At 35.0% G+C, this 57671-nt stretch carries 53 protein-coding genes, 5 pseudogenes and 3 riboswitches (1 of these 61 cut by a window edge); of the genes and pseudogenes, 38 read left to right on the forward strand and 20 right to left on the reverse strand.

Features of this window, described 5'->3' with window-relative positions; genetic code table 11:
* Both AC3WSK_RS05255 and AC3WSK_RS05260 read left to right on the forward strand, forming a co-directional pair.
* Positions 1–452: hypothetical protein (locus AC3WSK_RS05255; RefSeq protein WP_492414581.1), on the forward strand; the 452-nt coding region annotated here is incomplete at its 5' end.
* A gap of 354 nt (positions 453–806) precedes the next feature.
* A riboswitch (cobalamin riboswitch) is annotated at positions 807–990 on the forward strand.
* 112 nt (positions 991–1102) lie between these two features.
* Positions 1103–1594: a tyrosine-type recombinase/integrase gene (locus AC3WSK_RS05260; RefSeq protein WP_492414580.1), complete on the forward strand. Its 492-nt coding sequence runs from the start codon at positions 1103–1105 to the stop codon at positions 1592–1594.
* A gap of 280 nt (positions 1595–1874) precedes the next feature.
* Here the strand turns inward: AC3WSK_RS05260 and AC3WSK_RS05265 are convergent, their stop codons facing one another.
* A complete protein-coding gene (locus tag AC3WSK_RS05265; protein ID WP_492414579.1) occupies positions 1875–2291 on the reverse strand; it encodes a hypothetical protein in 417 nt (138 codons plus the stop codon).
* 188 nt (positions 2292–2479) lie between these two features.
* Here AC3WSK_RS05265 and AC3WSK_RS05270 point away from each other — a divergent pair, with 188 nt between their 5' ends.
* Positions 2480–2758: an SPOR domain-containing protein gene (locus AC3WSK_RS05270; protein ID WP_492414587.1), complete on the forward strand. Its 279-nt coding sequence runs from the start codon at positions 2480–2482 to the stop codon at positions 2756–2758.
* Positions 2759–3001: 243 nt separating this feature from the next.
* Positions 3002–3184, forward strand: a riboswitch (cobalamin riboswitch).
* A 248-nt stretch (positions 3185–3432) separates the two neighbouring features.
* A complete protein-coding gene (locus tag AC3WSK_RS05275; RefSeq protein ID WP_427484606.1) occupies positions 3433–4197 on the forward strand; it encodes a hypothetical protein in 765 nt (254 codons plus the stop codon).
* A 359-nt stretch (positions 4198–4556) separates the two neighbouring features.
* Here the strand turns inward: AC3WSK_RS05275 and AC3WSK_RS05280 are convergent, their stop codons facing one another.
* On the reverse strand, positions 4557–6497 hold the full coding sequence (locus tag AC3WSK_RS05280) for a GTP-binding protein (protein WP_492414578.1): 1941 nt from the start codon (positions 6495–6497) through the stop codon (positions 4557–4559).
* A gap of 140 nt (positions 6498–6637) precedes the next feature.
* Positions 6638–6824, forward strand: a riboswitch (cobalamin riboswitch).
* Between the two features lie 177 nt (positions 6825–7001).
* Between AC3WSK_RS05280 and AC3WSK_RS05285 the strand changes: the two genes are divergently transcribed.
* The 4 genes from AC3WSK_RS05285 to AC3WSK_RS05300 all read left to right on the forward strand — a co-directional run bounded on the left by AC3WSK_RS05285 (position 7002) and on the right by AC3WSK_RS05300 (position 11191).
* Positions 7002–7997, forward strand: a complete 996-nt coding sequence (locus AC3WSK_RS05285) for an ABC transporter substrate-binding protein (protein WP_492414577.1) — start codon at positions 7002–7004, stop codon at positions 7995–7997.
* Positions 7998–8058: 61 nt separating this feature from the next.
* Entirely contained in the window at positions 8059–8724 is a 666-nt protein-coding gene (locus AC3WSK_RS05290) for a precorrin-3B methylase (protein ID WP_079561100.1), read from the forward strand.
* 33 nt (positions 8725–8757) lie between these two features.
* Complete coding sequence (locus AC3WSK_RS05295; protein ID WP_492414576.1) at positions 8758–9015, forward strand: PfkB family carbohydrate kinase; 258 nt, start codon at positions 8758–8760, stop codon at positions 9013–9015.
* Between the two features lie 187 nt (positions 9016–9202).
* Complete coding sequence (locus AC3WSK_RS05300) at positions 9203–11191, forward strand: S9 family peptidase (protein WP_492414575.1); 1989 nt, start codon at positions 9203–9205, stop codon at positions 11189–11191.
* A 113-nt stretch (positions 11192–11304) separates the two neighbouring features.
* On the opposite strand, the gene AC3WSK_RS05305 is transcribed toward AC3WSK_RS05300, so the two are convergent.
* The 3 genes from AC3WSK_RS05305 to AC3WSK_RS05315 form a co-directional block, all read right to left on the reverse strand.
* Entirely contained in the window at positions 11305–11847 is a 543-nt protein-coding gene (locus tag AC3WSK_RS05305; RefSeq protein WP_492414574.1) for a GNAT family N-acetyltransferase, read from the reverse strand.
* A gap of 248 nt (positions 11848–12095) precedes the next feature.
* Entirely contained in the window at positions 12096–13292 is a 1197-nt protein-coding gene (locus AC3WSK_RS05310; RefSeq protein ID WP_427484595.1) for a class I SAM-dependent rRNA methyltransferase, read from the reverse strand.
* 62 nt (positions 13293–13354) lie between these two features.
* Complete coding sequence (locus tag AC3WSK_RS05315) at positions 13355–14272, reverse strand: alpha/beta hydrolase (protein WP_427484594.1); 918 nt, start codon at positions 14270–14272, stop codon at positions 13355–13357.
* 171 nt (positions 14273–14443) lie between these two features.
* Between AC3WSK_RS05315 and AC3WSK_RS05320 the strand changes: the two genes are divergently transcribed.
* Together AC3WSK_RS05320 and AC3WSK_RS05325 are read left to right on the forward strand one after the other, a co-directional pair.
* Entirely contained in the window at positions 14444–14920 is a 477-nt protein-coding gene (locus tag AC3WSK_RS05320; RefSeq protein ID WP_079561107.1) for a dihydrofolate reductase, read from the forward strand.
* Between the two features lie 203 nt (positions 14921–15123).
* Positions 15124–15351, forward strand: coding sequence for a hypothetical protein (locus AC3WSK_RS05325; protein ID WP_079561108.1), 228 nt, complete (start codon positions 15124–15126; stop codon positions 15349–15351).
* Positions 15352–15400: 49 nt separating this feature from the next.
* Here AC3WSK_RS05325 and trhA read toward each other — a convergent pair whose 3' ends face one another.
* Complete coding sequence (trhA, locus tag AC3WSK_RS05330) at positions 15401–16036, reverse strand: PAQR family membrane homeostasis protein TrhA (protein ID WP_079561109.1); 636 nt, start codon at positions 16034–16036, stop codon at positions 15401–15403.
* A 272-nt stretch (positions 16037–16308) separates the two neighbouring features.
* Here trhA and AC3WSK_RS05335 point away from each other — a divergent pair, with 272 nt between their 5' ends.
* The 5 genes from AC3WSK_RS05335 (at position 16309) to msrB (ending at position 19819) form a co-directional block, all read left to right on the forward strand.
* Entirely contained in the window at positions 16309–17151 is an 843-nt protein-coding gene (locus AC3WSK_RS05335) for a DegV family protein (RefSeq protein WP_492414573.1), read from the forward strand.
* A 169-nt stretch (positions 17152–17320) separates the two neighbouring features.
* On the forward strand, positions 17321–18271 hold the full coding sequence (locus tag AC3WSK_RS05340; protein WP_492414572.1) for a GDSL-type esterase/lipase family protein: 951 nt from the start codon (positions 17321–17323) through the stop codon (positions 18269–18271).
* Positions 18272–18275: 4 nt separating this feature from the next.
* Positions 18276–18851 carry a YpmS family protein gene (locus AC3WSK_RS05345; protein ID WP_079561112.1) on the forward strand — a complete coding sequence of 192 codons (576 nt, stop codon included), beginning with the start codon at positions 18276–18278 and terminating at the stop codon, positions 18849–18851.
* A gap of 12 nt (positions 18852–18863) precedes the next feature.
* A complete protein-coding gene (gene msrA, locus AC3WSK_RS05350; RefSeq protein WP_492414571.1) occupies positions 18864–19394 on the forward strand; it encodes a peptide-methionine (S)-S-oxide reductase MsrA in 531 nt (176 codons plus the stop codon).
* Positions 19391–19819, forward strand: a complete 429-nt coding sequence (gene msrB, locus AC3WSK_RS05355; RefSeq protein WP_079561115.1) for a peptide-methionine (R)-S-oxide reductase MsrB — start codon at positions 19391–19393, stop codon at positions 19817–19819. The genes msrA and msrB overlap by 4 nt, the downstream gene beginning before the upstream one ends.
* A 109-nt stretch (positions 19820–19928) precedes the next feature.
* Here msrB and AC3WSK_RS05360 read toward each other — a convergent pair.
* Both AC3WSK_RS05360 and AC3WSK_RS05365 read right to left on the reverse strand, forming a co-directional pair.
* Positions 19929–20639 (reverse strand): annotated as a pseudogene (locus tag AC3WSK_RS05360) (formylglycine-generating enzyme family protein).
* A 181-nt stretch (positions 20640–20820) separates the two neighbouring features.
* Positions 20821–21435 (reverse strand): annotated as a pseudogene (locus tag AC3WSK_RS05365) (methyl-accepting chemotaxis protein); the annotation flags it as partial.
* Between the two features lie 852 nt (positions 21436–22287).
* On the opposite strand from AC3WSK_RS05365, the gene AC3WSK_RS05370 reads away from it, so the two are divergent.
* The gene (locus AC3WSK_RS05370; protein ID WP_492414570.1) at positions 22288–25128 is read left to right on the forward strand and encodes an AAA family ATPase; all 2841 of its coding nucleotides are present in this window, start codon (positions 22288–22290) and stop codon (positions 25126–25128) included.
* A complete protein-coding gene (locus AC3WSK_RS05375; RefSeq protein WP_492414569.1) occupies positions 25125–26072 on the forward strand; it encodes an HNH endonuclease family protein in 948 nt (315 codons plus the stop codon). The genes AC3WSK_RS05370 and AC3WSK_RS05375 overlap by 4 nt, the downstream gene beginning before the upstream one ends.
* Positions 26073–26326: 254 nt before the next feature.
* Here the strand turns inward: AC3WSK_RS05375 and AC3WSK_RS05380 are convergent, their stop codons facing one another.
* Positions 26327–26551 carry a helix-turn-helix domain-containing protein gene (locus AC3WSK_RS05380; RefSeq protein WP_492414568.1) on the reverse strand — a complete coding sequence of 75 codons (225 nt, stop codon included), beginning with the start codon at positions 26549–26551 and terminating at the stop codon, positions 26327–26329.
* Between the two features lie 210 nt (positions 26552–26761).
* Between AC3WSK_RS05380 and AC3WSK_RS05385 the strand changes: the two genes are divergently transcribed.
* On the forward strand, positions 26762–26929 hold the full coding sequence (locus AC3WSK_RS05385; protein ID WP_492414567.1) for a hypothetical protein: 168 nt from the start codon (positions 26762–26764) through the stop codon (positions 26927–26929).
* 59 nt (positions 26930–26988) lie between these two features.
* Here the strand turns inward: AC3WSK_RS05385 and AC3WSK_RS05390 are convergent, their stop codons facing one another.
* A complete protein-coding gene (locus AC3WSK_RS05390) occupies positions 26989–28836 on the reverse strand; it encodes a methyl-accepting chemotaxis protein (protein ID WP_492414566.1) in 1848 nt (615 codons plus the stop codon).
* A gap of 239 nt (positions 28837–29075) precedes the next feature.
* On the opposite strand from AC3WSK_RS05390, the gene AC3WSK_RS05395 reads away from it, so the two are divergent.
* Entirely contained in the window at positions 29076–29294 is a 219-nt protein-coding gene (locus tag AC3WSK_RS05395; protein ID WP_492414565.1) for a YozE family protein, read from the forward strand.
* Positions 29295–29407: 113 nt separating this feature from the next.
* Complete coding sequence (deoD, locus tag AC3WSK_RS05400) at positions 29408–30115, forward strand: purine-nucleoside phosphorylase (RefSeq protein WP_492414564.1); 708 nt, start codon at positions 29408–29410, stop codon at positions 30113–30115.
* A 209-nt stretch (positions 30116–30324) separates the two neighbouring features.
* Here deoD and AC3WSK_RS05405 read toward each other — a convergent pair whose 3' ends face one another.
* Entirely contained in the window at positions 30325–30732 is a 408-nt protein-coding gene (locus tag AC3WSK_RS05405) for a hypothetical protein (RefSeq protein ID WP_492414563.1), read from the reverse strand.
* A gap of 1393 nt (positions 30733–32125) precedes the next feature.
* Here AC3WSK_RS05405 and AC3WSK_RS05410 point away from each other — a divergent pair.
* Positions 32126–32296: a hypothetical protein gene (locus AC3WSK_RS05410; protein WP_170938939.1), complete on the forward strand. Its 171-nt coding sequence runs from the start codon at positions 32126–32128 to the stop codon at positions 32294–32296.
* Positions 32297–32579: 283 nt separating this feature from the next.
* Complete coding sequence (locus tag AC3WSK_RS05415) at positions 32580–33371, forward strand: CsxC family protein (RefSeq protein WP_079561126.1); 792 nt, start codon at positions 32580–32582, stop codon at positions 33369–33371.
* Between the two features lie 360 nt (positions 33372–33731).
* On the opposite strand, the gene AC3WSK_RS05420 is transcribed toward AC3WSK_RS05415, so the two are convergent.
* Both AC3WSK_RS05420 and AC3WSK_RS05425 read right to left on the reverse strand, forming a co-directional pair.
* A complete protein-coding gene (locus AC3WSK_RS05420) occupies positions 33732–33932 on the reverse strand; it encodes a hypothetical protein (protein WP_079561128.1) in 201 nt (66 codons plus the stop codon).
* Positions 33933–34205: 273 nt separating this feature from the next.
* Positions 34206–34550: a DUF6176 family protein gene (locus tag AC3WSK_RS05425; RefSeq protein WP_492414562.1), complete on the reverse strand. Its 345-nt coding sequence runs from the start codon at positions 34548–34550 to the stop codon at positions 34206–34208.
* Between the two features lie 393 nt (positions 34551–34943).
* Here AC3WSK_RS05425 and AC3WSK_RS05430 point away from each other — a divergent pair, with 393 nt between their 5' ends.
* The 3 genes from AC3WSK_RS05430 to AC3WSK_RS05440 all read left to right on the forward strand — a co-directional run bounded on the left by AC3WSK_RS05430 (position 34944) and on the right by AC3WSK_RS05440 (position 36923).
* Positions 34944–35831, forward strand: coding sequence for a DMT family transporter (locus AC3WSK_RS05430; protein ID WP_492414561.1), 888 nt, complete (start codon positions 34944–34946; stop codon positions 35829–35831).
* A gap of 172 nt (positions 35832–36003) precedes the next feature.
* Positions 36004–36309, forward strand: a complete 306-nt coding sequence (locus tag AC3WSK_RS05435) for a hypothetical protein (protein WP_079561131.1) — start codon at positions 36004–36006, stop codon at positions 36307–36309.
* Between the two features lie 161 nt (positions 36310–36470).
* Entirely contained in the window at positions 36471–36923 is a 453-nt protein-coding gene (locus tag AC3WSK_RS05440; protein WP_079561132.1) for an NUDIX hydrolase, read from the forward strand.
* Between the two features lie 584 nt (positions 36924–37507).
* On the opposite strand, the gene AC3WSK_RS05445 is transcribed toward AC3WSK_RS05440, so the two are convergent.
* Both AC3WSK_RS05445 and AC3WSK_RS05450 read right to left on the reverse strand, forming a co-directional pair.
* The gene (locus AC3WSK_RS05445) at positions 37508–37759 is read right to left on the reverse strand and encodes a hypothetical protein (RefSeq protein ID WP_170938941.1); all 252 of its coding nucleotides are present in this window, start codon (positions 37757–37759) and stop codon (positions 37508–37510) included.
* A gap of 391 nt (positions 37760–38150) precedes the next feature.
* Positions 38151–38294, reverse strand: coding sequence for a YjcZ family sporulation protein (locus tag AC3WSK_RS05450; protein ID WP_323650038.1), 144 nt, complete (start codon positions 38292–38294; stop codon positions 38151–38153).
* A 490-nt stretch (positions 38295–38784) separates the two neighbouring features.
* Here AC3WSK_RS05450 and AC3WSK_RS05455 point away from each other — a divergent pair, with 490 nt between their 5' ends.
* From AC3WSK_RS05455 to AC3WSK_RS05475, 5 genes are all read left to right on the forward strand, one after another.
* Positions 38785–39642 (forward strand): GRP family sugar transporter, encoded by an 858-nt coding sequence (locus AC3WSK_RS05455; protein ID WP_079561135.1) that lies wholly within the window; start codon positions 38785–38787, stop codon positions 39640–39642.
* Between the two features lie 15 nt (positions 39643–39657).
* Positions 39658–40443, forward strand: coding sequence for a glucose 1-dehydrogenase (gdh, locus tag AC3WSK_RS05460; RefSeq protein ID WP_079561136.1), 786 nt, complete (start codon positions 39658–39660; stop codon positions 40441–40443).
* Positions 40444–40756: 313 nt separating this feature from the next.
* The gene (locus AC3WSK_RS05465; protein WP_492414560.1) at positions 40757–41146 is read left to right on the forward strand and encodes a hypothetical protein; all 390 of its coding nucleotides are present in this window, start codon (positions 40757–40759) and stop codon (positions 41144–41146) included.
* The gene (locus AC3WSK_RS05470) at positions 41143–41304 is read left to right on the forward strand and encodes a hypothetical protein (RefSeq protein ID WP_492414559.1); all 162 of its coding nucleotides are present in this window, start codon (positions 41143–41145) and stop codon (positions 41302–41304) included. The genes AC3WSK_RS05465 and AC3WSK_RS05470 overlap by 4 nt, the downstream gene beginning before the upstream one ends.
* Before the next feature lie 476 nt (positions 41305–41780).
* The gene (locus AC3WSK_RS05475) at positions 41781–42443 is read left to right on the forward strand and encodes a leucine-rich repeat domain-containing protein (protein WP_492414558.1); all 663 of its coding nucleotides are present in this window, start codon (positions 41781–41783) and stop codon (positions 42441–42443) included.
* A 739-nt stretch (positions 42444–43182) separates the two neighbouring features.
* Here the strand turns inward: AC3WSK_RS05475 and AC3WSK_RS05480 are convergent.
* Positions 43183–43374, reverse strand: a complete 192-nt coding sequence (locus AC3WSK_RS05480) for a YjcZ family sporulation protein (protein WP_492534985.1) — start codon at positions 43372–43374, stop codon at positions 43183–43185.
* Positions 43375–43824: 450 nt separating this feature from the next.
* On the opposite strand from AC3WSK_RS05480, the gene AC3WSK_RS05485 reads away from it, so the two are divergent.
* Complete coding sequence (locus AC3WSK_RS05485) at positions 43825–44349, forward strand: GNAT family N-acetyltransferase (protein ID WP_079561139.1); 525 nt, start codon at positions 43825–43827, stop codon at positions 44347–44349.
* A gap of 126 nt (positions 44350–44475) precedes the next feature.
* Here AC3WSK_RS05485 and AC3WSK_RS05490 read toward each other — a convergent pair whose 3' ends face one another.
* On the reverse strand, positions 44476–44580 hold the full coding sequence (locus AC3WSK_RS05490; RefSeq protein WP_079561140.1) for a YjcZ family sporulation protein: 105 nt from the start codon (positions 44578–44580) through the stop codon (positions 44476–44478).
* 278 nt (positions 44581–44858) lie between these two features.
* Between AC3WSK_RS05490 and AC3WSK_RS05495 the strand changes: the two genes are divergently transcribed.
* Both AC3WSK_RS05495 and AC3WSK_RS05500 read left to right on the forward strand, forming a co-directional pair.
* Positions 44859–45269 carry an NUDIX domain-containing protein gene (locus AC3WSK_RS05495; RefSeq protein WP_427484581.1) on the forward strand — a complete coding sequence of 137 codons (411 nt, stop codon included), beginning with the start codon at positions 44859–44861 and terminating at the stop codon, positions 45267–45269.
* A gap of 354 nt (positions 45270–45623) precedes the next feature.
* Positions 45624–48671, forward strand: a complete 3048-nt coding sequence (locus tag AC3WSK_RS05500; protein ID WP_492414556.1) for a hybrid sensor histidine kinase/response regulator — start codon at positions 45624–45626, stop codon at positions 48669–48671.
* A gap of 472 nt (positions 48672–49143) precedes the next feature.
* Here AC3WSK_RS05500 and AC3WSK_RS05505 read toward each other — a convergent pair whose 3' ends face one another.
* Entirely contained in the window at positions 49144–49323 is a 180-nt protein-coding gene (locus AC3WSK_RS05505) for a hypothetical protein (protein WP_079561143.1), read from the reverse strand.
* Between the two features lie 338 nt (positions 49324–49661).
* Between AC3WSK_RS05505 and AC3WSK_RS05510 the strand changes: the two are divergent.
* A pseudogene (locus AC3WSK_RS05510) lies at positions 49662–50086 on the forward strand (MaoC family dehydratase).
* Between the two features lie 123 nt (positions 50087–50209).
* Here AC3WSK_RS05510 and AC3WSK_RS05515 read toward each other — a convergent pair.
* A pseudogene (locus tag AC3WSK_RS05515) lies at positions 50210–50334 on the reverse strand (IS110 family transposase); the annotation flags it as partial.
* A gap of 653 nt (positions 50335–50987) precedes the next feature.
* Here AC3WSK_RS05515 and AC3WSK_RS05520 point away from each other — a divergent pair.
* Positions 50988–53171: a M60 family metallopeptidase gene (locus AC3WSK_RS05520; protein WP_492414586.1), complete on the forward strand. Its 2184-nt coding sequence runs from the start codon at positions 50988–50990 to the stop codon at positions 53169–53171.
* A gap of 443 nt (positions 53172–53614) precedes the next feature.
* Here the strand turns inward: AC3WSK_RS05520 and AC3WSK_RS05525 are convergent.
* A pseudogene (locus tag AC3WSK_RS05525) lies at positions 53615–53857 on the reverse strand (Ger(x)C family spore germination protein); the annotation flags it as partial.
* 373 nt (positions 53858–54230) lie between these two features.
* On the opposite strand from AC3WSK_RS05525, the gene AC3WSK_RS05530 reads away from it, so the two are divergent.
* From AC3WSK_RS05530 to AC3WSK_RS05540, 3 genes are all read left to right on the forward strand, one after another.
* A complete protein-coding gene (locus AC3WSK_RS05530; protein ID WP_079561146.1) occupies positions 54231–55505 on the forward strand; it encodes a cation:dicarboxylate symporter family transporter in 1275 nt (424 codons plus the stop codon).
* Positions 55506–56045: 540 nt separating this feature from the next.
* Positions 56046–57482: an ABC transporter permease gene (locus tag AC3WSK_RS05535; protein WP_492534986.1), complete on the forward strand. Its 1437-nt coding sequence runs from the start codon at positions 56046–56048 to the stop codon at positions 57480–57482.
* A 10-nt stretch (positions 57483–57492) separates the two neighbouring features.
* Positions 57493–57671: the 5' portion of an ABC transporter ATP-binding protein gene (locus AC3WSK_RS05540; protein WP_492534988.1), read on the forward strand. It continues 508 nt past the right edge of the window; the window shows 179 of its 687 coding nt (coding positions 1–179); the start codon lies at positions 57493–57495; its stop codon lies off the right edge, out of view.

Genomic DNA, 57671 nt, shown 5'->3' on the forward strand with positions numbered 1-57671 from the left:
CAGGAGGAATGCCAGGAAGATTCCCAGGAGGAATGCCAGGAGGAATGCCAGGAAGATTCCCAGGAGGAATGCCAGGAGGAATGCCAGGAAGATTCCCAGGAGGAATGCCAGGAAGATTCCCAGGAAGGTTCCCAAGAGTAATACCGATAGTAATACCAGTACCAGTACCAGGAGGAGGAGTCTATCCAGTACCAGGAAGTGGATATCCAACATCACCACCACCTCAATATACGCCTCAAAAGCCTCAAGGATTTAATTACCAAATAGATTCGGGCGTTATGTCAAATTGCCTTTATAAATATACGTATGTTTGGATGACCGATGGAAGTGAATTTTGGTATTTTCCAACTAATTTAGGAGCTAACTCTGTAGGGGGGTATTATTATGATGGATATCAGTGGGTTTATTTTGCCATAGATACACAGTATATTGATGCAGCTGTTTGTAGTTAGAAATTTAAACATGAGTTGTTTAATAAAAACCAAAGTAAATGAATGTAGTATGAAGTTTTAATAAGAATTATTATTATTAGTGATGCATCTCAATTGAGGTGCTTTTTATTATGCCTTGAGAGGTTGAGTATGAAATTGAAAGAGGAAAATTTAAAAGGATCACCCGGAGGATAGCGACCCTTAGTAAAGTTTTGGAGGGAGGGGGAATCTTCCCTCTTTTTTTATTTGTAAAAATTTTCATAAAAGTGAAAAGTTACTTTAAAACTAACATTAATTAACTTTTAATCCACATGCCTTTACAATTGATTTTAATAATCTATAAGGAATGTGGAGTATTTTAAATAACTCACAACTGAATAGCGTGGAGTAATAGGTGTAAATTGCGTGCAATTTACTTAAAAGGGAAGTCGGTGCAAATCCGACACTGTCCCGCAACTGTAAATGTGAGCGACTTTTCATATACCACTGTTTAACGATGGGAAGGGGAAAAGTAGCGATGATCATGAGTCAGGATACCTGCCTATTATGAGTACACACCATAATCCTACGAGGAATCACCTAAGTTACTGATTGTGTAAGTCAGATATACCAACGGTTTGAATCACTTATAGGAATATGTAGTAGTAGATTCCACATTAGGAGGAATCGCTATGACATTAGTTAAATTTGCTGTACAAGATTTTATGGATGAAAGAGAATTGATGAATGTTAGTAAACACACTCTCACAAATTACAGAAGTTTCTTTAAAGGATGGCTAGAATGGTTGAGGGAGAATAACGTTCAAGATATAGAAGAGGTCTCTACGAATACACTACGATTATATTTATCTTATTGTAAAAATGAACTAGGTAATGGTTCAAATACAATCAATAACAAAATTAAACATCTAAGAGCATTCTTTAATCATCTTATGGAAAATGAGTTTATAGAACACAATCCATGTTCGAAACTAAAGAGACAGCAGACAGATGAGCGTATAGAAGTTTTTAATGATTTCCATATTCGTATGATGCTCCGATACTTAAGACGTATAAAACGTAAAGACCATGAATTTACAAGTGTGCGGAACACTACAGTAATTAAAATCTTGCTTGGAACAGGTATACGATTGGGAGAAATGCAAGGGGCTTCGATGGTCTGATGTAAACGATACTTACCTCACATTGTTTGGTATGGACTGCTGTGTGACAATCATAATATCTTACTTTTCACAACTCCTCAAGGAAAAAATATAAAATTTCACAAAAAACGACATATTTAATTATCTTTTTTAAAAAAATATAAGTTATACTAAAAAATTAACCTTTATATAATAAATATTATTAATAAACGTTAACATTTAAATTAGTATTGTCTATACAAAACAAAAAACACGCAAACCATGATAGGTAGCGTGTTTGATATGTATGATGTGCAATTAACTAATAAACCGATTTTTCAAATTTAACTGAATCAGCATTTTCAACTGAATCATAATCCTTTACGTATCTATACGTATCCCCACTTTTTATTCCATCTTCTGGAATGAAAACCGATTCTTTCCATAATACTTCTTCATTTTTATCGAGAATTGTGACTTCTATATATCCATGAATAGTTCTGTCATTAAAATTTGTAATTTCAACAGCAAATGTATCAAAAGAAGTATCCCTTTTAAATTCAACCTTCACTTTATTCAGAAATCTTTCCCTTTCTTGCTCTAATTTTTTTTCATTTTCATCTGCAATGCCCTTATCAAATTGATATTCTTGATATTTATCATATAAATACAGTGCCGTAAATACCGAAAATACTATGGTTAGGGTTAAAATAACATATTTCTTAAGATTATCTTTCACACAAAACAACTCCTAATTAATAGAAAACATTGTTTATATAATAACTCATATCTCGAACAATGAACATAAAAAATCTAAATAGACTTCACTCACTATAATTTGCTTAGAACTAATATATCTAGCATTATTAATTATGTATCTTCACAAATATACTCCAAACCCTTGATACGACTGAATTTATTATATAGATTGCTTTCCAACTCTTTTATACTGATGTTCCGAAAGGTGCTAAGTTCTTCCGTATTCATACAGCGCCATTCAAGACAAGAGCAGAAGCAAACACACGCTTACAATTATTATTGTCACAGAAATACCTCGGATATGGTGAGGTGTTCGGTAATGATAAGGATGGTTACCGTATTCAGTCGGGACATTACACTTCACAAGTTCAATGTGGGTATGCATGTAAACGACTTATTGAGGAAGGGAGTTCCGCATTTTGTTCTATCATTGGTAGAATGCAATAGCCGTACCCAAAACAGGTACGCAGATTCACAACCACATTAATTTTTACCTTACAAAAAAATAACCTCACCCTTACATTATAGCGGTCAGGTTTAGGAAAATTAGAATAATTAATAGGGTTATCTCACTAATTTGGGATAGCCCTTTTTTGACTTTTGACAAATACTAGAATACATATTACAATTTAAACCAGAAATACAAAAGGAATATCTACTCTACATGAATTAGTGTGTTAAATTACAATTTAATATTTATAAATAATAGGTGTAAATTGCGTGCAATTTACTTAAAAGGGAAGTCGGTGCAAATCCGACACTGTCCCGCAACTGTAAATGTGAGCGACTTTTCAAGACCACTGTTTAACGATGGGAAGGGGAAAAGTAGCGATGATCATGAGTCAGGATACCTGCCTATTATGAGTACACACCATAACCCTACGAGGAATAGGAGGTGGCATGTTGACAAAACAGAATGCTCTGTTCGTCACCGTACGTCAAACACCCAAAATAAAAGAAGGTAATCGCTTTCAAGGCAATTCTTTTATGGTTGGGTATAATTTGACATTATGTGATGAATGAAAAAGATAGAATGAAGGATTTCCTCTAGTTGTAGGAAATCCTTTTTTTATGTAAAAGAAGACTTCCGTTTTGAAAAATATGTACGAAAAGAGGATGCAATGATGACGAATATTCATGTAAGTACAGCACAGGAATCGCAATATGTAGAAATGAAGATTTGTAAGCAGCCACGCACTGAAGTTGCCAAGAAAGTTACAACAAGAATGGTTGTAGAATCCCTTGTCGATCAATTAATAGCTAGCAATCTTATTAGTAATGAACGATTGTTTGATCAAATTTTATATAACAAAGATATTATTTGGATTCAAAATGAAAATTTTAATGGCCACCTTTTTGCAAAAGCGAATATTACGGATCAGCTTAAAACAAAAACAAATGATTTTATGATGTATATGCCGACAAATCCAATTGTGTACGATGTGAATGGTGAACATTATCAATTAATTACACGTATCGATTCGACTCGTGCAAAACCAAATTTAGAGCGACTTTCCCAAGCCCCAAAGGCAATACTAAGTGCCGCTCGGGTCAATGATTTATTGTGCTCGATAGTGATGCGCTTTTATGAAGTATATTTAGAGGATTTATCACGAGTAGTTCATAAAAATAAACAACTGATCAATTTTGTAGAGCGAGAGTATCATCAATTTCTAAATGCTGTGAAGGAACTAAATGATAATCGTTTAAACTGGCACCCACGTGGAAAAGGTCATGAACTATTGCTTGAACTGATTGATAATTTACAACTTTTGAAAAGTCGCCCTGGCAAAGTTTTAATGGATTTCTCACATTCCCATAGCTATGTTGTCGTGGAATCTTCATATCCTATTTATAAAAAGAGGCAGAAAACGATACAAGCTTAAAAATTAAAAATGTGCGGGATGGATCTCAATGCACTCAGGAGAAAGGTATATGCCTGGCAAGGTAGTAGAATGGAGTTGTCAGTATAGGATAGATACCCGCGGAAGGAAGGCAAATTCTCGCGCGAGGCAAGAATACCCGCGGAAGGAAGGCGAATACCCGCGGAAGCAGGTCAAATACCCGCGGAAGGAAGGCGAATACCCGCGGAAGCAGGTCAAATACCCGCGCGAAGCAAGAATACCCGCGGAAGGAAGACAAATACCCGCGCGAAGCAAGATAACCCACAAAAGCATAGTAACTCTCCGCGAAACATAAGAAAACAGGACATTGTTCTAACAAATCATGTCCTGTTTTTATGAATTTAGTCAATACAATGCATCGCTGCTTGTGCCTCATGCCATGGAACGGAGTAGCCTTTGCCTTTTGCACAAAAAATACTAGAGGATGTATAGTCGGGATCGGCGTTTTTATCGTAGTTGATTTGTGCAATAATGTCTTCTGTATTGTGACACATATCGTAGCCATCAAATTGTAGGGAAAGTACGCCCTTCCCATTGGTGTAGGCGGCAAAGGTTGTACTGTAGCTCATAAATGTTGAGACAGGGGCTCGGCCGGTTACAATCGCATCATGTTCAGTTATTATTGGTGTGTCAAATGTACCGGCAGCTTGCTGAATGTCGGTCATCATGCGGCCGATGAAATCACTAGGAGCTTTAAGTTTAAAGCGGTAGTACGGTTCTAGTAATACATTTTCTGCTTGTTCGAGCCCTTGTCGTAATGCACGGAATGTTGCTTCACGGAAATCGCCACCTTCAGTATGTTTATTATGTGCGCGTCCTGTTAAGAGTGTGAAGCGAATATCTGTAACTGGAAAACCGGTTAAGAGACCATGGTGATCGCGCTCGAATAAATGTTTTTCAATGAGTCGTTGATGTCCAATTGATAAATCATCGGCATGGCATGCATTGATAAATGTATTGCCGGTGCCGCGAGTATTTGGCTCCATCAATAAATGGACTTCTGCGTAATGCTTTAAGGGCTCGAAATGGCCGTAACCTGTCACCGTTGTGGCGATCGTTTCCATATATAAAATCTGTGGTTCGCTAAATGAAATATCTAGCGAGAATCGATCATGAAGCACTTCGATAAGAACCTCGAGTTGGATGACACCCATAATATGTACATGAATTTCTTGGAATTTTTCATGCCATAGCACACGTAATGAAGGTTCTTCTGCTTCAAGAATACGGAAAGTTTTTAACACGTCCTTTATATGCTGAGCGCCTTCATAATGTACTTTTGCCTGTAAAGTTGGTACTAACTCAAAGGGCTGAGAATTACTCGAACAACCAATGATATCGCCGATGTTTGCTTGACTAATCCCTTTTACTGCGAAAATCTCCCCAGCCTCTACCTCTTGAGAAGTTTCATACCGGCTGCCATTGTAAAGTCGAATCTCGGTCACTTTTTCAGTCACGTCTCCAAATGAAAGTTCATCACGGACATGTAACGTTCCTTGCAAAGCTTTGATAAAAGTTAAGCGTTGATGTCCATCATGACGAATTTTAAACACCTCACCTTGAAACGGAGCATTGTTATTAAATTGTGTCTCTGTTAGGAGGGGGAACTGTGTTAGGAATTCCTTTATTCCACTATCTTTTAAGGCAGAGCCAGAAAAGCACAAAAAGGCCTTTTCCTGTTTAATCATCTGAGATAAATGAATAAGGCAGCTAGAGCTATCTAATGTTTCATTGAGAAAAGCATCGAGAAGATGTTCATCACGTTCGGCAAGCCACTCCATTATGTCGTTTGAAACATAGTCGGAACGGAGCGGTTCGTCTACGAATAGAACATCTGCAGAGCAATCCTTTTGAAGCGCAGCCATTACGGCTTCAACATTTGCTCCTTCACGATCAATTTTGTTAATAAAAAAGAAGGTTGGAACGTGATATTGGCGTAAAAGTTGCCACACTGTTTCAGTATGACCTTGTATTCCTTCGACAGCACTAACAATAATGATGGCATAATCCATAACCCGAATGGCACGCTCCATCTCTGGAGAGAAATCGACGTGCCCAGGTGTATCGATTAACGTATATGTATCATTTCCAAGCGTCATGCGGCCTTGCTCCGCAAAAATTGTAATGCCTCGCTGACGCTCCAGCTCATGATTATCTAGAAATGTGTCCTGGTGATCCACTCGTCCACGGGCTTGAATACTGTTTGTATGAAATAGTAACTGCTCAGAAAATGTTGTTTTACCGGCATCCACGTGAGCAAGTACTCCAATTGTTACATGCATAAAAAGATCCTCGTTTCTATTCATTCATTTAACAACATTGTAACAGAATTGGTATAAAAAATATTTCATATAGTGTTTATGTCGCAATAGTGTTAATATATGTATGATTGTGAATCTACTGTCAATCAATATATTCAACAAAATAAAAACGACGTATTGGTGTAAATGACCTTTGTTATTTGCTTAAAAGGGAAATCGGTGCAAATCCGATGCTGTCCCGCAACTGTAAATGGGGAGTCTATACAAGATGCCACTGTAGCCACGCTATGGGAAGGCGTATAGATGATGAACCTAAGCCAGGATACCTGCCAATATTTATTTATTTATTTATTACTGAATCCACGAGGATGGGGATAGTGAACAGGTTGAAAAACCTTTCTTTTGCTATGCTAACCTCTTGGAAACAAGGGGGTTTTTTTATGCCCTTTTCTAGAATCGCTACCAGGTAGCAAAGGAGTCTAAACGATTTCTTACTATATATTTAACATCAAAGGAGAAGAGGACATGAAGAAATGGAAAAGCTTATGGCTAGTCTTTGCGATCGCATTGGTAGCTATATTGGGTGCATGTAGTGAAAAGGACAAACAAGAATCTGCTACACAAGCTGAGAAGGTAGAGCCTTCACAAGCTGAAAAGTCAGACATAACGATAGAAAATAATGGAACGACGCAAGTATATAAGGAAGCCCCCAAAAAAGCGATTAGCTTAAATCAGCACGTGACAGAAATTATGTTGGCTTTAGAGCTAGAAGATTCAATGGTAGGGACGGCGTACTTAGATGACAAAATTTATGAGCCCCTACAAGCGGCCTACGATAAAGTGCCTGTGTTAGCAAAACAGTATCCTACAAAAGAGCAGGTTATTGATGCAGAAGTAGATTTTTTATTTGGTGGTTGGAAAAGCGCCTTTGGAGAGAAAGGTGTTGGTACACAAGAAGAGCTTGAAACATTAGGCATTCACACTTATTTACATACAGCCTCAATCATGACGAAACCAACTTTAGACGATATTTTCGCAGATATTCGAAATATCGCAAAAATTTTCCGTGTTGAAGATCATGGAGAAGCACTAATAGAAAAAATGACAAAGGATGTAGAGGATATCCGTGCAAAATTACCGCAAGATGGAGAAGACCTGCCTGTTCTAGTGTTTGATAGTGGTGATAAAGAAGTCTTCACTGCAGGACAAAACATTATGAATGAACTTGTTACGATGGCCGGCGGTAAAAATATTTTTGGTGATGTAGAATCAGGCTGGACTACGGTGTCCAAAGAAGATGCGGTAGAACGTAATCCAGCAGTCGTAGTTGTCATAGATTACGGAGAAACATCAGCGAAAGCAAAAATAAATTTTTTGAAAAATGATCCAGCCTTGAAGGAAATGGAAGCGGTCAAAAACGAACGCTTTGTGATCCTACCACTTTCTGCCGCGTCTGAAGGAGTACGTGCTGCAGAAGCCATTCAAATTTTGGCGAAAGGCTTCTATCCTGAGAACTTTTAAGCTATCCAATAAATTGGGGGCTAGCAATTGGCTAGCTCCTTTTTCATAAGGAGAAGTATTTATGAATGCATTCCGTTCGAATATACCGGACAAAACCTTCGAAAAGTTAAACAATAATGGGGATTTTACTCGCCTTGCCGTAAGCCCAGGCATTATTAATAAACATTATACCCCTGCACAATTCCAAACAATGGCAAAGGTTATAGGGGAAACTGGTGCCATAAAATACTCTGCCTCTTACAGCATATTATTATCTATCTCAACAGTAGAAGTTGAAAAGAAGATTGAGGAGCTAGAAGATGCTGGCCTTTACGTGGCAAAGCAAGGGCCAATTGTAGCGATGAAAGCGTGTGATTTTTGTGATGGTGACAAGATGGAGGCAGCACCAATTACAGAAAAGCTATATCATTCATTAGAAGGAATCACTGTCCCTACAAGGTTACGTGTAAACGTCAATGGCTGTGCCTCCGCCTGTTATAATGCGGTATATGATGATATTGGGCTTGTTTATCAAAAGGATAGCTTTGATGTCTATTTAGGAGCAGTACCGATGGGAGCGAATGCAACAGCCGGGACACTCTTTGCGAAAAAGGTAGGAGTAGAGCTTATTGAAGGCTTTTTAAAGCAAATCATTGAACTTTATAAGGAACATGCTCGTCCGAATGAACCTTTTTATAAATTTCATCGCAGAACAAATTCTGCTGATTATTGGAAAGATTTAAGCTGACTCATTATCGTAATGTGGGCTCGTAGCGGCTGATTGCGTCTGCTGGTCGTTACACTTGGATCAAAAGGCTCTTTTTATATGAATCATGAAGAAAGTGGGTGGGTTCCAGCGTTGAGCGTTGACACAATAGATACAACTGGTGCCGGAGATGCATTTAATGGCGCTTTGGCAGTAGGACTATGCCGGGGAGATTCGCTTCGAAGTTCGATCGATTTTGCCACGAAAGTTGCCGCTTATGTCGTTACACAAATGGGGGCACAACCGTCAATCCCGGATTCACTCTTGAAATAAATGATAGCCGTAGCTCTTTGTAATTATTACGAAGCAGCTACGTTTTTTTATAAGTAAGTCATTAGTTGATATTCGAAATCCTCTTTAGGATAAAAAACAATTTCTCCAAAAAAGCAGGAATAATACTTAGTGTATCGAAATATTGTACTAAGTAACCAAATTTTCATACAAAGGGGATAGGGAAGTTATGACATTGAAACAAGGGATAAAACCAGAAGATTTATATGAATTAAAAGCAGTGGCAGATCCACAAGTATCACCTGATGGAACAGAAGTGGTGTATGTACAGACTCATATTGATGAGAAGAAAAAGGACTATGTATCTAATTTATTTTACATAAACTTGAATGATAAAAAACCGCAACAATGGACATTTGGGGAAGATAAAACGCATTCACCTGTTTGGTCTCCGGATGGCAGTAAAATCGCGTTTGTGTCATCGAGAAATGGCAAGCCACAAATTTTTGTTCTTTCTAAAGCAGGCGGGGAAGCGAAACAAGTTACGAATTGTAAAAATGGTGTGACATCGCCTACTTGGTCTCCTTGTGGAGAGAAAATCGCCTTCTCTGTACAGCTTGGTAAAGATGAAAACATTGATGATAAAGTTGAGAACAATCAAAAGGAAGAAAAAGAGCTAAAACCACTTGTAATAGATAAGATGAAACATAAATCAGATGGTGCTGGATTTATGGATATGGAGCAATTTTATCAAATTGCGATCGTTCATCTTGCATCAGGAGAATTAGAGCTACTGACGGAAGGGAAACATAATTTACAGCTTGGTACATGGTCACCGAATGGAAAATACCTTTCGTACATTGCGGACTTAACAGAGGATCTAGACTTTTCATTCATAAGTGATATTTACTTATTAGATTTAGAAACGAAACATGGTCGCAAGTTAACAGATGGGTCAGGGGTGTTCTACCAAACTTCATGGTCTCCGAACAGCCGCTTCATAGCTTATGTTGGAGGTGAAAGAGAATTTGAAAATGCAACACAACCAAAGTTATGGATTTATGATTTGGACAATGATAATCAGACATGTGTAACGAGTGAATTTGACGCGCCTGTCGGTGATTTTGCTATTGGTGATTTCCTTCAAGGTGTTGTTCCTCCGCGCGTTCAATGGTTAGAGGATAATAAAAGCTTTTACTTCCAATTGACAGATCAAGGAAATACATCGATTTATTTTGGCAATCTATCGGGAGAATTATATCCAGCTATTCATGATGATCAATATGTATATGGTTTTTCGCTTGATCCTAAAAATGATAGAGCGGTAGTCGCGATCGGCACGACTACAAATCCTGGGGATCTATTTTACGTAAATTTAAATACTGGTGAAAAAGAACAGCTTACTACAGTTAATGAAGAATTTTTAAAGACGCGAGCAGTATCTGTTCCAGAAGCAATTGAATTTGAAGGGGCAGATGGCTGGAAAGTTAACGGCTGGATGATGAAGCCTATTGGATATGAAGAAGGGGAGAAATATCCACTTATTCTAGAAATCCATGGTGGTCCGCATGCAATGTATGCTAACTGCTATTTTAACGAATTCCAAATCCTTGCTGCACAAGGCTTTGCGGTTTTGTATACGAATCCTCGCGGAAGCCATGGTTATGGTCAAAAATTTGTAGATGCAGTACGTGGTGATTACGGGGGCAATGATTATAATGATCTAATGGCTGCTGTTGATTATGCCTTGGAGCAATATGATTTTATTGACCAAAACCGTCTCGGCGTTACAGGTGGAAGCTATGGGGGCTTCATGACAAACTGGATTGTCGGACAGACAAATCGCTTTAAAGCAGCTGTTACGCAACGTTCCATATCTAACTGGATAAGCTTTTATGGCGTAAGTGATATCGGCTATTACTTTACAGACTGGCAAATTCAGGGGGGACTAAAGGATATAGAGAAGCTATGGCAACATTCACCACTTAAGTATGTGGACAATGTGGAGACGCCACTTTTAATTTTACACAGCGAAAAAGATTATCGCTGTCCGATTGAACAAGCAGAGCAATTGTTTATCGTCTTAAAACATCGTAAAAAAGAAACGAAATTTGTGCGCTTCCCTGAAGCCAATCATGAACTTTCAAGAAGCGGAAAACCAACATTACGAATTAATCGACTAGAATATATTAGAGATTGGTTTGTGGACTATCTATAAAAGAAATATGGGTGGCTTAAGAAGTGGAAGTACTTCTTTGGCCACCTTTTTTATAGGGAGGGAAAAACCTTTTCATCTTGAGGAAGGAAATAGATGATTGAAATACTATTTAGCTATTCATTAATAATTCCGTAAAATACCAAATCCTCATATTTTCCGTCTTTAATGATGTGATCCTTTAAAATTCCTTCTTGTTTCATGCCGATCTTGTCCATTACTTTCCCAGAAGCGGGGTTCGTTGAAAAATATCGAGCAAATACTTTATGCAATTTCTTTTCTTCAAAAGCGAATTGTACAATAGACTGCGCCGCCTCAGTGGCATAGCCTCTTCCCCAATACTCCTCGCCAATCCAATAGGCGATTTCTCCATGCTTAAAACGTTTATTATTCGATAATGCAATGGCTCCATATAATTCGCCGGTTTCCTTATCTGTAACTGCAAACTCGTACGAAATATCCTGCGTAAAATTATCGTAATGATGTTCCATCCATGATAATGCATCATCTAAACTATATGGATAAGGTAGGTACATGGTGCTTTTGTAAATATTATAGTTATTGCAGAGCTTTGCAACCGTTTCTGCATCAGTTGTTTCAAATAATCTAAGAACGAGCCTTTCTGTTGTAATCAATAATTTTTCATGAACATATCCCATTCAATCATCTCCGTTAATTTATAGTTTAGCTCATCACCAAAAGTTGAGAACGCATTTGTTTAAACGTATGTCATGTGAATAAGTTGATCTTCGTTACGACTGGGCGACCCCTTGGGTGGTGATAGAACTATAATTTGTAAATTACATTATAAGATAATTGTAAAATTTGAACAATTGTAAAAAGGATTATCTTTTTTCTCCAAAACAAAAAGACAGAATCATTTGGGCGTGATTCTGTCTAATTTCATTTAGTTAAGTTTTTGAATAAAAACAACTTTTAAGTAATTGAATTCTGGATATTCACGTGTGGCACGGAAATCCTTTGGTAAGTTAAATTCTTCAACAATTTTATAGGCTGTTTTAGTTTCTTTAAATGCTTGGTCAATAAAGCTCTTGAACTTTTTCATCCCAAAGCTTGCATTGTTCGTTGAGGCAACGATGATACCGTTTTTCTCCGTAATAGCAATTGTATCTACTAGTAATTTAGGGTAGTCTTTCGCAGTTGAGAACGTTCTTTCCTTCGTACGTGCAAAGCTTGGTGGATCTAATACTACAAGGTCAAATTTTAAATTGTGACGCTGAGCATATTTAAAATAGTTAAAGACATCCATCACTTTAATGTCCTGTGATTCGTAGTCTATGCTATTCACGCTAAACTGCTCAATTGTTTTGGCTAAACTACGTTTTGCAACATCTACACTTGTTGTTTTTACTGCTCCTCCAAGTGCCGCTGCGACAGAAAATGCCCCCGTATAGGAGAACGTATTAAGCATATGTTTACCTTCTGCATAACGTTCACGAATGGCAAGTCTCACTTCTCGTTGATCAAGGAAAATACCTGTCATGGCGCCATCATTTAAATTAACAGCGTAGTTCATATTATTTTCCGATACGATAATTGGGAATTCGCCGGGTGTTCCCATGACAAAATCGTCCTGTTCCATATACTGGCCTTTCGTATCGAAACGTTTTTTCTCATAAATAGCCTTGTAGTTTACTGTTTCTGCAAGGGCTTCATATACTTCTTCTTTAAATGAATAAATGCCGGCGCTATACCAGCTCACCATATAGTAAGAATCGAAAAAGTCAATCGTTAAACCGCCAATGCCATCACCCTCACCATTAAAGACTCGGAAGGCTGTTGTGTGAGGATTGTTGAAAAATGCTTCTCGATTTTGTATTGCCTTTTTAAATTTTTTCATAAAAAAGGCTTTGTCTATTGTTTCGTTAGCATCGGTCGTTAGCACCCAACCAACACCTTTATTTTGTATGCCATAGTATCCTGTACCAATAAAATGGTTATGATTATCCATAAGTCTCAGTAGAGCACCTTCCTCTTTTGGAAGATGACGTGCATCAACTGCATCTTTCGAAATAAGAGGGTAGCCTTTTTTTAATTGAACAGAAAATGGATTGTTAATTTGTAAAGCAATAGATTGTGTCATGTTGTCATCCTTTAAAAAACGTTTTGCTCTATTATCGCACTATTTTATGCAGATAGACAAATTTATTTCACGAAATTAGCAATTTTTTCAGTAGTTTCAATCGTAGCTTCTTCAAAAAAGTTCATTTTACTAAAGTAACTATGGATTAAACCAGTCATATTGACATGTTCAACAGTCACTCCGGCATCTGTAAGCTTTTGCGCGTATGCAAGACCTTCATCGTAGAGGACATCTGCCTCAGCAGCAATAATGATCGTTTTCGGTAAAACACTTAAATCTTCAATCTGTAGTGGAGAGACAAGTGGATTCATATAGTTTTGTTCATCTGTGTAATGCCCCGCAAACCATTGCATTCCATGTTTGTCTAAGCCGAAGTGTTCGCCGTACGCATTGTAAGAAGCCGTTGTAAAATCAACATTGACTACAGGATAAATAAGTGCCTGCGCTTTAATCTTTGGTCCATTAAATGTTGCAGCTAAATAGGCAGCTACTGTTGCTAAGTTTCCGCCCGCACTATCACCAGCGACTGTCAGATTTGTTGCATCTCCACCAAAAGTTTGGATGTTTTCGCTAACCCACACTAAAGTGTCATAGGCATCATAGAGCGGTGTAGGGAATGGGTATTCTGGAGCTAGGCGATAATCAACCGAGACAACGATGGCTTGGGCTTTTTCTGCTAGTAGCTGACAGCCTGCATCGGTAGAGTCTATATTTCCAAATACCCAACCGCCTCCATGATAATAAACGATGACAGGAAGTTTTTTGTCTAAAACAGGCTTATAAATGCGCACATTTATTTGTGCTCCATCTCGAACAGTTATGTTTCTATTGTCAATTGCCGCAAGCTGTGGGCTATGTGGTGACGTCCATTTTGGCACAGCTCGAATGGCTCTCGCTTCTTGTGGTGTTAGTTCATAGTATTGTTTGGAAGAATCACTTGCTTTAATATAACGGATCGCTTCATCTCTTAACTTCGTCATCTTCATCAATCCTTTTAATTACTTTGATAACTCTATTATAAACTATTCTTATAAAAATACTAGGATTTAATATCGGAAATGAAAATAATTTAATTTCTATGCAGAAATAATCTGATTGTAACGTTAAATTATGTTTATAATATAATGAACGATAGTATTTGGAGGGACAATATGATTTCTTTAATTGTGGCACATGATAATAATTATGTGATTGGTTATGAAAATGGCATGCCATGGCATTTGCCTGGGGATTTAAAATATTTTAAGGATAAAACGATGGGGAAGCCGATGATTATGGGGCGTAAAACATTTGAATCCATCGGTAGACCGCTTCCTGGTCGACGCAATATTGTCATTACGCGTGACGCAAGTTATCATGCGGACGGGATTGAAGTGGTGACAAGCTTAGAGGGTGCCCTCGCCCTTGCTGGGGATGTTCCAGAAATTATGATTATTGGCGGCGAGCAAATTTTTCGCCTATCCATGGATATCGCAGATCGCCTATACATTACAAAAATTAATCATTCGTTTAATGGGGATACATACTTCCCAAAATATGAGGATTTTACAGAAGTATCCTCAGAGGAACCAGAAACTGCACCAGAGGGCTACACATTCCAATATCAGATTTTTGAACGTAAAAACTAAAGATAATAAGTACTACGGAAGCACGGTTATGAATGACCGTGCTTTTTGTCGTTACTGAATAAAAGATTATTAGCTTATTAACGTGAAGTGGGGGTGAGTTACCTTCCGACCGGGGCGTTTTAAATTCGATAAGTTCACCGCAGTGACGGAAGATGAATTGAGCGACGGATAGAAACCTTGGAGCGACGGAAAGAGTCGTCGAAGTGACGGAAAGAGCCATCGAAACGACGGAAGAAGAATCAAGCGACGAGCTAATTTTGAGAGGTGTTGTGGGAAAAAACTTAATTGAGACAAGCAGGGGGCAAGTGGAACCATTAGCTATTTCACATTTTTATTTGAGCTTTGATGAACGAGGGAATTTATTTGCCGACCCGTTTACTGAACATTACAAAGTGGACAATAAAGGCATTAACGAAAGAATTAAAAGGTAATAATAAATAACAAAAATCGCTTCTTTTTTACGGAAGCGACTTTTGTTATTTATAAGTAAAAATAAACACAAGCATACATCGCGCCACAACCAGCTAACACAAAAAGATGCCAAATTGTATGATTGTAGGGAAGTGAACGCCATGCGTAAAAGAGAGCGCCAATCGTATAGAAAAGCCCACCTGCTAATAGTAAGGCAAAGCCATGAAAGCCTAAGAAAAGATAGACAGGTTTAACGGCAAAAATAATTAGCCAGCCCATACCGATGTAAAAAATTAAAGAAAGCTTCTCGAATCGATTAATAAAAAAGCATTTAAAAATAACACCTAGTATCGCAAGGGACCAAATTATACATAATAACGTAATACCTAATGTGCCACCAATTGCGATTAAAAGGAAAGGTGTATACGTTCCAGCAATTAAAATATATATAGAGGAATGGTCAAGAATAGCGAAAAAGTGCTTGTATTTTTCAGGCATGCTATGTAGCAAAGTTGACATTAAAAATAAAATGATCACAGAAGTGCCAAAAATAGTGAACGTAGTAATTTGGAGCGCACTTCCGGTTTGAACTGCTGCTAAAATTAGAACAACTAGAGCTGGAATACTTGCGATAAATCCAATGCCATGTGTAATGGCATTCCACAATTCTTCTTTCCATGTTTTGTAGTCAAAAGAATCAATCATATCGAACACTCCTTTCGTGCATACACTTACTATACCCCAATAATTTTCATCCTGGTATTTACATTTGTCATGTATTCAACATCAAAAGTGTCATATAAATTTCGAAATGCATGAGGACATTGTTAGACAAGGACTGAACAAAGCGCTATAGTATCCAAGGTAGCGGATTCAAAATGGACTAAAACGAGTGAAACCTAATGACAAATGTCATGTTTACATAATGATTCATTAGTCTATATAATAATTTTAATGAAGTAAAAGGATGTGTCGAAGTGGGACGAATTCATATAGTAACGGACTCAACTTGTGATTTAACAAAAGAAGAAGTAGCACAGCATGGTATACATATTGTGCCTTTAACAATTCAAATTGACGATAAAACATATATAGATGGTGTTGATTTAGAACCCCAATCTTTTTTAAGCTTAATGAAAAATGCTAAAAATTTACCGAAAAGCTCACAGCCTGCACCGGGGAAATTTAAAGAATTGTATGATGAGCTTGGTAAAGACGGAGATCAAATTATTTCTCTTCATATGACTGGTGGTATGAGTGGAACAGTGGAATCGGCTCGTCAGGCAGCACAAATGACGGATTCTGATGTAACTGTGATCGATTCACGTTTCATTGCTATAGGTTTAGCAATTCAAATTCGTGAGGCTATTAAAATGCGCGACGCTGGCGCTACGGTTGAGGAAATTGTTGAGCGTCTTGAGAAAGTGCGCGAAAATACGTATTTGTATGTTATTGTTGATACACTTGAAAATCTTATTAAAGGCGGACGAATTGGAAAAGGGACAGGTTTTATCGGTTCTTTATTGAACATAAAAGTAATTGCAAACTTAGAAGGTGGCGCTTACAATCCAGTATCGAAAGTACGTAGCCATAAACAGGTTGTGAACTACTTATTTAAACAATTCCAAGCAGACACTGCTGGAAAAACAGTAAAATCAGTTGGGATTTCTCACGCAGAGGGTTTAACAACGATGGGTGGACCACTAAAAGAATTAGTTGAAGGAACAGGTTTTAATGAAGTAGAAATTGCCTTTACTTCACCAATCATTTCCACACATACTGGCCCAGGTGCCATTGGTTTTATTTATTTTGCAGAATAATATATAAGAGCTACTACATAAATAATTGTAGTGGCTTTTTTTATGTAGCTGTTGAAAATTGCATAGTACTTTATTCGAAAAAAAGGTGCATACGCACATTTTTTTACTCAATAACTAGGTATAGTGACTTTTCATTGCACTATGAACTATTCTATAATAGAAGAAGAAAATGATGGAAGGTGGTCAAATGGGCATTTGGCGAATAATGGTTTTGTCATGTTTGACCGTCTTAGTACTAAGTGGTTGTGCAATATCAATAGATGAACCGGATCCGCAAGCAGACCCAGAAGGTGAGCAGGCAAGGACGGAGCAAGATATGAAACAGGATGAGCAACAAACAGAAAATGAGGAGAAGACCTCAAAGAATGTATTGACGCAAATTTATGAACATTTTTTTGAGCCATCACCAGAGGATTTAGGGAAGATTGATGATAATAAAGCGAAGCAACTACATTACTTAGCACTCGGAGATTCTTTAACTGCCGGGGTTGGTGATGAGTATAGTAAAGACGGTTACGTTGGAAGATTAACAGATTCATTAATAGCTTGGCCCTCAATTTCTGATGTTGAAGTCGATAATCGAGGAAAAAGAGGAAGACGTAGTGATCAGTTATTAAAATTAGTGGAAAAAGGGCATTATGATGAAGAGTTGCAAAAAGCACAGCTCATTTCAATTACAATGGGTGGAAACGATGTCATGAAGATCGTTAAAAACGATCTGTTTAATTTGAAACGAGATGCTTTTGATAAAGAATTGCGGTCATATAAGAAACGTTATAGTAAAATTATTGAAGGCATACGAGAGAAAAATCCAACAGTACCTTTATTACTTATCGGTTTTTATAATCCATTCTCCATCGTGACAAATGAAGCAAATGAATTTGATTCGATTATTACGGAGTGGAATAAAGTCATTGAAAACATAGCAAAGAAAGATAAAAATGCGTGCTATGTATCAGTGGAAGACCTGTTTGATTCAAATAAAGAGCTCGTTTATCATACGGATTTCTTCCATCCGAATGCTAAAGGCTATGACAAAATGAATGAGCGAATAATAAAGGCAATGGAGAAATGTAACATGGAACAAATTGTTAACAAGGAAATAGGGTACGAGGAGTGACAAAATGAATAAGTGGAAATTTGCATTTTTTGCTTTAGCGGGCACACTGCTTTTTGCAATCCTCCTCGTCGTTTTTTTAGCAACTAGACCAGTAGATGGAGTAAATTTAGCGGAAAGTACAAAAGCTGAAAGTGAAGTAAAAGGAAATGTACTCGTTGTGCAAACAACAAGGAAGGAATTAGAATCTATATCGAAAAAGTATTTAAAGGATGCGGGCTCACCATTACCGTTGGACTTTACGATTGGTGAAGATATTCAATTGAAAAGTACATTAAAGGTTTTCTATACAGAAATCGATATTTCTATGAACTTCGATCCGATAGTGGATGAGAAAGGGAATATTATTTTAAAACAGACAGGAATGAATGTTGGGCTGTTAAATATTCCACCTGAGACAACGATGAAAATTATGCGAGATACGGTGGATTTCCCTTCATGGATTACAGTCAATCCAGATAAGGCTGAAATCTATATTGATTTATCGCGTGTTAACATTGCTTCAGGATCTCGTATCAAAGCAAAAGAATTAGACTTGCCAAAGGATAAAATTTTACTAGAAATTATTGTTCCTGGTGCATAAGGAGTGAGATAAATGGCAAAGCAATACGCAACATTTGCAGGTGGTTGTTTCTGGTGTATGGTCAAGCCTTTTGACGAAACACTTGGCATTGAATCAGTAATTTCCGGTTATACGGGTGGACATGTTGTCAATCCAACATATGAACAAGTATGCTCTGAAACGACAGGGCATTTAGAAGCGGTGCAAATACAGTTTGATGATGGGCTTTATTCTTATGAGCAATTACTCGCGACATTTTGGACATTAATTGATCCAACAGACGCTGGAGGCCAATTTTATGATCGTGGAGAGTCCTACACAACCGCGATTTTTTATCACAATGATGAGCAACGTGAATTGGCTGAACGTTCTAAAGCTGATTTACAGGCATCCGGTAAATTCGATAAACCAATAGCAGTAAAAATTTTACCGGCAATTTCGTTTTACCCAGCTGAAACTTATCATCAATATTATTATAAGAAAAATCCAATGCACTACGAGCGCTATGCTGTAGGATCTGGTCGCAAAGCGTTTCAGGAGAAACACTGGGGGGCTGAAAAATGAATAAAGAACAACGTTTACAACAGTTAACGGACATGCAATATTACGTAACACAGGAAAATGGTACAGAGCCACCGTTCCGTAATGAATTTGATAAGCACTTTGAAGAGGGTATTTATGTAGATATCGTGTCAGGGAAACCATTATTTAGCTCGCTTGATAAATTCGATTCAGGTTGCGGCTGGCCTGCATTTGCAAAGCCGGTTGAAAAAGAAGAAGTAACGGAGCATTTCGATACATCTCATGGGATGCGTCGCGTAGAGGTTCGCAGTAAAAATGCCGATTCCCATCTAGGACATGTCTTTCCGGATGGCCCAAGTGAGCTTGGAGGCTTACGCTATTGCATTAACTCCGCAGCACTCCGCTTTGTACCGAAAGAGGATTTAGAAAAAGAAGGCTATACAGAATACCTTTCATTATTTAAATAGCAAAAACTCCTAGCGGGGATATATCATGCTAGGAGTTTTTTTATTGGGAACGGATAGAGACATCAGACCGACGGAAAGAGCTATCAAAAGTCAGAATTGCTTAGAAATATTAAATGATTGATCTGGCAATTCTAAATCCGATATCGTCAATAAAGAAGTCGGGCATACTTTTACGGCGACAAGTGGCTCCACATCCTCGTTCTTCTTCAGCCCAACTTCCTCCTCGAATTATTCGGTAATTTCCAAATATCTTTTCATCGTATAAGTCCCAGCACCACTCCCAAACATTTCCTATCATGTCGTGCAAGCCCCAGTCATTAGGCGCTTTTTCACCAACATTGTGTACATGTTCGTTAGAATTATCTTTATACCAAGCAATTTCATTAATTTCACCATACCGATATCCTTTTGATTTTGCTTTACATGCATATTGTCATTCAGCATCTGTTGGTAATCGAAAACCATTAGAACTATGATTGCATACAACGGATTTACTATTCTGATCACAATCATAATACTTGTCATAACCTAGGACATCGGACAATGAATTACAAAATTTCACGGCATCTATCCATGACACATTAACAATGGGTTTTTGATCCATTGTTGTTATTGAAAATTTCTTCCCCATAATAATCGCATAAAGATCTTCTGTCACAGTATATTTGGCAAGATAAAATGGTTTTATCTCAACATTCCAAATAACTTCCTTTAAATTTTTTCTTATACCAGGCATTCCAAATTTATAGTTTGAACTAATCCATTTTTGCTCGTTTTGAAAATCTCGTAGGCAAATTTCTCCTTCAGGAATATACACCATTAATTCTTTTAAGTAATGATTTAAGTTAGTCAATATAGACCTCTCCAAATCGTAAACTATTGTTTTTGGACACTACTTTCATAGTACGATTTTCCCCATTATAAAATGCCGTTTATTGAACTATATCTACAAACTTCGGAGCTAGTAGCTTCATGTGAAATTGACACCATTCTAGGTCACTTTAAACTTTAAATTCACTGACAAGATTTCGTAGACTATCTGCTTGTTGTGCAAGCTCTGTGGCAGCGGCATTAATTTCCTGCATGGATGCAGATCCTTGAGTTGCCGCAGCGGCAGAAGTGACGGTGTTGGTAGCTGATTGTTCAGCGTATGCATTTACCTGTACAAAATCATTCGCAACATTATGACTATAATCAAGTGTTAATGCAATTTTTTCTACCATAGTCGTGATAATTGTCGATGTTTCTTTAGTATGGGTCAAAATATTGGCTAAAGATTGATTTGTTTCATTCGTTACTTCAACGCCGCGAATAACGGAAGATACACCCTCGTGGTTTTGAGAGATGATGGATGTTACTTCATTTTGAATGGACGTTACAATGGATGTTACTTCTTTTGCAGCATTTTGAGATTGCGCTGCTAGCTTTCGAACTTCATCAGCGACTATAGCGAAGCCTCGACCGTGCTCACCAGCGCGGGCTGCCTCAATAGCAGCATTTAAGGCAAGTAAATTTGTTTGCTCTGAAATAGCAGTAATCGTGCCGATAATTGATGTGATATCGGCGGATTTTCGACCAAGCGCTTCAACAGTGGTAGTCGTGTTGGCCATCGTTTCAAGTGTTGTGAAGCACGACAAAAATCGACATAATGTTCAGAAAAAAATATAAAATAAGCAGAAATATATTGATTGAATTATATTTATTAAAAAACTACCGCACTTAAATTAGATAATGTGAACTGTATCATAAGTAAGTGAAGTTTTTGTTTAGTATTTTGTAATTTAGTACTATATATTCGGTATAATGTACATTAATGGTAATTTAATATATACTTTATTAGAAAGGAGATTTTTTTTGTATGCTGTAAAATATTTGAATTCAATGGTTGAGACTTAAAACTTTATCATCGAATAAATAAAGAAAAGTTAATGGTCAACGGAATAAAAGATCCTAATATTATAGAAAAAATTTATGTAGATGCTTTACCAAATAATGCACTTTGGAAAAAGTATTATTACAAAAAACCACATTCCTAGTTAGTAAACGTGGTACAGGTAAATCTACTATTGTTGCAAGAGCGCGCAACATCAAATTAGGAAAGAAAAAGAATATTTATCTGTTTATATTAATGCCAAGACAGTATTTGAACTTTCTAAAGGTATAACTTCAGTAAGTGAAGAGATTGATGAAATATTAAGTTCGAAAGAGTTAAAACAATTAATAATTTTAAAAACATTTTTAGAGGAATTTTTAAAAAGTTTACAGGAAGAATTAAAAAGTGAAAATAATAGTATGTTTAGTTGGTTATCAAGAAAATCTAGAGATCGAAAAGTAAATTTAATAATAAAAGAAATTGAGCGGATTTTTACTGATAGGACAAGTATTAATATAAAAGACTAAAATATTTCACCTATTTTTATTAACGGGTTAAAGCGTTTACATTAAATGTTTAGAGGAAGTGACTTTAATTGCAACAAGGATGGTTAACAGAAATTCAGAAAGTAATAAATATTTATCAAAAAAATGTGCCTGAAGGACGTAAACTATTAAATAATATTGATTCTATGAATGCTAAACAACTCTTATCAGTACTGAATGAGGTCTTTAAGCTAGAGGAGGATGCTATAGAAAAAGAAAATAATAAAAATTTTCAGACAGATGAATATGAAAACAGTGTCCGTATTTTTGCAACACAACTAATGGTATCTATGATCCCATATCATGAGCAGCTTAAAGTATATAAAATTGATTATATAAAATTGCTAGAACAACGACACGTTGCATATGGTTTTTATGCTGCCATTGAGGCTGGAGTTAATTACGATAAGAGCATTCTTGAAGATTCGTCTTTTGGAGAGTCTCTTTACTTAGGGTTAGTTTCTTTTTATAAAAACTTTTATGGTAGTTTTGCCGACAACGAAGAAGCCATAATGCTACTTTGTAAGTATTATCCGAAAAACTTATTTTTGGATGGATACACAGATAATATTGCTAAAGCCGTTTTTCGGCATATAACTAACGCAGGTACAGCGAGTGATTTTGGTTTTGCCTATAAAGGTATTGAATTAATCAGTAGGTACATTAGTAATTTGCCAATAGGAGTTATAGATAAACTGCTACAAAAATACGAACTGTATAGAATAGTAAATGAAAAAGTCTATAGGCATCAAATTTTCACGATTATTGAAAACTCAATCATGAATTATGAGGAAAAAAGAAAATATAAATTTAGCTATTTAGATAGCCTTCTTTTAGTTGATTACATTGATAACAGCATTTATATAAAATATGGTCAGCAAGAAGATAATAGTTATATTTTTAAATTTCTTAGAACTAGCCTAATGGACGATAAGATTGTTGTAATTAAAAATGATACTACCGACAGTACTTATGCTTATTGGACGAATAGTTGTTTAGCAGATCGACAATTTATAGTAAATGAAGAATCTGTTATTAACATGAGTCTTAATATTAGTGAAAAAAAGATTTTGTTAAATTATACGGATAGTCCAGACAGTAAAATAGAATTTGAGTTTGTGTACGATGATTGGAGATTAGATGGCATTATCTCAAAAGAAGTTAAACATAAATTGGAGATTTTTTTTGAAGACAAAATAGAAATGATCTATAATAATTTGACATTCTCACTCCTTTATATTAGTAATTTCAGAGGTATAAATGAACAGGTGGTTGATTTTGATCATCAATTTACCTATGATAATGCTGCAAAAGAACTCAAGTCATCAACAGCCTCTTCTGTTATTCCACATTTTTATGGAAAGAAAATTCACTCCCTATCATGTATAGTTGGAAAGAACGGTACAGGAAAGACTAGTACGGTGGACTTTTTAAGAGGCACATTTTTTAGGCTCCTTCGCTTAATTGGTGAATATGGTGTTGCCTGTGAAAATGGCTATGTCAGCAAGTCAGATTATAAAGACTATGGCATATTAGATAAGGACTGTGAATTCTTTGTAGTGTTTCACTTAGATGATGAACCGTATTATTTGACTAATATAGACACTAAGAATGATACAAAAGTAAAATCTTTTGATCGTGATACTTATAAAAAAATCAATAAACTGAGTAAGATTGTCTATTTTTCAAATAAGCTCAGTGTTAGTCAAAATGACATTCACCTCCATATAGATGAGGGGATAACATTTAAGGATGAAGAAGAGAAGAAAAAAATAGCAAAGTCTCTTAGCAACTTTAGACAGGTAGACTATTCAGAAGCTGCAAGTTTTATACAAAAACAAAAAATGATAGAATTAGAAAGGGAAACGCAAAAAGTAATAGTAGAGGCAAAACAACGGGATACTAGTGCTAAAGATGTTAACAAAGATTTATGTTACCAATTGGCTTTTTTAGGTTATTTGACTTCGAAAAAAATGATGGATTATTTTGATATGCCAACAGATAAGGTATTTACTCTTAAAAGTGCTTCATTGAATAGTGAAGGGATACAGCTTACGGTGGAGCATTCACTTAAAGAAATTATTAGTGAGAATTCCCAGACATTAAAATCGTTTCTAACAGCGCCTGATGCTAAATTAGAGTATTTTTCGTCAGGACAATATGCTAAGTTTTCATTCCTTTCTAAACTTTATTGGTTCCTTGAAGGGTATGATACGAATCATAAGGATTTTGAATCTATTTTCGAAACTAACGTTAACATATTTGGTAGCGATGAAGCACTCATAAAGGGGGAATCAGCGCTTATATTTATTGACGAAGGTGAACTTTATTATCATCCTGAGTGGCAGCGTAGTTATATTAAAACGCTTGTAGATAACATTCAAGATGCTAAAACAGAAGCGATACTTCAAGTGGTTATTACGACCAATTCGCCATTCATTATTTCAGATATACTAAGTGAGGATATTACCTATCTTTCGAAGGAGGAAAAAGAATTTGATCGTACTTTTGGTCAAAATATTCACAAACTCCTTAAAGACAATTTCTTTATGTCCTATACCATAGGTGCGTATAGCAAAGAAGTGATTGAGAATATTATGAAATGGTTGCTGTTCATAAAAAAAGATGGAATTAATAATAAAGAAAATATGGTTGATATTGGTAAAGAACTAAGTGGATACTTTGGCGAACAAATAGAACCTAAGGATTATTACGAAAAAATAAGTTGGTTAATTGGTAAAATAGGTGAACCAATCTATAGAGAAAAATTATTAGACACGCTCAATGAATCGAAGTTAGGTAAAATATCTGAAATGGAAAGATTATTAAGAAAGAAGGCTGAGATTGAGCGTGAAATCGAAGTATTACAAGAAGGGCAGGTGAAATCATGATTCAACTCGAACCTTATTCAACAGTATTTGAAGAAGAGTATTGGGATGCAGTTACCAGAAAAATAGACATTTCTATCCGAGAGAAAATTGTTGATAGCTGTAAACAATTTTTGCCAAATGACTTTTTTACTGGTAACGCAAATGAATGTTTTAAGGAATTGATTCTTGCTCCATTCGAAAAACTAAAAAAAGCAGAGGAATATATAACTGAGAATACGATGAGTAACATGAAAATACAGTGTTATCGCAAATCGAATAAAGTAAATCCACCTTTAAGAAAAGAGTATAAGACTATTCACGATTCCTACATAAAACTTGCCAGTTCAATTAAAAAAGGTGCATCTATGCGTGTCAGAATTGTTAAAAATACTGGTCTGACCGTCTGTCCTTATTGCAACAGGGATTACATTAACTGTAGGGCAGAAAATGTTTCGGGTGCACAATTAGATCATTTCTTCAACAAGGCAAAATTTCCTTTATTTGCAATCAGTTTGTACAATCTCGTTCCTGTCTGTGGCAACTGCAACAGAATTAAAAGTGAAAAACCAGGTGTATTTGCTTCACCTTTTGATGATACTATAAACTGGGATGAAGACATAACTTTCTCTTATGATGGTAATACTTTATTAGACATGAATGTTATCATAACTACCAAGGGAACTTTGGGACACAATATTAAAGAAATGAGAATCAATGAAGCTTATCAAATACATGGCACTGAGGTACTAGATTTAATAGAGAAGGAGCAGATGTACAATAGCACACAAAAGCAGGAGTTAATAGAGGTGCTAGCGGAAGCTGGATTTAATCTGACGGATATAGAAATTAAAAAGATTATTTTTGGTCCTGAGATTACGGAAGAGTGCATTAGAACAAAGCCACTTGGGAAGATGATGCGTGATTTACATAAAGAGTTAAAAATCTATAATTATAATGAGCGATAGAGTAAATAGTTGTTTAAGGAGAGGGATTATTTAACTGTTAATTACTTCTACTAACCTTTCAATGAAGTAGGTATGTTCGGGGGAGTTATAGAAATGAAAGTTTATTCAATGGTATGGGATGATTGTACTGGCGCATGTTTTGAAGCATATGAAGCCGATTCCTTAACGTTGTAAATCAAACCATTACTTTAACATAGCCAATTAATATAATAAAAAAATTGAATCAGAACAAATAAAGTCGCCAAAAGGCGACTTTATTTGTCTTTGATTTCTATAAGATCAATGATTTCCCTAATATCATCTAGCTCTAAAGTGTCAGCGATTTTCTCGATATGGTTAAAGTTAATATTTTGTCTTTCTTGATTAGCTAATTCACTTAAAGTAGCATGGCGTATATCTGTTAATCGAGATAATTCTCTTAATGAAATTCCTCTTTGAGTGACTAATTCATGAATTTTTACCTTGATTCTACTCGCCATAGCTCCTATCCTAATTATATTGACTATATAGAAAAAGATACCATATGCAATTAATTTGGTACGCAATTACGTACCGAAATGGGCTGTTTTAATTAAAATAGAAGGGCTTTATATAAATAAAAGAATAGGGGAACCACTATCATTCTAGTGATGATGAAATAGTGAAAAATATTGAGAATTTTGAGATGATTTGTGTAGGGGTGGTTGAGGGTGAGTAAAAATAACATGAAAGAACCTTTAATACTAAAAATAGGGAAATATACGGTTCAATGTTATCAACTAAATGAACCAAGTGAAGAAGCAATAATGAGAACTAGAAAGACATTAAATAGAATTATGAATAAATATTATAAAAGAAATGAAACAAATGAATCATAAAAACAAGGCATTCCTATAGCATTAGGAGTACCTTATTTTTATAATTTCATTATGAGCATTTAAATTTTAAATGTATTTACAACATTGCGTAAATCGTCAGCTTGTTTAGCTAACTCAATAACAGAAGCATTAATCTCATGCATAGAAGCAGAACCTTGCATGGCAGCAGTGGCACTTGTTTCCGTACTATTCGCAGTTTTTTGAGCAATAGCATCTACCTCGATAAATGTCATTGTCACGCCATGACTATACGTTAATGTATTTTCAATCTGCGTCATCATTTCCGATAGAATACCTGTTGAATGCTCTGTTTGAAGTAATATATTTTGTAAAGCAGATGTTGTTTCATTCGTTACTTCTACACCACGAATGACATCTTTAACGGCACTATCATTTATGGCAACCATAGATTGCACTTCTTGTTGAATGAACGTTACAATACCTTTTACTTCACTTGCCGCTTTTTTCGATTGCTCCGCTAACTTTCTTACTTCATCTGCTACGACCGCAAAGCCTTTACCATGTTCACCAGCGCGCGCAGCTTCAATGGCAGCGTTTAATGCTAATAGATTTGTCTGCTCAGAAATAGCAGTAATTGTGCCAATAATCGATGTGATTTCATCTGAATTTTGACCAAGAGCTTGAATTTTAGGTTGTACTCGATTTACCATCGTTTCTTCTATAGCTTGCATGACAAACGAAGATTGTTGAACGGAGCGACTGCCGTCATTAGCAGCTTGCTGCATAGCCAATGATGCACGCTGAACAGCAGTTGCTTGCTCATTTAACTGTTGCACAGAATGCTCAAGATCACTCATTTTTTGTTGCGCGTTCGTCATACTTGAAATCGTGTTTTCGCTATCAGATGCGATATCAGCCGTAGCATCTGCAATATTTTGTATAGTACGGGCGTTTTCGTCGGCTAAAGACATTAGCTCTTGGCTACTACTTGAAACATGGTCCGCTAGATTACTGACACGTTTCATCAAATTAGATATTGATTCAATTAGTGTATTAGTTGAAGTGGCAATCGTTGAAAACTCGTCATGATTACGAACTTTAACTCGTCGTGTCAAGTCTCCGCCAGCCCGTGCAATATCGAGAATGGAATCGTTAATAGCTTGTGTATTGTTTCTTAATGATTTAAATAACATATAACCAAAAATAATAATGACAATAAGTCCAAGTATTGAAATGATGAAGAAAGAAGTAATAGATAGTGTAACTTGCTTGTTAAGCTTATCTAGTTTCGCTTTATTTGCAGCATCCATAACCTCATTAATGGACTCGATATTTTTATCAATATACGCCTTCATCGATTCTCCAGCACCATCCATCATAAGTTTACGAGCTTGTTCAAGACCGAGTTCATCACGCATTGTCATAACCTTACTAGAATACTCAAGGTAATTTTTATAATATTGATTGATCGCCTGTATATGACCTAACTCTAGCTCTCTTTCTGTAAACTGTTTTTCTAAGGTCTTCATTTTTTTATCGATGGTATCAATTTTCATTTTATAAGAAGTAGCGAAGTTCCCGTTCCCGGTAATTAAATAGGCTTGTTCTAAATTGGTGAGCCTCGCAATTTCATACGCAAGTTGGTTAACAGTTAATTGTTCTTGAACATTTTTCTCAGTAAAATCCTTCATTTGTCCTTGCAGATTTTCAATATTGATATACGATAATAAACCCATTGTTCCATTTATAATAATGAGGAGAGAAAATATAATAAGTACTTTGCCTCGAATTAAATGGTAATAACGTTGTCGTTTTTCTTTGATAGGAGGGATATTATGCCTATCATTTTCTAAATCATCTTTTTTCTTTTTTGAAAAGATATTTTTAAAGAAAGATGGGCGTTTCTTTACGAGTTTACTGTGTTTGTGAGAGTTTTTGATTGTCATCACCTTCCAACTTTTGAGTGGTTGGTTTAAATTTTACCTTATTTTTGTAGGTATTCCTATCCCTTTTTTCTAATAATTTTAACTTTTCAGATAAGTTGTGCGTATTATTTTTCTGTGAGGAAAGTCCGATTTGTGCCACTAGTTATAGTGGAGATAATACTTAATCGATATTATTGTGACTAAGAAGGTATTTTTTGATAAACTAGCGGAAAGCAGATGAGTAAAAAGGGGATTTAAGTATGAAAAAGAGCTTTTATTTGTATGTACTAACATTCAGAGGTGGAGATTGGTCAGATCCGAAGGTGCGATTTGCAGAGGAAGTGTTCAGTGAGCATAATTTTCCGAAGCAGAGCATGGACTTTGATGAGCTTTCTTCATATATTGAATCTTACGCCACAGATAACTTAAAAATAGAAGTATTTGATGAGTTGTGGTCATTATACGTAGATCTCGCGTGATATAAGTGAAAACAATAAAATTTATTTCAAGTTGCTAGACGTCTAGCGTTGCGAAAATACGAGAAACACAGTATTATTTATAGTGATAACTGACAGAAAAGAGGGATTGCAGTATGAGTATTCATATTAATGCAAAAAAAGGCGAAATCGCTGACACAATTTTACTTCCAGGAGATCCATTACGTGCAAAGTACATTGCTGAAACATTTTTAGAAGATGTTACTTGCTATAACGAAGTTCGTAACATGTTTGGTTATACAGGTACGTATAAAGGTAAACGTATTTCTGTTCAAGGAACTGGTATGGGTGTGCCTTCAATTTCGATTTACGCTACAGAATTAATGCAAGAATATGATGTTCAAAAATTAATCCGCGTAGGTACTTGTGGTGCAATTCAAAAAGATGTAAAAGTACGTGACGTTATTTTAGCGCAAGCAGCAACATCTGATACACGTATGAACCAAATCATTTGGGGTGGCGCTATCGATTTCGCACCGATCTCTGACTTTGATTTATTATTAAAAGCATACAATGCAGGTAAAGATGCTGGTTTAAACTTACAAGTGGGTAATATCTTTACAGCAGATTTATTCTATTCTGATGAGCACCAAAATGAAAAATTAGCTAAATACGGCGTACTTGCTGTAGAAATGGAATCAGCAGCACTTTACACATTAGCTGCAAAATACGGCCGTAAAGCACTTTCTATCTTAACAGTAAGTGACCACATTCTAACTGGTGAAGTAACAACATCTGAAGAACGTCAAACTACATTCAATGACATGATCGTTGTTGCACTTGAAACGGCTATTCAAGAGTAGTCTTATCTGATTTGAAGTTTGGAATAAATTTCAAAGGGACTAACATTTAAAGTCTTATATTAATTGCCTGTTAGGTGACTGAATAACTCAGAGCCTAATGGGCTTTTAATTTACTACAAACCAGAGTTTAGGAAGCATAAAAAAGGACTTGCATATATGGAAATTAATCATATACAAAAGTCCTAATCTTAAATAAAGCCTACTTTAGTTTAAACAAATTTTATATTTTTCTTGAAGGAATTTTCTACTAAAGCATAGAGTAAACCTGCAATACCAAAAATGAGAATCGAAGGAATAATGCTTAAATTATATTCCTCTATAAAAAGAAAATCATATATTTTTTTAAAAGCAAACGCTCCTATTACTCCACTTAAAAAGGTGAATATTAGAACTCTAAACAGTAAGGATTCTACAAACTTACTTAAGACGAATGTTAGTGGTAAAAATGAAATAGGATATAAAATAAACGTAAAAGATGCCGCGATGAACAAATAAATAAGTGCATATGCAGACGTTATATTTTTATTTCCTTCTACTATGTCTAATCCAAATGCTGCAAAGGAAAATAACAATCCAAAAGGGATCCACATTATAAAACTATGATAAAAAGTTTTCAAACTATTACCCTCCTATGAATTCAATAAGATTGGTACAATCAAACTTCATAATAATTTAGACGAAGAAAGTGGAATAAAGTTACAATTGTTTGTTTAACTAAACTGTTCTGTTAGATGAATAACTGAAAATGAATAGGGAACAAACATACAAAATCAGCTGAAGCGAATGAAATATATGGAATTATATCCAAATACTTTTTTGTAAGAGGTATAATTAAAATAACAGAACTGATTAGTGGAGATATGGTTTGAAAGGGGGCTTGAGTATGAAACGTTTAGTTATAGTGATAGTTGTAATTTGGTTGATTTTATTAGCTATGTGGTTTTTAACTACAGATTCACCAATTTAGTGTGATTGAATTATTAAATTATGGGGTTTAGCTGAATAAAAACCGACTGAAGCAAGAATATTAAAGATTTTCTTACAGTTCCCGAACAGCAAGATACTGAATAGTTGATTTATCAACGTTTTAAGGACTTTTTTATTTTGTCACGCTCAGTTAAATGACTGTAGGTATAAAGTGTTTGTTTTGTATCAATATGCCTGAGTTGTTCTTGAATGATTTTAAAATTACATTTTTACGTATCATATATGAAGTTAAATCTTGCCACAATTTCTTTCTATTTATTGGACATGCTATTTGGGTGTAAAGGGAATCCATTACTTTTCACAAATAACAGGTGTATTGGATTGATTTCATTATCAAGCATAGGTGTCCTTTTGGAAAAATTTGATCCAGAATTAAGAATAGTTGTTTTAACTAACTTTCACGATGTCTTTTTTCAACGTATGGAAGCTTGACTCCTTTCATTGGATTTTCTTGAATAACTCCCCGATCAATAGCTTTGGAAAAAATACTTTTCAATACTATGTATTTACCATTTAACGCTGTGTTGTTCTTTTTAAAAAAATTACAATATGAAATGGTTTCATTTTATTAATAAATTTAAGAATGACACCTTGCAAACACAATTCATAATTATTTCTAGACTTTACTGCTAAATCGACACATACATAAACCTCCATCCACCGTTGTACAATTTGTTCAAACCGATAAAACAACCAAAAATCGGCTGTTTTATCGGTGTTTAAACAAAAAGATTCCATATGTATTTAATTCCATCCCATATAGCTAAGGCTATGATTACTGCTAGAATTCCTTTGAAAATATCTTTCATTTAAGCACCTCCATTGAATTGGTTATTTATGTATTTACGGAAGAGGGTTATAAAAGTTTCATTTTTTTGTAGATACAAGCGAAATTGTAATCATTAACTGAACAATATGAGTAAGGTGCTACGTAAACGCAATGCATTAATTGACGAAACAGCCAAGCGATTAGCATGGGCCTAATTTATTAAGAATATATTAATGTGTTGGATAGAAAAGGGGATGGGGATTATTGGATTATTAAATATTATTACGACCGCTTTCGGGATTAGCATGATAACATTGTTTATTTTCCTTTGGTCAACTGATGAGGACAAATGGAGTTTAAAAGGTATATCTTCTTATGCAGTTCCTGTAGCATTTGTCTATTTTGTTGTTTTTGTGCTTGTGTAGAAGGTTGAAATTTTTAGTATACAATATAGTGAAATTCCTAACGCTAGCGAAGTTCACTAAAAAACGTTGTAAATAAATGGAGTAATAACAAAAGCGCACGGAAATGGCTAAACGTTGATTAACTATACAATTAAAACCAGGTGATTTTGAACTTTGATGCTCAATTCTTATCTTTTAAAAATTCATTTTTAAAATATTTGAGAATAACTAGTATACACATCCATACATAGATTTAATTGAGACATATCCTAGCAATATAGAGAGCGCTCTCTAATACTAAAAAATGAAAAGAGGAATTTTTTTGAGTGATCAATTAGAAAATCTAAATCAAATAGCACCTTGTCCAGTAACATCAACTGAACTAGTACCATTAGGTAGTGAGGCTACTCCACTAATCGCTACACCGGTTACAGCTCCAACTATTAAAATTCCAGTTGTACTTGCAGAACCAACACTTCAAATAGTTGTGGAATCAGATATTACGCTGAATCCTGCTGCAACTGAAATCAAAAGAGTGAAAAAACATGTATTCCTAAATCAAGTTAAATTAGTACCTGTTAGATTTGCACGTATTGATAATACTGACTTTTTTAGGGTAACAAGAGCTAAATTATTTGTAGCAGGACATATTCGTAAAAATATTGAATATGCTTCAGCGGCATGTAATGGAGCGCTACAAGATAGAATTGCGGATGTTCCGTTTTCTGGCTTTACAGAACTATTCTTCCCACAAACACCTGGAGGTACTACTCCAATTTTAGGAATTTCCGAGTTTGCCGAAGCGAACTTCCTGAATGAACGTACTCAAATGGATGCTCGCTTGGATAAGGCTTTCTTCCAAAATCTCGTTAAATACAATGAACAACCATTTGGCGAGTTAGTCGCTGCAAACTTCTTTGAACTTGATTTTTCACCAATTATGGCATCACCTGAAGGTACTTTCAGCACATTGCGTGAAAAAATTGTTCTGGATCTTACAGTAAAAGTACTGCAAGTTCAACAAGTCCGCCTTGGAGCTGGTAGTACTGTAGTTACTCCTGTTCTTTACGGACTTACTCCTCCTACTAGTCCTTGATAATCTCTAGTTTTTAGAGGTAAAGAACAAATAAAAAAGGTAGTTGAAAATTCGGTTGAATCTGAATTTCAACTGCCTTTTTGCAATTTAAAAAACAAGATGTATTAGAAGGTATGTAATTTGGGAAGGCTAGTCGGTTGCAAAAGGACATTTTTCAACAGTTCCCGAAAAAGATATCGAACAAATTAAATCGATAGAACGCATAATAAAAAGATTTATCATCATTATTAGAACAATCGATTTAAAAGCTTTTCATTAAGACAGTAAAGCTTGATTTGTAATGTTGAGATTAGGCATGAATGACAATTCTTGTTGCATTTGTGTTTCGAATAGCTCTGTTAAATTAAAAAAATAGGATGTCTATTCGCAATCCATGTCCATTACGATACTGTAGGAAATATCGAGTCTAGAACTAACCCAAGCCTTAAAAATATGTTCTATTTTCTTTTTAAGTTCTTCTGTGCCCATATTCTCATCAATACCTAATTCTTCTAAAGTAAACGTTTCTTGTATTCTATCTTTATATTTAGTATCAACCGCAAAAGTAACAGTTTTCTTCATAAGAGTATCCTCCAATCCATTAAGGAGTAGCATAGCAGAAAGTGAGCGGATGAGGAAAGGTAAATGGTGTAATCTTAATGAACGGTAAAAAGTCTACTGTAGAGGCGTTAAACCAAGAGTAGTGGCATCATTTACATCGTTGCTTCGGCATTATTTGAGGAGTTATAGAGAGATTTAGGAATCCACACAAAGGGACTTGCAGATTTGAAATGCAATCCTAAACGCAAGTCCTTATCTTTTTAAACTCAAATTTTCATTTGTTTAAGAAAGTGTTTAATTCATAGAATTTCGTACTTTTTCAGGAATCATCACTACTTCAGTTTGTAAATCTACAGGTTTAAAGGTTTTATCAATACAATCATCCCAGTATTCAATATGTTTTTTATCAATCCAATGTTCTGAGTCATCAACATCAATTCCACCTGACCCTTGAACAACATACCAATACAAATATTCTTCGCCATTTAATACTTCACGAAAAATTGTTTCAACGTACATTTTCTCGCCTTCAAGAGTAACTAGAACATCTTCCATATTTTCATTCAAGAAAGCTAACCACTCATTTACTTTTTCCGTTTTACCTTGTTTCACTCGATATCGCGTGCATTCAATATTCATTGTACTTTGTTCCTTTCTATTGTTTATCCATATTAATCTCACTGCATATTAACATAATATATATTATTTTCGAATTATTCAGAATTTTATTTAATCAATCGGTGAAGAACGGACCCTACTGTTGTATTGTGATAAGGTGAAGGTATGTAAGACAAGATTGATAGGGGGGATCCTGAATCTTTATTTCTAATTTTATTGGATTAAATACGATAGCTTCAAGAAATCTAATGAAATAGATGAGGATATGGAAGAAACCTTTTTACAAAGATGATATGCGATGATACTATATATTAGGCGGTGATTTCAAGGGGAGAGAATTATTTCCTATAATTATTGAATATTCTCTTTCGATATTTCGTCAATTAAAGAACGACAGAAGGTATAGTAAATATCGTGACAAATCTAATGTATGTATTTTGTTTAATAGTTTGGGGTCTTAATTTTATTGCAGTGAAAATTCAAGGAACGCCAGTGAGCTTAGAATTATCCTTGACTTATCGATTAGTTATTACTGCATTTTTATTTATTGCACTAGTATTGTTTCTTAAGCCAAAAGGGAAGCCAACACGTAAAGATATACCTTTTATCATGGTGTTTGGTGTATGTAATTTTGCTTTAAGTTATTTATGCTTATACTACGCAACAATATTGAGCTCAGCAGCAATTGTAACATTAATCTTTTCTTTAAAAGTGATATTGACTCCGCTAGCTCTTCGGATTTTCTTAAAAGAGCAACTACATCCTCGTTTTTTGTTTGGAGGGGTGTTAGGAGTGGTGGGTGTTTGTGTCCTCATTTATCCTTCTTTAAGTAGTTTTTCTAGCTTAGATGTTTTAAAAGGTATTTTGATTGCTCTTTTAGGTACAGTACTTACTGCTATTGGTGATGTAAGTTCTGCAAGGAATGCCAGAGGAAAGATTGACCCTATTTATTCGAATGCTATTGGCTTTACTATAGGGAGTATTTTAATGTCAGTCATTGTATTGTTCCAGGGGCAAAAGATCATAATCCCTACATCAATAACATACATATCAGCTTTATTGTACTTAACATTGATCGCTTCTTTCCTAGCGTGGCTATTTTATTTAAAGCTTGTTGAAAGAATAGGCGCTGCAAAAAGCGGGTACATGGTAGCTTTATTTCCGGTAATTGGGGGTATAGCTTCTGTTCTAATTGGTGAATCACCTCTTTCGATGTATTTGATCATAGGATGTCTGTCAAGTTGTATAGGTGCAGCTATAGCTTTAGGATTTAGAATTCCCCGTAGAATTAAGCAAATATAATTCTAGTTTTTGCGACAGCGTAAATGATCTAAGGAAGTATGGTAATAGTAGTCCACTCAGAAATGGGTGGATTTTTGTATGTGTTATTTCATTTTCTACTAAGTAATTCCTTTGGGACTAGCAACACTGCGTTATTTAGGATTTAAAAGGTAAATAAAAGGAGGATTCTATTTTGAAAAAGACAATTAGTTTATTCATCACGCTTCTTCTATTTTGCAGTTTGTTAGTTATGTGTAAAAGTGAAGTGAAGGCTACTTTTGTAGGGGTAATTGAGGAGATGGTAAACGATCGGAAAGCCGTAGTATATGTAACTGAATCAGAAAATAATGCGGTTTACGGAATTGTTTATGTAAATCTTGCAAAGAATCCCGACGAAACATTTAAAGTTGGTGATAAAGTAAAAGTCGGTTATAACGGAAAAGTACAAGGTACGGCACCAATGGCTGTTACTACACTCACTGTTGAATTAGTTGAGTAATATAATAGTGTACAATGTGACATTGCATTTTAAAATTTAATCATTACTCTGCTTTTCTCGTAAGTCTAGTGAAAGAGAAAATTATGAGGCCTGATTTTATTATCTCATGTTACGTCAACATGAGGTAATAAACTAAAATAATTGTGATTGGAGGAACACAAATGTCTGAAGATTTAACAGTAAAAATGAACGCAGGAAAGCTGAACATTCGGGTTGCAGCATGGATTGTTCACGACGACAACCTATTAGTAAGTCAATTTCCTGACGGGTCAATTTCTTTGCCAGGAGGAAGAGTACAGTTAAGAGAAACTAGTATTGAGGCAATCGAGCGTGAGATATTGGAAGAAACGGGAGTGCAACTAGGTACCCAGAAATTATTTGCGGTAATCGAAAACTTCTTCCACGATAAGGATTATTTTCACGAGATTTTATTTATTTACCGTGGTCAAATTCCAATTCAGCCTAACTATAACGGACAGGATTCCAGTAGTCAAAAAATTAGTTGGCTCCCTTTGGCACAAGTGAATGAGTTGAAACCAGATATTCTCGTTAAATTATCCCAAATTGTAGAGGTAGAGAAACTACATCACTTCACAAATATTGAAGTAAGATAACCCTGCGATTGCTCTTATAAAGTAGAGGTACCTCAATACCTAAACACAAAATAAAAGGACTAGTATGTATGGAGTTCTACACACAAGCACTAATGCTGAAGGGCTAATAATTTTGATAGGTGATAATAGATTTTTATTTTTTAAAAATGGTTGTATTATCTATACGAATAGAATCAACTTCACCGCAATTTAAACAAAATGTATATATTTTATTTGCCCCCTTACATGAAACTTTACTTGGCGTCTGTAGCTTCTGTAAATTGGGTATTTCCACATCTCTTACATTTTTTATTGGTCATGTATTTCACTCCTCAAACGTCCTTCTTTCTACAGTGAAATTGTAACATAGATAGAGCGGCGTTTTGGGAGGAGAATGGAAAAATATGTGGGGTTTTGATTTTTACTAAGAACGGTAACTTATGCCAGTGGATTTAAGCTGCGCGCTATGGATTTCTCCGAATTAGATGGAATATCGAAAAATAGGAGGGAATGATAACTGTTCTTTTGTATGTTGGTAGAAGAGGGCGCATTTTGGGGGAGCATATAGGCATTTGCGTAGACTGATAATCCTTAAATAGCATAACCTATATCGATATCGAAAGGAGGAAAAAATATGCAATACGATTACAGGCATGATGGTCGTGGGGGACAACATGGTGGCAGACATCCATATTACCCGGTTTCGCCAACTCATTTTTATCCGAGCCATCACTATCCATCCCATCATTTCTACCCAATGCATTACTACCCAACGCATCAGCGCTATCCACACCACCATCACCAACAACACCACCACCATCATCACCAATACCCACAACAGCCCTATCCGAACCCACGCTATTACTAAACAAGAAACGACAAGATCTTTATAAGGGTGATCGTTCCTTTTTCACGATTGTTAAGGTTTATATTGAACGGATCATTGGAGGAAAGTGATCCGCTTAATGAAGGTATAGGGATAACTTAGTATTTAATAATAAATTTAGCTAGTGCTGACAATACTTATGAATAAAATGTAAAGAAAAATTGTTGGTATAGAAATTTTTTGATGATTGCTGGGGAAGTATGGACAAATTGGATCATTAAGCAAAGTATACTTGAGTTAAATAGTTAAATAGTTAAATAGTTAAAAAGGTCACTCTGTGAAAGTGACCTTTAATGAAGAGGTGTAAGGCTTAAAGCAAACACGCTTTATTATTTTAATAGCTCAAAATAATTATTAAAAGATTAATACATGAATGTAGCGCCGACAATAATTAAAAGAATGAACAGAACAACAATTAAAACAAATGTTGAACCGTTATTGCCACCTCCATAGCTATAACCTCCGTAGCAACAATTGTTGTTATAATTGCCACTGAACCATCCCATGATGCATTCCTCCTTTCTACATCTATAATATGTATCGATTTAGAAAGTGGGGAAGGTATTTATCCAACAAAAAGTATCTTAACATTATAATTTTTGGAAATTAATTATTTCTTAATTTACTTTTAAAAAAAGGGCCACTGTATAGGAGTGACCCTCAGTAACAAGGCGGTGTAAGCTAAAAAATTAGCTGTATACTATTATTATGATGAAATAACTCTTTTGTATAGTGGATTGCCTTAGGAATTAAATTATAAATAATAATGTGAAAAATGCACCATGCAAATAGGGATTTCTATAAGACCAAGATAGCTTAATGGCCATCTTGGTCTATTTTGTGTGACGAAAGTGGAAGTATTACATAACAAATTAAACCAACTTCAAAGGTGGTTTTAAATAAAGTATAAAAAGTTTCACTAGGCGCAACATAAAAAAGTATTATAGATGTTTTGTTAAATCAATTAAAGCGTTTAGAGAGGTGAAAGATTTAAAAATGGATATCATCCTAGCGTTGTTACCAGCTCTCTTTTGGGGAAGTATTGTATTATTTAACGTCAAGCTCGGTGGTGGACCGTATAGTCAAGTACTTGGAACAACATTTGGTGCACTTATTTTCTCTATAGGTATTTACTTTTTTGTAAAGCCTGAGTTATCCCCACTAGTGTTTGGAGTCGGAATTGTATCAGGTCTTTTTTGGGCATTAGGTCAGGTAAACCAATTAAAAAGTATTGATTTAATTGGGGTTTCCAAAACAATGCCCATTTCAACAGGGATGCAATTGGTAGCAACGACTTTATTTGGCGTAATCGTGTTTCATGAATGGTCGACAACAATGTCGGTTATATTAGGTGTTCTTGCACTTATTAGTATCATCATTGGTATTGTTCTCACATCACTTCCTAATCCAGAAGAGAAAAAAGAAGATCACGGAAGCAATTTGAAAAAAGGGATTTTAATTTTACTTGTTTCAACTTTTGGTTATTTAGTATATGTGGTAATAGTACGTTTATTTAATGTAAGTGGATGGTCTGCTTTATTGCCACAAGCAATCGGGATGGTAATAGGTGGAGTTTTATTAACATTTAAGCATAAACCATTTAATAAATATGCGATTCGTAATATTATTCCTGGTTTAATATGGGCTGCCGGAAATATGTTTTTATTTATATCACAGCCGCGTGTAGGCGTCGCAACTAGTTTTTCTCTTTCTCAAATGGGGATTGTCATCGCTACTTTAGGTGGAATTTTTATATTAGGTGAGAAAAAAACAAAAAAACAATTCATCGCCATTATTATCGGGATTGTTTTTATAGTCGCTGCTGGAATTATGTTAGGAATTGCGAAAAGATAAAAAGGAGGATCTTGTATGTATCCAGATTTAGAAGGGAAAGTTGTTGTCATCACAGGCGCTGCAACGGGGCTAGGAAAAGCAATGGGCATTCGCTTTGGAGAGGAAAAAGCGAAAGTAGTTATTAATTATCGTTCCAATGAAGCGGATGTAAATGCTGTAGTGGAAGAGGTTAAAAAAGCTGGTGGGGAGGCCATTGCTGTACAAGGTGATGTTACAGTTGAAGCGGATGTCATTAATCTCGTTCAAACAGCTATAAAAGAGTTTGGAACACTCGATGTGATGATTAATAATGCAGGTATAGAAAACCCAGTCGCTTCTCATGAAATGCCGTTAAGTGATTGGAATAGAGTCATTAGTACAAATTTAACGGGTGCGTTTTTAGGAAGTCGAGAAGCCATTAAATATTACGTCGAAAATGACATTAAAGGAACAGTTATCAATATGTCCAGTGTGCATGAGGTAATTCCTTGGCCGTTGTTTGTGCATTATGCCGCTAGTAAAGGGGGCATTAAGTTAATGACAGAAACATTAGCCTTAGAATATGCGCCAAAGGGAATTCGTGTCAATAACATTGGACCAGGAGCAATCAATACGCCTATAAATGCTGAGAAATTTGCTGATCCAGCCAAACGTGCCGATGTTGAAAGCATGGTGCCGATGGGATATATCGGAAAGCCAGAAGAAATCGCTGCAGTCGCAGTATGGCTTGCTTCATCACAGGCTAGTTATGTAACAGGTACTACTCTATTTGCGGATGGTGGAATGACTTTATATCCTGAATTCCAGGCTGGTCGTGGATAACTAAAGATGTGTAAAAAAGGTATCAAGGTTTCTTGATGCCTTTTTTGCATTACATAAGTTACAACAGAGAGTTTTGAAGAAATGTCGCCTGAAAATATAGTAGTGGAAGAAGATACGCCCCTCATGCTCAATGGGATGTATAGGAAAATAATAATAAGAAAAATATATTGATATTATTCATAAGCAGAATTGGGTAAAGCACTTAATAGTCTTGTTATTTATATACTACAGCCTATGTACGAATAACCTAAACCCTATAAATGATTTATCATATTCTAGTATTATTATCTATCGATTGAAAAGAGGTAAGACAATGATGAATACTTCCTGCAATTGTGATTGTAAAAATGTATTTCGATCAAATAAAGTATCTTCTTGTCCAATTTGTCAAAATAGCTTTCCTGTTCCAAGTAATTTTACGACAGGAGCAATATGGAGAAATCCAGCTACAGAGACGATTGTTGTCACACTTTTAAATAAAACAGACGCACCACAAACAGTAACTGTATCGGTATTAGATTGGCAAAATTGTGCTCAAGAAGAGATGCCAAAAGAAGCTTTCTTATGTGGAGAATCGCAGCCTTCACTTTTTAAACGCCAGTGCCTCTTATTTTTACTATTCCAGCAAAAAAACTACTTGTCGTTCATGCAACTCCGCAAAATCCTTGGCTACCCACTGATCCATGTTATGAAGTACTGGTGACATTGCCAAGTGATCCAGTCATTCCTTTCTTTCCTGGTGACCCTGTTATCCCAAGTGATCCATGTATTGTAAATACTTGGGGTATTAACGATTTAGGTATACCTCAAGAAGGAAATACGGTGTTCCATCGTCAGTTTCAACGAACTATTTTTATTTAACTTCTTTCAGCGAGTGTCATGGAATCGGAAAAGAGTTCCTATAGGATGGTAGTCTAAAATTATCGCATCTAAAATACGATATCGCTAAATGACCTGTAAAGTGTTACTGGACGAAAGCCTTATGTAAACGTAGCGGCAGCATCAAAGGTCTTCGGAGGGACAGCTACAATTACGCCATGAAGAAATCGATTTCTCACATCGACTACTTGTAAATCTGAAACACTTGTTCTATTCTAAAGAAGAATAACAAGTTAAGATTTTGAGATTGAAGTGGGAGGAAAGAGCATGAAAATAAACTTATCACAGAAGAATTTACAAACTTTGCCTATCATAGAGGAAGAACTAATAAATGAAATAAAAGAATTAAATCTTTTTGATAATGATTAATAAAAATACCTGAAAAAATATTTGAGATGGCTAGTATGGAGATATTGAACATCTCTGTCAATAAGATTTGCCAGATGCCTTCAAAAATAATGAATTTAACAGAGCTTAGAATGTTAGATGTAGGGCATAATGCCATAGACCGTATTCCTCCCGAAATTGGTCACCTTATAAATATGGAAGATTATTTGTATTTTCATAACAATAAATTGCAATCAATTCCACGTGAAATCGGTCAACTGACAAAAGTGAAATATTTAAATTTAAGTGATAATAGTTTAAAAAAATTGCCCGAGGAAATTGGAAATTTAACCAAACTAGTAGAGCTACGTGTAATGAATAATCAATTAACAGAGTTGCCAAATAGAATAGGTAGTTTAACTAATTTAAGAGAATTACATTTGAAAAATAATCAAATTACATCTCTTCCTGAGAAATTTGGAGAATTAGCTTTATTACGAGTTTTAGATTTAGAAGAAAATCAATTAGAAGATATACCACATTCTTTAAATAAATGTAAAAAATTAAGACGGTTGAATTTGAGACATAATCAATTAAAAAAATTGCCTGAAGATATAGGTGATTTACAAAATTTGTTGGAAATAGACTTGAGAAGTAATCAACTTTTAGAGTTACCTATATCCCTAATGGATATCAAAGATTTAGAACGTCTAGATTTAAGATGGAATCATCAATTGAGTGTCCCTAGTTGGATAGAGGTATTAGAAGAAAGAGGATGTATTGTATATTTGTAGACTTTAAAAACCGAGCTTCGAGAACAGGTGGTTGTAATCTAAACCTTCCAAATAGTACAAGATCAAGTGTTGTTTACGGTTTGTCTAGAAAGTGTATAGAATAATGAAGTAATATATGCATGTAATCTTGTCAGAGGACCAGCCATTCATTAATAAAATGAGTTCTGGTCTTTTTGTATTTATTATTTGAAATCGAATCTGAAGAACAACTTTGAACATGAATAAAATGGCTCCATCTGACTATGAATAGTTGACATATATAGAAAACAAGTCATCCTGGTTAGAATTTTAAGTTGTAAGAGATTTAATAATAGTAAGTAAACTGGAATGTGAAATAGGCTCCTCAATGAATAGCCTTATATGTACAGAGGAAAATTTCTTAGTGATGCAAAGTATGGTTCTTTTCATGATATTCCACGTAATAAAAGGACAGTTTATAAATGAAGTGAAAGAAAAAACAAATGTTTATTGAGGAAATGAAAAGTATTAATTCAATTATCGTAGAATCGAAGTATTTTAATCGTCTATTAGGAAGCGTGAGACAAGGGTTAGTACATTCCAATGAAGAATTTTAAAACATAAAAAAGGACTTCCGTTATTGGTTCTATTCATACACGCAAGCCCTAGAATGGAGACAAACATTACATGTCAATTGTCTGTTATCCCATTTTAATGCTTTATGTTAAAGTTAAACACCAACAAAGTGGTTCAAAACAGAATATATACTGAGCGATTAGGATTAATGCGACGCACCGCTCCATATTAATGTTCTTAATAAATACACCAAGCCAATACCGGCAATAATCAAAAGAATGAATAGAACAATAGCAAAGGCGAAATTCGTCCCTGATCCATAAGATGAATAATTCAATGCAGCTCCCTCCTTCTTGTATAAAGAAAAGGTAGTATATTTTATCAAACGCTGTAACAACGTCGCAGCCTTTATTAAAAGTGTGATTTACGGCATTCACATCTACTTAGTTTTTTCGAACACGTTAATTGAATGTAGGATTTCCCACCTCATCAAGCTAATCGTACAATCGAATACTGATCAGTTACATTTATAGAGGTGTCTTCACGGGCGCACTAGGATACTTCTTTTTTAAATGTATACTATGTTTTACAGAGTAACGAACTCAGGGCCAATTACCTTTATGAATGGGGGAATTAATCCTCAATGATTGATAAAAGGGTTCAGCACTGCAAGTTAAGGATGAAGTTGCTCAATTGATTGGAAAGACCATTTCATAATCTATCTATATAAATCTATATTTTTACATTTGTTGATAAAAAAGTATTGTTCTATCTAAAAAATCGGTACCAATACTCACCATTTTTGTATAGAATCTAAGATAACTTATTTGGAAATGGAGTGAAGAAGATGTTTCCTATTTTAGATACTGAACGATTAGTGTTAAGAGAACTTACTGAACATGACGCCCAAGAAGTATTAAACTGTTTTTCAAATCCTGATGTATTACGCCACTATGGGCAGAATCCTTTAACAAATATAGAGCAGGTTAAACAAATAATTAAAAATTTTTCAAAGAATTATGATGAAAAACGTGGAATTAAATGGGGAATTTCATTAAAAGGACAAGAAGGTATTATTGGCACTATCGGTTTTCAAGAGTGGTCGACTGAGCATAAAAGAGCTGAAATCAGCTATGCACTTTTTCCTGAGAGCTGGGGAAAAGGGTATGCACAGGAGGCTGTTAATAGAGTCCTATCATTTGGCTTTCAAGAGATGGATTTATTGCGTATTGGAGCTATTGTTTTTACTGAAAATGAAGCTTCAAATAAACTATTAACCAAATTAGGCTTTGAAAAGGAAGGGATATTAAGAAATTATATGCACCAAAACGGTGTTCCGTATGACACTAATATTTTTTCTCTAATTAAATAGAATGTAAGTATAAAAAAGGGTCACTGGAGGAAGGTGACCCTTAGTCATTCATAAAGAAGGTATAGGGATAAATTAGTATTACTCTAGGAAAAATATGAGCAATAGAGATATTGGCGGTGTCGTTTATTAGTAACTAATGAAAGTAGCGCCAACGATAATTAAAAGGATGAATAATACAACAATTAGGGCAAAAGTAGACCCTGAGCCGTAACCATTGCTTGAACAACTCATAATTACTCCCTCCTTTCTACAATATATAATACGTAAAGCAGTAAAAAGGAGAGATGGTAATCATCTAACTTGTAAAAATAAATAATGGAATATAGTTAGAAATAATTCTCCCTATATTTTTACATTAAATTTTACGAGTATTATAGTTATGAAGATGGCATCTACTACTTAGCGGAGTATATGACCTTCGTAAGTAACCATTCACACTACATATATTACATATCAAATTGAAGTTATATACATTGGATAGCGGCTAGCTATTATAGGAGGAAATACAAATGGAGAAAGTGAAATCACCAAAAGTTGGCGTTGGGGCAGTTATTCTAGATAAGACTAACAAAGTTTTACTCGTTTTACGTAAAAAAGCACCTGAAGCAGGCAGTTGGAGCTTACCGGGTGGCAAAGTTGACTATATGGAAACAATAGAAAATGCGATTATACGTGAAATAAAAGAAGAGCTTGGAGTGGACATCGAAATTACACAATTGGTATGTGTGACCAACCATATTATACATTCAGAAGATGTTCATTATGTAGCGCCTACTTTCTCTGCTCATATTACGAACGGTGAAGTAGAAAATAGAGAACCGTATGCTTTAGAGAAAGTGCAGTGGTTTTCAATAAATGAAATTCCAGAAAATATTACAATGACTACAGAATACGCACTGAAACAGTTAAAGCTTATGTAATATAGGGGAAATATACGTATAACTTAATTTGAACTGGGTGGACGCTTCATGACCCGGTTCTTTCTTTTAACATCTAATGGAACACCTTCTTTTCGATAAAATGGAAGTAAGTGTAGCATAAATATATCAGCTTTTATTAAACCACCTATTAAACTATTATCGACATGATAATCTTGCAACATTGTAAAATTTGGCATGTTAGGATAATATATCGTAGGAGGTGCAGTTTGGCCTAAGGGCTTGTGGTAATAAACCACAAATTACCTTTTGACAATTATTTTGATGAAAAAAAGAAAAATTGTTCTCATCGTTTGCGTGTTTATTATCTTTCTAACAGGCTCACGAGTTTTATGGTTGGAATTATTTAATAATTCAGATCAACCACATGCTGTAAAAGGGCAAATGGATTTAAGGAATTGGAATTTTAATGATGAACATGCCATTACACTCGATGGAGAGTGGGAGTTTTATCCTAATAATTGGTTGATTAATGAAGAAAAACACTTAGAATTTAAAAAGGTTCAATCTACATACATACAGGTTCCTAATAGGTGGAATTCTGCTTTACAAGAGGAAGAGACGAGTCCTTATGGTTACGGTTCTTATCGATTAAAATTACTGGTCAATCCGGAAGAAAAAATAACCTTCAGTATACGAGTTCCCAGCGTTCGGAGTTCCTCAGAACTATATGTAAATGGACGACGGTTAGCAAAATCAGGTGAAATAGGGGAGAATGCAGAAAATACAATTGCCAAAAACGTTCCATATACTGCTTCCTTTGAATCAAACGGTCATAATGAAATCGAAATTATTGTTCAGGCTTCTAACTTTAAGGATCCTCGTGGCGGTGGAATTTCTCGCTCCATTAAATTAGGAAAAGAAGATATATTAGGTAGGGAAACGCAATTGTCGATAGCTATGCAACAACTAGTTGCAATAGTTTTTTTAATACATGCGATCTATTCCATCATTTTATTTTTTGTAGGAAGCATGGAAGATAGAAGATTACTTTACTTTTCTCTGTTATCAATGTGCATTATGAATTATTACTTATTAGGAAGCGATGACAAATTATTATCTTATTGGTTTTTGATTAACTACGACTGGGGCTTTAAATTAGCTCATCTTGTTATGGTAGGGATAGGCTTTTCACTACTTCAATGCATAAAACATTGGTTGCCACAACATGTGAGAAAATATATAAGTTGGTTTAGTATTATCTGTGGTATAACCTCTTTATTGACAATCTTACTACCTACACGCTATATACTATTTAATCAAGTCGTTTATATTATTATAATAGCAATCGCATTGGTTATAACGATCCTAACAGTAATGCAAAAATCTATTAAAGAGATTAGAAGTAATATTGTTTTACTTCTTGCCACTTTAGCATTTAGTAATAATCTTATTTGGGATGGTCTTCTTCTCATTTTTGGAGTAAAAGTGATTATGTATCCAATTGATCTAATTATAACGATGACTTGTTTGGCTATTTTGTGGTTTAAAGGATATGCTAGGGTTTATTCAGATACGAAAGAACTTGCAACCAAGCTCCAAAAGACTGATAAGTTAAAGGATGAATTTCTTGCTAATACTTCTCATGAATTACGAAATCCACTTCATGGGATCCTTAACATATCTAAAGCTGTTTTGGAAAGAGAAGAACGTGTACTCAGTGACAAAAGTGTCAAGGATTTAGAAACAGTGCTGTCTGTAGGAAGTCGTATGTCACTTATGTTAAATGATTTACTAGATGTCATGAGTTTAAAAGAAAATAATCTTAAACTAAAGTTTAGAACTGTTTCGATTCACGCAGTTGTATCGGGTGTATTAGATATGCTCTATGTTATGAGTGACGGAAAACAGATTCAGTTATTGAATCAAATCCCTAAAGATTTCCCGAAAGTATTGGCTGATGAAAATAGAGTGATTCAAATTGTTTTCAATTTACTTCATAATGCGGTGAAATACACGAACGAAGGTGAAGTAAAGATCTCTGGTCATGTAAGAAATGATATGGCGGAAATTGTGATTTCGGATACTGGTATTGGAATCGATGAGAAAACCATTGAACGTATATTTGAACCTTATGAGCAGGGTACCTATAGTAAGGAGGCAATGATAGAAGGCGGATTTGGGCTAGGACTAAGTATTAGTAAACGTTTGGTTGAACTACATGGAGGAACATTACGGGTAAAATCAGCTGTAGGGAAAGGGTCAGAATTTACGTTTACCCTACCAATATCTGACGGAACGGATGAGCAAACAAATGTAGCACCGCTATCAGATGTGAACGAAGTATCAGCGGTAGTGACTCCTGCAAATCCATTTGATGATCGTATTGAAAATCATTCAATCATGGAAGCGAATCGACCTAGAGTATTGGTTGTCGATGATGATCCAGTTAACTTAAGAGTTATCGAAACAATACTTTCCATAGAAAAATACGACTTAGTATCTGTTACAAGCGGTAATAAAGCTCTCGAAATATTAATGTCACAAGAGTGGGATTTAGTCATATCAGACGTAATGATGCCAAATATGTCTGGGTACGAATTAGTACGTACAATTCGTCAGCAATTTTCAATAACTGAACTACCAGTTTTACTTCTCACAGCAAGAAGTCAGCCGCAAGACATTAAAAATGGTTTCTTATCTGGTGCGAATGATTACGTCACAAAACCAGTGGACGCTTTAGAGCTAAGATCAAGAGTAAAAGCACTAACCGACGTTAAACAATCTGCACAACAACGGCTTCGAATGGAGGCAGCATGGCTTCAGGCTCAGATACAGCCCCATTTTTTATTCAACACATTAAATGCGATTATCACGTTAAGTGAAATTGATATCGAGCGTACTAGTAAGCTACTTGAAGCACTAAGTGATTTTTTAAGGGAATCCTTTAAGTTTCAAAATATTGATGAGCTTGTTCCACTGGAGGACGAAGTAAATCTTGTTCGATCTTATTTATACATTCATAAGGAACGTTTCGGGGAGCGGATAAACGTAACGTGGAATCTGAACGTTTCCACAGACGTCATGATACCATCACTGACCATCCAACCATTAATTGAAAATGCTTTGAAACATGGGATATTGCCCCGTGAAAGTGGCGGGAATATTCATATTAGCATTGAAGATTTCGACACGTATATTGAGATCTCTGTGTCAGATAATGGTACTGGAATGGATGAAGCTACGATGGAACGTTTACTTGAAAGAAAATCGGAGACTTCAACTGGCATTGGATTGCTTAATACAGATCTTCGCTTAAAACAACATTACGGTAAAGGACTTCAAATTAAAAGTAAGCCAAAGCATGGTACAACCATATCGTTTGTAGTTCTTAAAAAGAAAGAAAAATCAAAGCAATTTAAGCGTGAACTGTTGGTAAAATAAGAACATTCAATAGGTGCCACCCCCCATTTCATAATGGGGGGTAGTTATATAAATATACTGTCCATTTAAAATCCTGTTTCTGCAGGATTTTTTCTTTAATTAAGGAGAGAGTAAGGAAAAGATAAATAAAAAGAAGGATAGATACAGGAAGTGTTATTTAAGTTATAAAGTTATTTTAAAATATACCTCACCTAAAATAGTCCAACAACATTCAGACATATTTTTTGTTGGTTTTTTACATAATAATCAAAACAGTAGAATGCAGGAATCGATGGTGAAATATTGTCCACTATCTTATTTCCGTCTAAGCTAAGGAGCCTAATGTATGCAAACCTACATCCACATGATAGGATGAATCGTCTTTGTCAGGTACTTGAATCCAATAGAAAGTTTCCATTGTGACGTATCTTTTATAATGGATTTTATAAAAACAAGAACAGATAACTTTAATTAGTCATCTGTCTTCAGCAAATCATTTTGTAAACGGATCTTCCGCTTCATATAGATAACTTTTCTCAAAATTTTCTTTTGTTTCTGCAAAAACGGTTTTCTCCTTTGCTTCTGCTTGTTCACTAGCTGGAGCTTCATCGTGAGAGGAACAGGCGGTTAGTAAGAACGCAGTCAGTGCCCCTAAGTACAAGAATTTTTTCATTGCTACAACCTCCGTTATTGTTTGTTACGTTTTAGATTGTGCAATTACACTTAGAATATAACGGAAAAGGCGATGATAAAAATTTCTTTTGAAACAAAAAATGAAAAATAAACGTTTAACAATAAAAAGGGATATTGCGTGAAAAAAATTTAAGGATTCATCACAATTTGCGGATTAGTATTAGTAGGTTGCTCACATCAAGAATTATAAATACCAATTATAAAAACTCAATAGAAGAAGGTAACTCTAAGAACTGTTGAAAAGTAATACTAACCATTAATAGTAGGTGTTAGAATAGACTAAGTAATCGTATTAATTAATATTTAAGAGGTGTTTTTATGAAGTTAGATGAATTTACAATTGGAGATGTGTTCGAAACTAAACCATACAAATTAACAAAAGAGGATATTATGAGGTTTGCAGGTGAGTTTGACCCCCAATATATGCATTTAGATGAGGAAAAAGCAAATCAGGGAAGTTTTAATGGAATCATTGCTTCTGGGATACATAACTAGCTATTTCATTTAAGCTATGGGTTGAAGAAGGTAAATATGGTGAGGATGTTATTGCAGGAACAAGAATGAATAATATTAGATTTATAAAGCCGGTGTATCCTGATGATGAACTACATATCATTGTAAAGGTTATAGATAAGAAAGCAACAAAGAATGAAATGGGTATCCTAACGGTATTGTTATCTACTTTCAATGATAAGGAAGAAAAAGTTTTTGAGGGCGAATTATCTGCATTGATAAAACGATGAAGGTTATTTTAAATTATTGAACACCACCAGTTAATAGTAATTCAATTAAAGGGGACAATTCTTAAAAGGAATTGTCCCTTTTCCGCTAACATTGCCATTTCAGGAAAATTCACAGCGACAACTCTTGTCATAAAACTCTTTGAGTTTTTTATTTCTAGAGCTTCTTATTCCACACAAAAACAGTTAAATATAAACTGTGCCTTAGCCTACTAGAACCGTTTAGTAATCCGATTGACGGTCAGAAGGAAAACCTTCAAAAGTTGCGTTAGTTGCTTGTATTAATAAACTTCTTCAATGGCTATATGCTTTATTAAAGAGGAAAGAAGTTTTCCTTGATTTATCTTAAAATTGACCATTAGATGAAAATAATTCCACAAAACACTTGGAGGGATTATTTGGTTTGTCCAAAAACAGTATAATATAAAGAAAAGTGCCATTTTACATATAGATATTGACAACCTATTAGCTGGTTTAGTTGAAGATTCGCATTCCGAAATAATCAGCTAGCTTTTTCAAATTCATGGCAGTAAAAGCAAACTTCCGCAAAAATATGTTTAATTGTTTCTTTACCCCTCGCATAGATTTGCCTGATAGCATCCAAAGGACGTAAATGTTCGGCTATTTACGTTTCATATATGAGGTTGAATGATGACTTATAAAATGAACAAATTATGACAATTAATATAGTTTTTTCCTTGATTTTATATCAATATTGCTATTCGAAGTGTTTATTGATATGTTTATTTGATTTGTATAATGAATTAAGAGAATAAATGATTAATAATGTGTTGATATTGGTATATTTATGGCGGAATTGTTAAAAAATGTGTCAAAAGATACTATGGATATATAAGTAATAGGATTACTTATGTAATTAAATAAATAGTAGGAGAGATATATGATGAAAAGAAGACAAAAACAAAAAACAAAAAATTTAGTGATGTCAACTGCTCTATTTTCTATGTTTGCTACCGGAATAACGCCTTCATTAGAAGCCTTTGCGGAAGAACAAACACAGCAACAGAATGTATCTAACGTGTTAAAAAACGAAAAATCAGTGGCAGTGGAAAATCGGAAGTTTGCAGTTCCAGGAAAAGGGGATATCGCGAAATTCCAAAAAAGCGAAAGAAGAGATAGATCATTCAGTCCTTATGAACCGACTGGGATATACGCTAGGCCTAATGAACAAATAATCATTCAAGTAGCAGGAAATCAAAATATCGATGCATACATTGGAACTTATTCATATGATGCTTCATGGAGAGAAGATTCAAAAATAAAATCCTTTACATTAAAATCTGGTTCAAACACTATTCAGTCTCCAAATGGTGGGATGATTTATTTTTACAATAAACAACAAGGAGGCACCATTCAAACAACAATAACATCAGGCGGAACGGCTACCCCTCTCTATGAACTCGGAAAGCATACAAAACAAGATTTAATAGATATGCTTAATCAATATCCAAATGCACATACGGTTGAATTAAAAGGGGAGCGTGTATTGATAACTGCTAGCCCAGCACGTGTTAAAAAATATTTGATAGGCTCTAACACAGATCCTACTCAACTATTGAAAAAGTTAGATGAAGCTACTAGAATTCAAGATAAAATATCTGGATTATCTGAAGAACAAGTAGATAAACATTATCTACACTATGTTGAGGATAATAATTCTCTAGATTATTTTATGTATGCATATCCTTATAGAACTGCATATGTAGGAGACGCAATCCAACATATCTTAAATATTAATAAATTTATAAATGATGGATGGGGCCCGTGGCATGAGGCGGGGCATATGAGACAACAAAATCCTTGGGCATTTTATAATATGACAGAGGTTCAAAACAATATTTATAGTCTTGCAGTAGAAAAAGCATTTGGTCATCCAACCAGATTAGAGAGAGAAGGTGTTTATCCAAAGGCTTTTAGCTACTTAGAACAGCAGAATAAAAATTATGACGAGATTAGTGATCTTTTTGTTAAACTTGCTATGCTATGGCAATTACATCTGGCGTATGGAGAAGAATTTTATCCTAAATTGCATCAATCGTATAGAAATATGTCTGATAGTATGTTACCTAAAAATAATGAAGACAAGAAACAATTATTTATGATTGAAGCCTCTAAAGCAGCTCAACAAAATTTAATTCCATTTTTTGAAAAATGGGGATTGCGACCAAATAATGATACGATCCAAAAGGTAGCGGCTCTAGGGTATCCAATCTTAACAGCTGAAATTTGGAAAAGTACCGATTCTAATCCAATTAAACCGGATACATCAGAATCTGGCAACATTTTAGATGGTAACCAATTTGCCTGGTCGTTGAAAGGAATTGGAGATTTTGAATTTGCAAAGGTAAATTTGAATAAATCGACAGGAGAAATGCAAGTTGATCTAAAAGCAGGTGTGCCACATCACTACTTTGATAAAATATATGCGAGTTTAAAAGTACAAAATCTAGCTGGAGTAGAAGTATATAAGAAAGATATATATGGGAATAAAAAACAGAATGCAGAACAAGAAAGAGTGTCCGTAAATGAAGGAGATTATATTGAGTTGACACATCTTGAAGGTGGAGAACGGGCTACGATTACAAATGTAGATAATGGAAAACAAGAAAGCTTTGAAGAAAAAGGCATCTACAAAGTTACCGTAGAGGGTCTAAAGAAGGTAGAAAAATTACCAGAAGCAAAAACTTTGGATGGTAACCAATTTACATGGTCGCTGAAGGGTATTGGAGATTTTGAGTTTGCAAATGTGAACTTGAATAAATTGACTGAAGAAATACAAATCAATTTAAATGCAGGTGTACCACATCATTACTTTGATAAAACATATGCAAGCATAATAGTGCAGAATTCATCTGGACAAGTGATATACAATAAAGATATTTATGGAAACAAACACCAGAATGCGGAATCACAAAAGGTACCAGTGAAAGTAGGCGACAAAATAGAATTGACACATCTAGAGGGGGGACACAGGGCTACTATTATGAAAATAGACAATGGTGAACAAGAAAGTTTTGGGGAAAAAGTAGTTTATGAAGTCACTTCTACAGGTTTGTTAATAAAGTAGCAACGTTATTAAAGATTTAAACATTACAATCCAGAATGAAGCGCATTTACATATGGTTTCTACCCTTTTCTAGTTTCGCCTAAATCAGGACTTTATGGGTAATGTGATAAGTATATGAAGTGAAATGGTCCGAATTTGTCAAAATTTCTTTTCTTATTGTAAATGTCCCACCTGTTAAAAGGGGGGGGAATTTACCAGCCAAAGTACCAAATAAAAAGTCGATTCCATAAATTAAGGAATCGACTTTTTATTTGACTTACAATAATAACAATTAGTGGATAGGAAAATAGCACTATCTATAATGTATTAAAATAATAAATACACTCAAATTCAATCCTCCTTGCAGTTTCATAGCTTAGCTTGTTATCAGTGGTTTATTTAAAAAGGTGTTATTAAAGGAATTTCATTTAGGGCTCTTGGGTAAAGTGGACATTTGTCTGATATCATGTTTCTCTAAATCGTAAGAAAGTATCGATAATTGAGAAAGCGTCCTCGTGTTTTAAAGATTCCTCTGTAAATATCAAATGGGTTATATGCCCCCATTTAACTTCTTGATCAACGGAACGATATAATTCAAAAATAGCTTCTTCTGCTGTGTCTCCTTTAGCATTTCCAATCTCTGCAGGCGCTTCTAGAACAGAAGGGGTGTCAGATTTGGCTATATTTTTAAAGTTAATTAATTGTAGATAAACCTCATACTAAGCAGCTTTAAAACCCACTCCGAGCCCATTAACTTAATACATTCTCTGGGGTTCTATCGAATCCCAACATGGTAGTGTTCCAATTAATAGAAAAAAGCACCTAATCATTCTACACATTATTTTCTCTCCCCTAAATCGATGAATATATTTTAGTTTGGTAAAAATAAAGCGGATTATAAGTAAAAGGATTTAATAGTATATGCGCGCGATACTTACGATAATAAGGAATTTGTTGGATGATATATTCAGATATTTCTTAAAAATTAATTAATTTTTCATCGGATTTTGTCGGATTTTATAAGTAACTTGTACGATAAGGCACGAACCAAAAAAATTAATACTAGGAGGTACGAAAGTTTTGAAGAAGAAATTTAGAATCAGTTTAGCGACTCAAATTTTAGTCGGTTTGATTTTAGGGATTATTGTTGGTGGTATCTTTTACGGAAGCCCGAAAATCGAAACATATTTACAACCTTTAGGCGATATTTTCCTTCATCTCATTAAAATGATTGTTGTGCCGATTATTATTTCGACTTTAATCGTTGGTGTAGCTGGTACTGGAGACATGAAACAGCTTGGACGATTGGGCGGGAAATCAATTATTTACTTTGAAATTATTACAACAGTAGCAATTGTTGTTGGTTTACTTTCCGCAAACATATTCCAACCTGGCGCAGGTCTGAACATGAACGAGCTCTCTCAAGGAGATATTTCGAAATACGTTACAACTACAGAAGAAGTACAGCATGAAGGACCGTTTGATATTATTGTAGGCATTGTACCCACAAATATCATTCAGTCAATGGGTGAAGGCGACATGCTTGCTATCATCTTCTTCTCAGTTATTTTTGGTTTAGGGGTTGCTGCCATTGGCGAACGAGGAAAACCAGTATTAGACTTCTTCCAAGGGGTAGCAGACGCTATGTTCTGGGTAACAAACCTTGTCATGAAATTCGCTCCGCTTGGGGTATTTGGTTTAATCGGTGTAACCGTTTCCAAATATGGATTCGCTTCTCTGATACCACTGGCTAAACTTGCTATACTTGTTTACGCAACAATGCTATTCTTTATATTTGTCGTTCTTGCGCTTGTTGCAAAATTCGCAGGTGTCAGCATCCTCTTCTTAATTAAAGTACTAAAAGATGAGCTGATTTTAGCGTTCTCAACAGCAAGTTCTGAGGCTGTGTTACCACGAATTATGTTGAAAATGGAGAAATTAGGTGCTCCAAAGGATATCGTATCCTTTGTTATTCCAACCGGTTACTCCTTTAACTTAGATGGTTCAACCCTGTACCAAGCTATTGCTGCATTATTTATTGCTCAAATGTACGGTATTCACCTAAGTATTGGTGAACAAATTACGTTAATGCTTGTATTAATGGTTACATCTAAAGGGATTGCAGGTGTTCCAGGAGTATCATTCGTTGTACTTCTAGCAACTTTAGGTACTGTCGGCATTCCACTTGAAGGTTTAGCATTCATCGCAGGTATCGATCGTATCCTTGATATGGGACGTACAGTCGTTAACGTAATTGGTAACTCACTTGCGTCATTAGTTATGGCGAAATGGGAAGGCCGTTTCGATACAGACAAAATGAAAAATTACTTTAAAAATAACGAAAATTTAGCATAAATTTCATCACTATGTGTAGCATTACACTGACCTAAAAACAAGAACAAATAAAAACACCTTTCGTTGATCGGGAATATTGCACTTTATCAGATCAACGTGGAGGTGTTTTTTCTATGGGGATAGTTATACAGTAACAAATGAAAATAATTGATGAACAATCATCTATAGTTCACTTTAAATCAAGTCACTCACTAAATTAAAGTCCCCTACATAATTTACTTATAGGCTAAAATAACAGAAATTACAGATTCGAAAAAACTAGTAATCATAGAAACAAAAGTGTTTCTTGTCTAATTTAAACTATTTCTGTAAAGAACTAAAATAATTGAATATAAAATTTACAGCACGCAATTCCTCCATCAATAAGCCATTTGGTGGGGGAATTGCTTCTTTTTTAATATAAAATAATCATTTCTTCAAAAATAAAGTTCGGAGATTGATCCACATTAACTCCCGTATATCTCTAGATACACTTCGCAGTATCTCCATATAAACTACACATTACTCCTATATATTATAGCTATCAAGGAGGTAAGGAAAATGAATTTTATCAAACGAGCATTTTTAAGTGTTAAAGCAAGGAAAGGAAAATCGCTAATATTATTTACTGTATTTTTAGTAGTTTCCAATTTAGTATTAGCGGGTTTCGCTATTCAAAATGTTTCACAAAAGGCGAATGATCACGCTAGACAAACATTAGGTGTTGACGTGAGTCTTAGAATGGACGAAGAGAAGCTTATGGAAAATGTGGCGAAACAGCGACAAGAGAATCCAAATGGAAAAATACAACACCCTGAGCTTTTCGCTGATGAAGCGGACCAGTTAGCGAAGTCACCCTATGTAATAGACTACAACTATCTTAAAAGTGACATGCTTGTAGCAGGTGATTTCACGCCTATTAATGGTGACAACGGTGACAACGGTGACGAAGGGATAAGTGGAGCAGTAGGTGGCAGTCACTCTGGAAATATGAAAATGCCTAATACATTTATCGAAGGTGTAAAAAGTTCTGATTTATTACAAGAATTTACAGATGGGACGAATGAAATTATTGACGGTCGTTCAATTGAATCAGAGGATGTGAATAAGAAAGTAGTTCTGATTGAAAAACGGTTAGCCGAAGAAAACGAGCTTCAAGTTGGTGATAAGTTAAAGATTAAATCACCTCATGAAACATCAGAGGTTGAGTTGGAAATAATAGGGATATACAAAAATTCCAGGATAACCGACTTCGATGAAAGGTTACAAGCTATAATGCATCCATCTAACAAATTATATACTACTTATGACGCGACGAAAGAAATGTCTGAAGAAAGTGATAAAAAGGGTGTATCTATAAACGAAGCAATTTACTACTTAAATGATCCAGAGAATATTCAGGATTTTAAAGCAGAGGCAAAGAAAACAACTATTGATTTTGATTTATTTAAGCTAGATGCGCATGATGCTTTATATCAAAAAATGGTAGGCCCTATCGAGAATATTGCCGCTACTTCCAAAATGATTGTTTATTTAGTATCCATTGCAGGATCCATTATATTAGGTCTTATTATTATGTTGACCATAAAAGAGCGACGCAAGGAATTAGGTATTCTATTGGCAATCGGTGAAAAAAAGAGAAAATTAATAGGACAACTGTTAGTAGAAGTACTATGTATAGCTGTACTAGCATTTGGTCTTTCTATCATTACAGGTAAAACAGTGTCTCAAAAAATGGGCGACAGTTTATTACAGCAAGAAGTGATTGCTGCCGAAGATCAACAACAAGAATCAAATACTTTAGGGTTCTCGTTTGGAAGTATGAATAGTCCAGAAAAAGATGTGGATCCTATCGACAATATTGATGTCAGTATATCATCACAAGATGTGTTGAATTTAGGTGGGTTAGGGCTATTAATTGCGATTTTATCAACACTTCTTCCAGCGTTGTCAATTCTTCGTTTAAATCCAAAAGAAATACTATTAAAAGATGAGTAGGAGGAGTCACATGGACACTATATTACAATTTAAAAATCTATTTTACTATTATCAAAGTAATAATAAGAAGAATACTTTATTAGAGAATGTAAATTTCACCTTTGAAACAGGATGTTTCTATAGCATTTTAGGTCCATCCGGTTCAGGAAAAACAACCGCACTTAGTTTAGCAAGTGGATTAGATAACCC

It is taken from the genome of Lysinibacillus sp. EB271-A1-10B, from assembly GCF_058791335.1.

What these genes read in the sequence shown, in the direction of transcription:
- AC3WSK_RS05285 (WP_492414577.1), top strand. Translation starts at nt 7,002, where the DNA reads ATGAAGAAATGGAAAAGCTTATGGCTAGTCTTTGCGATCGCATTGGTA.
- AC3WSK_RS05455 (WP_079561135.1), top strand. Translation starts at nt 38,785, where the DNA reads ATGGATATCATCCTAGCGTTGTTACCAGCTCTCTTTTGGGGAAGTATT.
- AC3WSK_RS05380 (WP_492414568.1), bottom strand. Translation starts at nt 26,551, where the DNA reads ATGGCGAGTAGAATCAAGGTAAAAATTCATGAATTAGTCACTCAAAGA.
- AC3WSK_RS05280 (WP_492414578.1), bottom strand. Translation starts at nt 6,497, where the DNA reads ATGCATGTAACAATTGGAGTACTTGCTCACGTGGATGCCGGTAAAACA.
- AC3WSK_RS05495 (WP_427484581.1), top strand. Translation starts at nt 44,859, where the DNA reads ATGGAGAAAGTGAAATCACCAAAAGTTGGCGTTGGGGCAGTTATTCTA.
- AC3WSK_RS05390 (WP_492414566.1), bottom strand. Translation starts at nt 28,836, where the DNA reads ATGACAATCAAAAACTCTCACAAACACAGTAAACTCGTAAAGAAACGC.
- AC3WSK_RS05420 (WP_079561128.1), bottom strand. Translation starts at nt 33,932, where the DNA reads ATGAAGAAAACTGTTACTTTTGCGGTTGATACTAAATATAAAGATAGA.
- AC3WSK_RS05440 (WP_079561132.1), top strand. Translation starts at nt 36,471, where the DNA reads ATGTCTGAAGATTTAACAGTAAAAATGAACGCAGGAAAGCTGAACATT.
- AC3WSK_RS05450 (WP_323650038.1), bottom strand. Translation starts at nt 38,294, where the DNA reads ATGGGATGGTTCAGTGGCAATTATAACAACAATTGTTGCTACGGAGGT.
- AC3WSK_RS05465 (WP_492414560.1), top strand. Translation starts at nt 40,757, where the DNA reads ATGATGAATACTTCCTGCAATTGTGATTGTAAAAATGTATTTCGATCA.
- AC3WSK_RS05375 (WP_492414569.1), top strand. Translation starts at nt 25,125, where the DNA reads ATGATTCAACTCGAACCTTATTCAACAGTATTTGAAGAAGAGTATTGG.
- AC3WSK_RS05520 (WP_492414586.1), top strand. Translation starts at nt 50,988, where the DNA reads ATGAAAAGAAGACAAAAACAAAAAACAAAAAATTTAGTGATGTCAACT.
- AC3WSK_RS05505 (WP_079561143.1), bottom strand. Translation starts at nt 49,323, where the DNA reads ATGAAAAAATTCTTGTACTTAGGGGCACTGACTGCGTTCTTACTAACC.
- AC3WSK_RS05275 (WP_427484606.1), top strand. Translation starts at nt 3,433, where the DNA reads ATGATGACGAATATTCATGTAAGTACAGCACAGGAATCGCAATATGTA.
- deoD (WP_492414564.1), top strand. Translation starts at nt 29,408, where the DNA reads ATGAGTATTCATATTAATGCAAAAAAAGGCGAAATCGCTGACACAATT.
- trhA (WP_079561109.1), bottom strand. Translation starts at nt 16,036, where the DNA reads ATGATTGATTCTTTTGACTACAAAACATGGAAAGAAGAATTGTGGAAT.
- AC3WSK_RS05485 (WP_079561139.1), top strand. Translation starts at nt 43,825, where the DNA reads ATGTTTCCTATTTTAGATACTGAACGATTAGTGTTAAGAGAACTTACT.
- AC3WSK_RS05290 (WP_079561100.1), top strand. Translation starts at nt 8,059, where the DNA reads ATGAATGCATTCCGTTCGAATATACCGGACAAAACCTTCGAAAAGTTA.
- AC3WSK_RS05535 (WP_492534986.1), top strand. Translation starts at nt 56,046, where the DNA reads ATGAATTTTATCAAACGAGCATTTTTAAGTGTTAAAGCAAGGAAAGGA.
- AC3WSK_RS05315 (WP_427484594.1), bottom strand. Translation starts at nt 14,272, where the DNA reads ATGACGAAGTTAAGAGATGAAGCGATCCGTTATATTAAAGCAAGTGAT.
- AC3WSK_RS05395 (WP_492414565.1), top strand. Translation starts at nt 29,076, where the DNA reads ATGAAAAAGAGCTTTTATTTGTATGTACTAACATTCAGAGGTGGAGAT.
- gdh (WP_079561136.1), top strand. Translation starts at nt 39,658, where the DNA reads ATGTATCCAGATTTAGAAGGGAAAGTTGTTGTCATCACAGGCGCTGCA.
- AC3WSK_RS05410 (WP_170938939.1), top strand. Translation starts at nt 32,126, where the DNA reads ATGGGGATTATTGGATTATTAAATATTATTACGACCGCTTTCGGGATT.
- AC3WSK_RS05425 (WP_492414562.1), bottom strand. Translation starts at nt 34,550, where the DNA reads ATGAATATTGAATGCACGCGATATCGAGTGAAACAAGGTAAAACGGAA.
- msrB (WP_079561115.1), top strand. Translation starts at nt 19,391, where the DNA reads ATGAATAAAGAACAACGTTTACAACAGTTAACGGACATGCAATATTAC.
- AC3WSK_RS05305 (WP_492414574.1), bottom strand. Translation starts at nt 11,847, where the DNA reads ATGGGATATGTTCATGAAAAATTATTGATTACAACAGAAAGGCTCGTT.
- AC3WSK_RS05415 (WP_079561126.1), top strand. Translation starts at nt 32,580, where the DNA reads ATGAAAAGAGGAATTTTTTTGAGTGATCAATTAGAAAATCTAAATCAA.
- AC3WSK_RS05345 (WP_079561112.1), top strand. Translation starts at nt 18,276, where the DNA reads ATGAATAAGTGGAAATTTGCATTTTTTGCTTTAGCGGGCACACTGCTT.
- AC3WSK_RS05475 (WP_492414558.1), top strand. Translation starts at nt 41,781, where the DNA reads ATGAATTTAACAGAGCTTAGAATGTTAGATGTAGGGCATAATGCCATA.
- AC3WSK_RS05320 (WP_079561107.1), top strand. Translation starts at nt 14,444, where the DNA reads ATGATTTCTTTAATTGTGGCACATGATAATAATTATGTGATTGGTTAT.
- AC3WSK_RS05310 (WP_427484595.1), bottom strand. Translation starts at nt 13,292, where the DNA reads ATGACACAATCTATTGCTTTACAAATTAACAATCCATTTTCTGTTCAA.
- msrA (WP_492414571.1), top strand. Translation starts at nt 18,864, where the DNA reads ATGGCAAAGCAATACGCAACATTTGCAGGTGGTTGTTTCTGGTGTATG.
- AC3WSK_RS05300 (WP_492414575.1), top strand. Translation starts at nt 9,203, where the DNA reads ATGACATTGAAACAAGGGATAAAACCAGAAGATTTATATGAATTAAAA.
- AC3WSK_RS05260 (WP_492414580.1), top strand. Translation starts at nt 1,103, where the DNA reads ATGACATTAGTTAAATTTGCTGTACAAGATTTTATGGATGAAAGAGAA.
- AC3WSK_RS05490 (WP_079561140.1), bottom strand. Translation starts at nt 44,580, where the DNA reads ATGAGTTGTTCAAGCAATGGTTACGGCTCAGGGTCTACTTTTGCCCTA.
- AC3WSK_RS05340 (WP_492414572.1), top strand. Translation starts at nt 17,321, where the DNA reads ATGATGGAAGGTGGTCAAATGGGCATTTGGCGAATAATGGTTTTGTCA.